Origin of the sequence: Candidatus Manganitrophus noduliformans, assembly GCF_012184425.1 — a bacterium.
Lineage (GTDB): Bacteria > Nitrospirota > Nitrospiria > SBBL01 > Manganitrophaceae > Manganitrophus > Manganitrophus noduliformans.
This window is the reverse complement of sequence record NZ_VTOW01000002.1, coordinates 1,036,768-1,093,712: the sequence shown is the minus strand read 5'-3', so window position 1 is coordinate 1,093,712 and position 56,945 is coordinate 1,036,768. Positions and strand designations below refer to the sequence as shown.

The window sequence follows — 56,945 nt, the reverse complement described above, 5'->3', positions numbered from 1 at the left end:
AGCCGGATGGCCGATGTAGGGGGTCGTTTGCACCACGCCGCCGCAGAGGCCGCTCGCCACCGTCGAGAGCCCGCTCGTCAACAAGATCGACCGGGTATCGTATTCATCCCCCGCCGCCGCGGCGCTCTCGGTCACGTCGATCCCGCCGATGATGACAATGATGGCGAAGGGAAGCGCGATCGGCAGATACGCCAGCACATGTGGAAGCCCTTCCAGGAAGGCCAGCGTCGGCAGAGGGAGCGCTCCGGCGGCCGTTTCGTGAAGCGCCGCTTCGTGTCCCAGTCCGAAAAGACCAAGCAGGTGGGAGAGGAGAATTCCCAAGACGACCGCCGCGAAGGCGGCGGGGATCCGAAAGGGAAAAGGAATTTTCCCGACGATGCAGGTGAGAATCACGATGAGTGAAAAGAAGCCGACCAGCGGCATTTGAATGATCTTCAGCAGCGGGAGAAAGGCGATCAACAGCAGCGCCACCGCGGCGATCGGCCCGAGCAGGCCGGCGCGGGGGACGGCCCGCTGGATCATCGGGCCGAGGAACGCTCCCGCCGTTTTGACCAGCCCGACCAGGATGATCACCGCCGTCGAGATCTTCCAGGCGAGCGCCGCGTCGTTCGTCGCCACATAGGCGGGGCCGATAACGCCGAAGGTGAAAGCGAAAAGCGAAGGGGTGTCGATGCCGAGCGGCATCGCGGTGATGTCCGAGCGGCCGGTCCGGCGGGCGAGGCGGATCGCCATGATCGTGTAAGCTAAATCACCGACGAAGACGCCGATCGCCGATCCGGGGATCATCCGGCCGTAGACGATCTCGCGCGGAAACTGAAAGATGCCGACCAGAATCGCCGCCATGATCACCAGCTGGGTCATGTTGTCGACGACGAGGCCGAAGAAGGCGTTGAGGTCGCCGGGGCGGATCAGAAGAGATTGGAGCCTGTTTTTTACGTTCATGTTGATCCCGGTCATGGCGATATCGTGACGGCGGGAGTATACACAGTTAGCGTCGGGAGCACAACCCATTTGGAGCGGACATCAGCCCACACCCTCTGTTGAAACTTTCCGCCGTTTCCCATAAAATGGCGGGGCATTGAAGGGAAATAAAATGGGAACTGAGAAAAAGAAGGTCGTCATCATCGGCGGCGGCATCACCGGGCTTTCGACCGCTTATTTCCTCCAAGAAAAAATGAAGGAGAACGGACTCGCGATCGATTGCACGCTGATCGAGTCGGATTCCCGTTTCGGCGGGAAGGTGGTGACGGAGCGGGTCGACGGGTTTGTGATCGAAGGGGGGCCCGATTCGTTCATCACCCAGAAGCCGTGGGCGCTGGACCTCTGCAAGCGGCTGGGGCTGACCGACCGGCTGATTCAGACCAACCCGGTGGAGAAGTCGATTTATATCCTCTCGAAGGGGCAACTCTGCTCAATCCCGGAGGGGTTCAACTTGATGGTGCCGGGGCGGGTGATGCCGTTTCTTTTCTCCCCGCTGGTCTCGCTCTCCGGAAAGGCGCGGATGGGGCTCGATCTGCTGATCCCTCGGAAAGAGACCGCCACCGATGAGAGCATCGCGTCGTTCGTCCGCCGAAGACTGGGACAGGCGGCGGTCGAGCAATTCGCCGAGCCGATCCTCGCCGGGATCTACGCGGGGGACGCCGAGAAGTTGAGCATGATGGCGACCTTTCCGCAATTCGCGCAAATGGAGCGGGAACATGGGAGTCTCGTCTGGGGGATGTGGATGCGCCGGTGGGATGCCGCTAAAAAGCCGCCCCGGAAGAGTGAATGGAGTCTCTTCGTTTCGCTCCGGGATGGGCTGGCCGGTTTAATCGAAGCGATCCGATCGAGGTTGGATCAGGTGACGTTGCTCTCCGGCCGGAAGGTGATCGGGGTTCGGCCGATGGAGGGCCGCTTCGAAGTCTCCCTCGACGGCGAGCGGCTCCTCGCCGACGCGGTCGTCATGACCACCAAGACCCATACGGCGGCCGATTGGATTGAAGGGTGGGACGCGCCGCTGGCGAAGCGGCTCCGGGAGAATGAATATGTCTCGACGGCGACCGTCTCGTTGGGGTTCCGGAAAGCCGACGTTCCCCATCCGCTCAACGGCTTCGGTTTTGTGATCCCCCGTCGGGAGAAGCGAAAGATCATGGCGGCGACCTGGACCTCCACCAAATTCCCCGGCCGGGCGCCCGAAGGGCATGTCTTGATCCGGTCTTTTCTGGGGGGGGCGCATCAGGAAGAGGTCGTCGGTCTGGACGATGCGTCGCTCGTTTCGATCGTCCGGGAAGAGCTCCGGTCGATCCTGAAGATTAAGGCCGAGCCGGTGGTGGCCCGCCATTTTTGCTGGATCAAGGCGAACCCGCAGTACCACGTCGGGCATCTCGATTGGGTAGAGGGGGTCGAAAAAGAGGCGGCGAAGCACCGCGGCCTCTACCTTATCGGGGCCGCTTATCGGGGGGTCGGCCTTCCGGATTGCATTCATCAGGGGATGGAAACGGCGGAGAAGATCGTTCGTTCGGTTTCTTCTATAAAATGAATAAAGAAAAGCCCCCAGCCTGTTTCCTCCCCCTTGGTGGAAGAGGTCGGGTGGGGGCAAATTTTCATCTGGGCGGTCGTCTACTTTAAGCGCTCGGCTACCCTTGCGGGATCATTTCAGGCGACTCCGCCTGTGCGATCAAATTAGAGGCTTGATCGAAATGTTTCTCCGCCCGGTCTGTTTGGCCCTCTGCCGCCAGCGCCATCGCCAGGTTGACGTGGGTTTCCGGTATGGTGGGGTCCTCTTGCTCGGCCGCTTGGAAGTGGATTACCGCTTCATCGAACTTGTCTTCCCTAAAAGCCTCGACCCCTTTCTTAAAGTGTTTTTTCGCTTCCTCATCTGCAATTCCTTTCGGCTGCACCGGCTCGATATGATCGGCGAAAACCGGTCCGGTCACCACTCCGGTCACCACTGCCAGCAGGAGTGCCGCTAAAAATCCAATCCATTTTTTCATCGCTTCCTCCCTCTTATTCTAACCCTAAAGATTGTATTCTAGGCGCTTCGAATAGAAGGGATCAATTCACCCTGTTGGGCTACTCCGAATCAGTACTCTCGAGGTGAAGGGTAGGCGGCGGAGCGCTCAACCCGAGCTCTGGTTTTTCAGTAACCTTTTAAAGGTTTCCTCGATGCTCGGCTCCGTCAATATCCCCCCCACGACCCGTTCTCGAATAATTCCGTCTTGATCGATAAAGAAGGTCACCGGCAGGCTGACGACGCCGAAGCGCTCGGCGATGTTCGCCCTCCGGTCGAGGAGGATGGGGAAGGTCAGCTTTCCATGGTGCGCGAAGGAGCTTGCCGTGTCGAGTTTCTCCCCGAAATTCACCGCGAGAACCACCAGGCCGTCCTCCTTGTATTTCTCATAAGCGGCCTGGATCTCCGGCATTTCTTTCTTGCACGGCTCGCACCAGGTGGCCCAGAAGGTCAGCAGCACCACCTTGCCGCGATAGTCGTTCAGCGAGACGGTTTTCCCCTTGAGCGTTTCGGCTTGAATGGAAGGGGCCGGGCCGCCGACCTGCGGCGGCTTCGACCCCATGCCGGTGAAGATTCCCCAAGAGAGGACCAGGATCGCGAATAGGCCGATTCCTCGGAGAGAGAAACGGGGAGGGGCGGGAGCCCCTCCCTTTTTTGTTTTTTGATTTATGTCTTTCATTTGAAACCTCTATTCATGAGAAAGATCCCCTTCCAGTGAAAAGACCAGAAGACTGGTCGGTGTTCCGCCGACTTGAACGGTATCGACCACCGTATCGGTAGTTGCATCGATCACCGACACCGTTCCCTCGGTGCGGTTGGTCGCGAAGACATGTGTTGCTTCTCCACCTTCCTCTAAAATCGCGATCGACCTTCCTGCCGTGGTTGTTCCGACAGTAATCTCGACCGGAGCAGGCAGGGTCGGCAGAGCGGAAATGTCATAGGCCAGGACGACATCCCTTCTTTGGGTCGGCCTCTGCGTACTTCCCGACCCGGCGACATACATCTTTGTCCCATCCGACGTAAATTCAATCGCACCTGGATTAATATTCACAAGATCGTGCGTTGCGGCGCCGTTGGGGTTGGTTACATCGATGACTGTCAGTTTGCCCGTCACCGTGGACGAATCGAAGCCTCGGACGATAACGAAGCGGCCATCAGGGGTGACGTGAGTCGCGCCTGCAAATCCAATGTCCAGCGTCGTCTCAATTGCGGGGGTGGCCGGGTTGATGATGTTGACGGTTCCATAATCTTCATTGTTGTTGTAGATTTTTCCGCTGACATTGGAAAACACCATCCCGTGTGGACCGGCCTCATTCGGCGTGGTGAGATCGGCGTCACAGGTTCCCCCTGTTTCCTGCGCCGGATCGCAAAGATCGATCGTATCGATCACGGTGAGATAGTTGGAGTTTGGTGAGGCTTCCGTTCCAGGATCATTGTCGATGACGGAGATCGTTCCGTCGATAATGTTGCTGATGAAGGCCCGGAGGGGAATGGAACCGTCGGTCGCCGTCGGTGTGCTGAAGGCGGCTTTGTGATGCCCCTTTCCAACGCAGATTGTGGCAAGCACCTCGCCGGCGTTCACCTCTTCCTCTTCGTCATCGTGCCCGGCGGTGCCATGGTTTTGGATCACGGAGACCGATCCGGTCTGGGCCGTGTTACAGGCGGCGGTGACGGTGTCGATCCCGGTCGCCGGGTCTGAATCATTCTGGACCCAGATCCGGCTTCCTTCCGGGTCGCGATTGATGTGGACCGGCCGCTGGCCGACCGGGATGAATTTCCTAAACGTGGCTGCCTCGCCCACCGGATCGAGCGCCGCGACCTGGTTCGTGCCCCCCAGGTTGATGAAGATGTGGTTCTTTCTCGACGAGGTCATATCCCCTACGCTGGAAAAGAGATCGATCGGCTCGACCAGCGTGTTTCCTGCAACGCCGTGCTCGATGACGGAGACTGTCCCGTTCGTGTTTCCGACGAAGATCCGGGCTTCCACCCCGGCAGGTGCCCCTGCACTTTGCGAGAGACTGGAAGGAGGACTCGACTGGCTGCCGCATCCGGCAACCGCAAAAAGGGTGAGAACGGCGATCAATGATTTAAACCAAGTGACTTGATTGATGGACTTCATGGCACTTCCTCCAATCCGATAAGATTTAGAAAACATGGGAGACCCCGAAGATGAAGCCGTAGCGAGGGGCGATGTTCACCTCGTTGACCTCTTGATAGATCGGCAGTTGGACATGGGTATAGAGCGCCGTGTTAGGGGTCGCCTGAAGCGTCACCCCCGGCGTCAAATAGACCCATCTCCCGCCGGTGCTCGGGACTTTCTCTCCCTTGAATTCATCATGCGGAGACTGGCGAAGATTCACCTGAAGGCTAACCAGCGCCTTTTCCATGAGGCGATAGGAGCCCCCCGCATTCACAAGGAGGGTGTGGCCGAAGCGATAATCGAGCGGATTCTCTGTGTTGACCTGATAGGATGTGGAGAAGAAGGTGTCGAATTCGTGCGGGATGATCTGGTAGGCATAATAAAAAGAAGCGATGCCGTCCCAAGAGCCGGTGCCGGGCTGGATCGTCGGCTCGTTGATCGCGCCGTCGTGATCGAGGAGTTTATATTCCCCCGTCGGGGTCTTTACTCCCAAGCCAACCACCATCAGATTCTTGGTCCTGACCAGGAGGGCATATTTCCCGATCAGGCGGATATCGCCGAAACCGGAGCTCCCGTCCGACCGGCTGAAGTCGCCGGGGACATGGGCATGCTCATGGGTCCGTAGATTAAAGAAGGGGACCGATGCAGTGAGGGTAAACCGCTCGCTGACCCCGAATCCGAGATCGAGCTGCATCAGCTCATTGTTGGTCCGGATCTCGCTGTGACCGTTCGGGACGATCACCCCGTTTTCGAAATCGATCCGGGGAACCAGCGCCTCGGAAGCTTTGTCGTTCCCCCGGAGGATCTGATCCATCGGGATCCAACGATAGGAGAGATCGACGACAATCTGGCCGGGGGTGGCGATCCCCTCTTGGGTGCCGGTGACAAGGAAGCAGTTTGCCGATCCGCAGCTCGCGAGGGCGACCTTCTCGCTCAGCATCACGATCAGAGCGACGAGTAAGATGAGTAAACTGATGTTCCATAGAACGATCCGACGCATGAAGACTCCTTTTCAGTGATTTCGGATCGCGCCGAGTGAGACCACGCCGAACACCGATGTGCAGGCGGTCACTTCTGCGGCGCGTCCGAATGAATGATTTGACGAAGAACGAAATAGTTTAGGAAAGGGAAAAAGGAGGAGGTCGAATGGTCCCGGTGGAGAGGGGTTGCGGCCGGGGAGGTTCTTCCGGTTGGACGGTCGGGATTTCAAAAGAAGGGGTCGATTGCCCATCGAGGGTCTGCCCCGATGTGTGGACGAAGGTCGAGGCGGCGCACATCCAGGTGCAGATGAAAGAGGCATGCTGCTTGGCATGATCCTCCGTATGCTCCTCATGGCTGAGGGCATGCCCCTCGGCGCGAACCATGATCAGGCCGGTCGAGAAAAGATAGACCAGCGTAAAGAGAAGGGCGGTCTTTTTAATCCACATTCTAGACATGGTGTTCACAAGTAAAGGAGCGTGCGAGACATCGCCTTTCCAGGCGGATCGCGGGTGAACCAAGAGAATGGCCCCATTCGGGAGCGGGCTCATTCAGGGAATGTTAAATAAGGTTCAGAGGGGCGGGGCCCGGCTGTGAAGCCGCCGTAGAAGGGATTGATGGGGGAGCGTTTTCCGAAAGGTCAGAACCGTTCCGATGAGTAACAGAGAGAGTGTCAGGGGAACTATTTGCGTCCGGTCGGTGACGGTGGCTGCGCAGGCGAGGAGACAAGAGGCGCTGTGCGAGACCGTCCGGCCATGGTGATGGCTCTGCTCGGTGGGGGAGTCGAACGCGCAAAGGGTTCCTAGAATGAGCGCTGCAAAATAGATGACAGGGAAGGAGAGGAGAATAATCTTTTTGTAGCTTAAGCGGAACATGCCTCTATTCATAGCGCTATTCAAACTTGTTGTCAAGCTTTTCCCCCTTTAGGGGGTTGCCGCGGGGCCGTGTTGCTCGGATTCCGGGCCGGATCATCCGAAAAAGGGATCTTCCGAGGATCGGAAGAAGGAGGAGCAGCCCGAAGGCGCAGACGATCGAGGCCCCTGTCGGGAGGTCGAACGTCACCGAGGCGGCCAGCCCCAGGAGGCTGGCCGCCGTTCCAAATCCCCAACCGATCCATAATCTAGGCACAATTCCGTCCGTCAGAAGCAGCGAGGCCAATGCCGGGACGATGAGGAATGCGAAGACGAGGAGAACCCCGGCCAGCGAGACCGAACTTGTCACCACCACGCCGAAAGCCGCGTAGAAGAGAAAATCCCAGGCGCGGAAACGGTATCCCCTGCGGAGGGCCTCCTCGGGGTTGAACGAGATGAGTAGAAAGACTTTTCGGAAGAACCAGTGGAAGAGGCCGACCGCCGTGTAAAGAATCGCCGTCTTCGTGATCTGCGCGGGGGTGACCGTGAGGATATTTCCGACCAGCAGTCCGCGGATGTGCTCCGCTCCGCCCGGGGCGCGGTCAAGGACGATGACGGCGGCGGCGGCCGAGACGACATAGACGATCCCGATGATCGCCTCTTGGGGGATCTTTTCATCGCGCGATCGGGAGAGGGAGAAGAAGGCGGCGCCGATCAGCGTCATCCCGAGGGAGGCCCAGTAGGCGGCCGGATCATGCAGGTCGCGGCCGAAGAGAAGGGCTGCGGTCGCGCCGAGCGCCGCCATCTGCGCCAGCGCCAGATCGACGAAGATCACCCCCCGCCGGATCACATGGAGGCCGAGATAGGTGTGAATCCCGGTCAGAATCAGACAGGCGATGAAGGGCCAAAAAAGAAAAGACAGCATCAGATCCTCGTATCGATATTTTGATCGTCTCTGTTCTCGTAGGGGCGTATCGCAACACGCCCCTACCGCAATGCCTCCGCCAAGCGGTTCGTCAAATGATCGAAGAGCTCGAAATAGTCGTTGACGCCGGCCGAAGCCGATACCGAGGGTGGAAGCGGTACAACCTTCGCTCCCGTCTTCTCCGCCAGGAACTTCGGCGCCTGATCGCTGAAATACGGCTCCATGAGGATCCCCTTCACCTGCTCCCGCGGGATCAGCGCGATCAACTCCCTCATGTGGGAGGTGGAGGAGGGTATCCCCGGTTTCGGCTCGATATATCCGGCGGCCACCAGCCCGAACCGTTTCAGGAAATAGGGCCAGCTGTTGTGATAGGTGATCACCTTCGCCCCCTCGAACGGTTTCATTTTCTCCTGCCACCGGGAAAGGGCCGCGTCGATCCGGGTTGAGAAGCCGGCGAGGTTCCTGTCGTACTCCGCCGCTCCCTTCGGGTCGACCCGTTTCAACCCTTCGGCGATGTTCCTCGCAATCTGTTTTCCATTCATCGGATCAAGCCAGATGTGCGGATTCCCCTGGAGGTGGACGTCTCCGGCGGACCGGTCGATCGGCTCCGTCGGAACCTCCAGCGCCGTGATTCCTCTTGAAGCATCGACAAAACCGGGCGCCCCGCTCCGGATCTTTCCATTCCGTGCGCCGAGCAGCAAGGGACCGACCCACGCCTGCTCCAATTCCAGGCCGACTTGGACGAAGAGGTCGGCCCGGGCGAGTTTCAACATGAAGCTCGGTTTCGCCTCGATGAAGTGGGGGTCTTGGACCCCCTTTGCAAGGGATTCCACTTCCACCCGCTCGCCGCCGACCTCTTTTGCAATTGCGGCGAGGTCTTCGGTGGTGGTGACCACATTGACCGGAGCGGCCTCGACCGGTCGGGCGATCTGGAGAATCAAAAGAAAAGATGCGATAAGATAGATCGGTCTCATATCCGCCTCCTTCAAAACGTATGGGCGCCGTGAGCGCCGATGAGGAATTCGTACTGAATGAAAACGGCGTGAATCGGGTCGTCCCGATCGTCCGATTTGTCATAGTTGTACTGAAGGCGGATCTTGGAGAACTCGGAAGGGTAGAAGGTCAGGTTCGACGAGGCGCGCCATCGCTCTCCGGAAGCGGGATCGACCGGATCGGTGGCGTCGGCCTGTTCGTATCGGATCCCGGCGACCCAGCGGCGCTTAAAACCATAGAGCGACTGGATGTAGAAGCCGTCGGTCTTGAATTTCTCCCCGGACAACACGGTCCCGTCGTCCAGGGTGGCCTCTCCCGCTTCGTAGCTGCGGCGCATCGCCTCTCCCTGAAAGGTGACAAACGGCCAGCCGTGATCGGCGGTGAGCGGCTTCCATTTCACAAAGAGATCGACCCCGTGAATCCGTGTCGAAGTATTCTCCCCCGTTCCGTTGGGGCCGAAGAGATGGGAGGTCCCCGCGACAAGGGTCACGCTCTCCGAGAGATCGAGCGAGGTTTTGATCCGGCTCAGATAAAGAAGGTCCCCTTCATCGTGCACATCGCGCTCGAGAATCGGCCGGCCGGCGAAGGTCTCCCCGGGAGCGAAGAGAAAGCTGGTTGCCGTTTCTCCTTCGGCATTCTGGGCGCTTCCGATCAACTCCAGATAAAAAGGGAGCGGCAGCAGAGCGGAGAGCTGTATGCCCGGGCTCCTTAAACCATCGCCGCCGAACATCAGCGTGTTGATGATGTTCTGATCGGCAAAGTCCCAGGCATGCGGATGGAGCGGGTTTTGCCGGCCGAACCGGGTGAAGAATTGTCCCCCCATGATCTGAAGGCCGTAGGGAAGAGAAAGAGTGGTTAGGAAGGCTTCTTCCACTTCGATAAATGATTCGCCATCTTCGAGACCGAAAATCAGGTGGGCTTCGCCCCGAAAGTAAGGGTCGACATTGCCGGCGAGGGTCAATTCGAGATTCTGGAGGGTGAACCCTCGTTTGTTCGGATCGTGGGCGCCGAATTGCAGATGGTCCGGATCGGAAAAGGTGGCGGCGGAGAAAAGGCCGTCGAGTGAAATCTCCGGATTGAACGTCTGGGCGCTTCGCGCCGGCAGGGCGATCCCAAGGATCGCCCCGAATAGTATCAGGGCGAACAGAATAGAACGCATCATGCTTCCTCCATGTCGATGGGTGGAAATCGTCGCGCAAGATCCCGCCCGATATGGGACCTCCGGCGCGATCCTGTTCAAATGAATGGAGTTAGAGGAGAGAAGCGTGGTGCGGCGGGGCGCGGGTCGGTTTTTGGAGAGAAATCCGCTCGACCGGGAGGAAGAGCCTCGGAAGCGGGTTCCCGGTGAGGTGGATGAGAAAGAGGGCCAGCGCGGCGAGGAACGGAACCGACGCCTGGCTGTTCTGGACCCAGAGGCCGATCGCGCAACCGTGCGGGTCGACCAACTCGTCTTCGGAATAGGCGTGAAAGAGGGCGAAGCCGGAGAAGAGGAAAAGATAAAGAACCAGACCGAGGGTCAGCAGGCGGAGGGTCTGATCCTTTTTGAGGATGCTTGAATACATGACGCAAAGCTAATCAAAAAGCGAGCCGAATGTCAACGCTTTATTTCGCCGGCGAGGAGCGGGGTGCGAGAAAGGCGGCCCATGTGCGGATCAATTCCCCAATCAGCGCGATCACTCCCGTCAAAGAGACGGTGAGCGCTCCCGGAGGGGGAGGGGGCGGTTCGGTCGGGAGGAGGTGTTCTCTGACTTTCGTGAGAATCTCCTTCGGGTTCAGCGGCTTGGTGAGGTACTCGTTGGCGCCGAGGGCGAGCCCCTGCTCCCGGGAAAAAGGGTCGGTTTTCGCCGTGAGCATCAGAATCGGAATGTGGCTGGTTTTTGGATTTCCGCGGATCGCCCGGCAGACTTCAAAGCCGTTCATCTTCGGCATCATCAGATCGAGCAGAACCAGTGCGGGGAGATCACGCTCGACCTTTTCTACCGCCTCTAAACCATCCTTTGCGGTGATCACCTCGTACCCCTCTCTTTCAAGCACCGCGGAGAGAATGAGGATTGTATCGATATTGTCATCCACCGCAAGGACTTTGTGCGGCATTTCTCCTCCTTCATAAGGCGCAAGGCATAAGGGTGAGGCTGTCCGGGAGATCAGGGAGGCAGCGTCATAAGCAACATTTTTTCGAGTTTGTGCAGCGGATTCTACACCAGGCCCATTGAGACTACAAGGGGGAAAAGTAACTACGAGGGTTGGAGGGGATGCCCGCCTGAAACGCGGCTATTTCGTGATCCACTTCTCGATCCGGGTGATCATCCGCTCGAAATCTTCCGGTTTGGAAAACTCATGGTTGGCGCCGGGGATCGCCTCCATCTCTCTCTGGTCGTTCGGAAGGCGAAGGGTGTCGAAGAGGCGGAGGCTCTGGTCGAACGGGACATATTCGTCGGCCTCGCCATGAACGATCAGCGTGGGAGGTTTGATCTGCGCGGCCGCCCGGTAGGTGTCGTATTTCAATTGATCCTCATAGAAGGCATAGTCGAGCCGGGCCTTTCCATGCGGGGTGGCGATCGCGAGGAGGCCGCTCTCCTTCCAATGGCTCATCCCGGTTTCTCCCAGCTGCGCCCGCCAGATCGGCGGGTAGTCGGAGACGGGGCATTTGAGGGCGACGGCGAAGAGCGCCGGGTGTTTCGCGGCGGCATGGATGGCGACCAATCCGCCGAAGCTCGATCCGACCAGGCCGACCTCCGTATATCCGTTTTCGTTTAACCAGCGGATCATCCCCTCCGTCTGCTCCAGGCATTGGGTCAGCGTCAGGCGCGAGAAAGGGCCGTCGCTCTCGCCGTGGCCGAAGAAATCGAACCGGCAGGCCGCGATCCGCTTGGAGAGAAGGCGGGGGGTGAGGGTTCGGTTGGTCTCGCTCTCCTTGCTCGACATAAAACCGTGGCAGAGGAGGACGGCCCGGGAGGTCGATCCCTCGGGAGTCGCCAGAACGACCGAGGTTTTCTGCTGATCGGTCAGATTCAGTTCGAGTTTTTTCTCCATGCGCCCTCCGTTCATATCATTGAGAAACAGGATACCTTTTTGCCGGATCGCTTGCAAGCAACTTCTCCCCCGCCCTCCTCCCGTGTTTTAACGGGTTTCTCCCTTGACACCCTTTTCATCTCTCTCCATAATACGGGCATTATGCTGGGACGGATGCAATATTTGGTTCATAAAGTCGGAGCGGGGGAGAAGGCGGCCCAAGACCTGACTTATGAAGAGGCGCGCGAGGCGGCGCAGCTGCTTCTCTCCGGAGAGGCGACGCCGGCCCAGGCGGGGGGCCTTCTGATCGCGATGCGGGTGAAGAATGAGACGAATGAGGAGATGCGCGCCTTTACCGAGGTCTGCCGGGATTACAATAAGCCGTTGATGCTCAAGCGGGGAGTGGTCCCGCTCGATATCCCGGTTTATGCGGGGAAGAAATTTTTTTTCCATGCGATCATCCCGGCGGCATTTTTGATCGCGGCGTCCGGACGGCCGGTCCTGCTGCATGGCTTTTCCGGCGCCCCGGGACGGCTGGGGGCGGCCGATGTGTTGCGCTCGCTCGGGATCTGCGTCGATTTCACCCCGCAGGAGGGATCGACCATCTTAGAGCGGCAGGGCTTTCTCTATCTCGATGTGGCCAAGTTCAATCCCCCCCTCCACCGTTTCCAATTGCTGCGGACCGAGCTCGGCGTTCGGACCCTCTTCAACGCCGTCTGCAGGATGGTCGATCCGGCCGATTCCGGCCGGCACCTCATCGGGATCTCCCATCCCCCTTATTTCGAGAAGACCCTGGAGGTATTGAAGCGGCTTGGAAGCCGCCGCACCTTGATCGTCCGAGGGGTCGAGGGAGGGCCGGAGCCGTCGATCACCTCGGAGACAAAGGGGTTTCTCGCAGTAAACGGGGAGGCGGCGCCGCTCTCGATCGCCGCCGCGGAGTTCGGCCTCTCCTGGGCCAAACGGAGCGATATTCCGGGAGGGGAGCCGGAGGAGCAAGCCGGTCTGGTTGAAAAGATTCTCGCCGGCGAAAAGATCGGACCGGTGCGGGAGTGGGTGCTGCTGACCGCCGCGGCCGGCCTTCTCGCGGTGGGGGAGGCGCCGACCCTTGTGGACGGGTGGAAGCGGGCGGAGCAGGTTCTCAACGAGGGCGCGGGGCTTCGCAAGCTAAAGGAGAGTGCGGCGGCATGATGGGGGGAGCCAAACCGGATGCCCGGACCGACACGATTCTTCTGCTGGGACATGGAAGCCGCGATCCGGCGGCGGTCGAGGAGTTCGAGCGCTTTGTCGCTTTCTTCAAGGAATGGAGCGGTTTTCCGCGGGTTTCCCCCGGCTACTTAGAGCTGACCGCCCCGTCGATCCCGGAGGCGATCGATCGCGCCGCGGCCGAGGGGGCGGCACGGATCTGGGTCTACCCGCTTTTCCTTTTTCCCGGCCGCCATGTTTCCAGTGATTTACCGCGCTTTTTATCCGAGGCGGGGACGCGGCATCGAGCGGTCCCGATCCACTTCGGGGAGGCGATGCACCGGCACCCGAAACTGCTGGAGTTGGCGAAGATCCGGATCGGTCCCCTTCCCGCGGAGGAGGACCGGACCGCCCTTCTTCTGGTGGCGAACGGGAGCAGCGATTCCAGGGGGATCGAAGCGGTCGAGCACTTCGCGGCGAAGTTAAGGCCGATGCTCCCTCAAGTCCATTTTCTTCCCTGCTTCGCTGAGATGGCCTGGCCGTCGATGCCGGACGCCTTTGCCCGTTGTCTTGGGATGGGGATCACGTCGATCGTTGTCTTCCCTTGCGTTCTTTTTACCGGGAGAGTGTTGCAGGGGATTCGTTTGAGAGTGGAGAAATTCCGGGAGATCGATCCCGCCCTCTCCATCCGGATGGCCGACCCCTTCGGCATCCACCCGCTGCTGGCGGAGATCGTCTGGGAAGGGGTTCAAGGGGCCTGGCCTGTCGCCAACGGTTTGAGGGTCCGGTCGAACGGGTAATACAGTAATACGGGAGGAAGGATGAATCAAAAGAAACGGATTTTAACGGGGGACCGGCCGACCGGCCGGCTCCATCTGGGACATTACGTCGGCTCTTTGGTCAATCGGGTGAAGCTTCAAGAGGAGTATGAGACCTTCATCCTGATCGCCGACGTCCAGGCGCTGACAGACCACTTCGAGCATCCGGAGATCTTGCAGCAGAACATCCGCGAAGTGACCAAGGATTATCTTGCAGTCGGGATCGATCCGGGCAAAAGCACGATTTTCATTCAGTCGTTGATTCCGGAGATCGCCGAGCTGGCGGTCTATTATCTCAACCTGGTGACGGTCGCGCGCCTTCAGCGCAACCCGACGGTGAAAGACGAGATGCAGCAGAAGGGGTTCGAGCAGAATCTCCCGGCGGGATTCCTCGTCTACCCGGTTCATCAGGCGGCCGACATTACGATCTTCAACGCCGATCTCGTGCCGGTGGGAAAAGACCAGCTTCCGATGATCGAGCAGACGGTGGAGATCGTCCGGCGGTTCAACACCTTTTACGCGCCGGTTTTGGTCGAGCCGCAGGCGAAGGTGGGGGAATTCGCGCGGCTTCCCGGCATCGACGGCCAGGCGAAGATGAGCAAGAGCCTCGGCAACGCGATTTATCTGGCCGACGACGCGAAGGCGGTCGAGGCGAAGGTGATGCGGATGTATACCGATCCGACCCGTCTTCGCGCGACCGACCCGGGGCATATCGAAGGAAACCCGGTTTTCGTCTACCACGACGCCTTCAACCCGGACAAGGAAGAGGTGGCCGATCTCAAGGAGCGTTATGTTCAAGGGAAGGTCGGCGACGTCGAGGTGAAAAAGAAACTTACCCGCGCACTGAACGCTTTTTTGGATCCGATTCGCGAGCAGCGCGCCAAGTACGACCAAGACGAGAAGGCGATCGATGAGATTTTAAAGGAAGGAACCCGGCGCGCCCGCGCGGTGGCACAGGAGACGATGGGCCAGGTCCGCCGGGCGATGAAGATCGACTACCCGTTTCAGGGGTGAAGATCGATTGCGGAATGCGGACCTGTAGAGACGTCCCGGCGGGACGTCTCTACATTTAAGATGCTTCTCGATTGACGCACAAAGCGAAAAATGATATAACCAAACCCGTTGTCTTTCCTGGATCAAATCATGGCGGCGTAGCTCAGTTGGTAGAGCAGCGGAATCATAATCCGCGTGTCGGGGGTTCGAGGCCCTCCGCCGCTACCATCCTTCTTTCCTCTTCTCAGAGCCGGTCTATCCTAACAGCACATCATCCGTAGCGGCGGTGAGGACGAAGACTTTCTCGTTGTTGTTTTCCGGATCCGAGAAAAAGAGAAAGAATCCCTTTCTTCCGGGAGAGACGCCCGTGGTGTAGCCGAAGAGATTCTCCCCGTCTTTGAAGCAGACCATCACTCTTCGACCCAGCCCCGGCCGCTCCACATCGATCCGCTCTTTATAGGTCGGATTTCCGTCGAAGCACTTCACGAAGAAAATTCCCTTCAATCGCGAGGGGTCAATTTTGATTGTTTCTCCCGAGCTTTTTTTGGTAAGGTGGAACCAAGGTTTTTCCGGGGAGAAGTCGCCGGTGCTTCCCTTGACGACCTCTCCGTTTTGAAAATGGAGAACGATCCTGTTTTGCATTGCCATCCCTCTCTGAGATTTTACGTCTACTGTGAAAATGACCGCTGCGATCATCCCGCCGATCAGGGGAAGAGAATTATACAATAACTGGATATTCATTGTCATCCCCTTAATTTCACTTTCCCGGTGGAATCGAGAGGGTCTTGAATACCCTCGAAGAGTCAGGTATCTTCTTATTCTGGACAAAATGCGTCGTCGAAAAAGGAGCGGCTGCTCCGTTTTTTGCGATGCGTGGAAAACCGGCCGGCGTGTGACGCAGAAGGCGCCCCGAAACGACTGAGATTAAAGAGCATTTTTCGGAGTCGAATGCTTCGGTTTCAAGATCGGTCCATTAAATCCAAGCTGATGTTCCTGACGCTGATGACCAGCAGCATCGTCTTGATGCTGGCCGGCATCGCTTCGATCAGCTACCAGATCCTCAAAGTACGGCAGAGCTTGACGTATAATCTCTCCACGTTGGCGGCCGTCATCGGCACCAACAGCACGGCGGCGCTGACCTTCAACGACCCCAAGGCCGGGGAAGAGACGTTGGCGGCCTTGGCGGCCTACCCGCGCGTCATTGCCGCCGCCATTTACACCAAAGAAGGCCGGGTTTTTTCCACCTACGTCAGGGATCCCGCGCCGGAAGGATTTCAGCCTCCCCCCGTTGAACCGGCCCTTTCCCGTTTTGAGAGAAACGCGCTGGTCGTTTTTCGTCCCATCTTCTTAGGAGAGGATCGGGTCGGCACGGTTTACATCCAATCCGATCTGGAAGATCTCTATTCGGCGCTCAGACAATACACCGCGGTGACCGCGGGCTTGATCGTGGCCGCCTCCTTCGTCGCCCTGTTGCTCGCCTCCCGGTTTCAGCGGGTCGTTTCCGAGCCGATTTCACATTTGGCCAAAACGGCGAAAGCGATCTCCATCCGGAAAGACTATACGATCCGGGCGCAGAAGCACGGCCGGGACGAGTTGGGCCTCCTGGTGCAGGGATTCAATGAGATGCTCGATGAGATCCAGACCCGGGATGCGGCCCTGGGGGCGAGCGAGCTGCGGTTTCGGACCCTGACCAGCCATGCGCCGGTCGGTATTTTTCAGACCGACCCCAAGGGGAACTGTCTTTTTGTCAACGAGCGCTGGTGCGACATGGCGGGGATGACGCCGGAAGAGGCAAAAGGGGAAGGCTGGATGCGCGCGTTGCACCCCGAGGACAAGGAGCGGGTTTTTAACGAATGGTACGACGCCGCGAAGGCCGGGCGCGAGTTTGCCTCCGAGTACCGCTTCCAAACGCCGCAAGGAAAGGTGACCTGGCTTTACGGCAGCGCTATTGCGCTGCGCAACGAATCGGGCGCGGTGATGGGCTACATCGGAACGATCACGGACATCACCGAGCGGAAAGAGGCCGAGGTCCAATTAAAAGAGTCTGAAAACCGATTCCGCCAACTCGCGGAGAACATTCATCAAGTCTTCTGGATGTCCGATACGTTCAAACAGGAGATGCTTTATATCAGTCCCGCCTATGAAAAAATCTGGGGGAGAAGTTGCGAGAGCCTCTATCGGCAGCCGAAATCTTTTGTAGACGCCATTCACCCGGAAGATCAGCCCCGAATGAAGGCTTCACTGGAGCGGCAAGCCCGGGGAGAGGGGACCGATATCGTCTACCGTGTCGTCCGTCCCGATGGGTCGAGCCGTTGGATTCGAGACCGCAGCTTCCCGATTCACGATCGATCCGGCCGGGTTTACCGGATGGCCGGAATCGCGGAAGATATCACGCAGCAGCGGGAAGCGGAAGAAGAGCTGAAGCAGAAGACGATCCAAGCGCTGGAGGCGAGCCGGATCAAATCGGACTTTGTTTCGAACGTCTCCCATGAGCTGAGAACGCCGATCAATGCCATTATCGGCTATAGCTCGCTGCTGCTGGACGAGACCTACGGCGCCGTCGGCCAGGATCAAAAAGCCCCCTTGGAAGGGGTGGTCCGAAACGCAAATGACCTTTTAAATCTGGTGAATGACGTGCTCGATCTCTCCCGGATCGAATCGGGAAAAATGGCGATTCGTCTCGGACCGGTCGACATCCCCGCCCTCATTGAGGGCATTCTGTCCGGAATGCAGCCGCTCTTTGAGAAAAAATCGCTTTTTGCCCGGTTTCATCCCCCGGAGACCTTTCCGGTCATTCAATCCGACGCGGAGAAAATCAAACAGATCACCATCAATTTCCTGTCGAATGCCGTGAAATTCACGAAAAAGGGAGGGGTGACGATCTCGGTGAAAGACCGGCCGGAGAGAGGGGGAATTGCGTTTTCAATCCAAGACACCGGAATCGGCATCAAACCAGAAGAGCTTCCGAAAATATTCGATGCGTTTCATCAGGTCGATGCGAGCGCGACCAGGGAGTTCGGGGGGGTGGGGTTGGGGTTGGCGATCGTTAAAAAACTGATCGATCTGTTACAAGGGGAGATTCGTGTCGAGAGCGAATATGAAAAAGGATCGACCTTTACCGTTTACCTCCCCTATCGGCTCGAACGGGTGAAAGAGAGCGCCTCCTAGTCCGGCATCGCCGGAACCAAAGACGTTATTCATAAATCGCTATTCGTTAATCGAAACCCGGCAACGAGTGGATGATCCGAAGTGCCGACATCAAATGGGACTTCCCGGTAGGCTCCTCCCTCCGGCACGATTCGGGCCAATTTCAATAGCTGAGAGCTCGGTTTCAATCCGGCCCGCTCCACCGCGGCGACGTTGATCGCGAAGCGAACCCGGTTCTGCTCCGTCTCCAATTGGACCATCCCCCCCCGTTCGGCGAAATGGTCGATATCGCTGACGGTCAAGACCGGCGCCCGGCTCAACTGCTTCACGATCCGGGAGGCATTTCCCGCCTCCGAATCGCTGATAAAAAGAATATGGGCCCCGGCCGCCTCCTCGATCTTCGAAAACCGTTTTACAAGAATCGGCTTGTCTTGAACGGTTTTTCCCGCAACCGCTTCATCGATCAGTCTCCCAAATGGATCGTCTCCCAGAATTCCGATCACGAAGGCCGGATCATTCGAGATCGCTTCCGCCGGCCAATCGACGAATTTGGCAAAGTTGAAAAGAAACGCCGCCTTGACCTGATATTCCGTCGCTGTTTGCGGTTTGGCCTCCAAAGGCAGAAAGGCGACACCGATCGCGATCAGCAGGAAAAAGATAGAAAGTCTCTGAAGGAGCGATTGGCGCTTCATTCCCATTGAACGATCACCTTTGCATAGACGCCGCGTTCCACCTCGACCACCCCCCGGGCAAATTCCGCATGCTGCCGACCGAGCAGGTTCTGGCCGACGACCGAGAGTTCCACTTTCTCCGTGGGATGCCAGCCGAGCCGAAGATCGAGGTTATAATATCGCTTCACTACCTGGGCGGGAAGGCGGTCGACATACCGGAGAAACCAATCGAGCTCCAGGTTCCCCGGCAGATCGATCATCGAGCGGAGTCCCGCCTGATGATGGGGGCTCGACTCTTCCGTTCCCGTTTCGCTGCTTTCCCGGGTCGGAAAACCGGCTTGCGCGTTCAGGTGGATTTGAAGGAACGAGTAGATGAAGTTGACCCGCCACCACTCCTTCGCCTGCCAGTCGGTCATCAGCTCCACGCCGTAGGTATGTCCGTCCATCTGATTGGTGAGGAAAAACGGAACGATCACCCTGTCGGGGCCGGGAGGGGCCGCCTCGGTGAATGACGGGGCCCCCATCTCCAGGGTCGAAAGGTTCGCGTACTTGTTATAGAACGTGGTCGATGTGAAAGAGAGCCGGGGCTGTGGTTGAACCCGGTATCCGAGTTCATAGGCGATCATCGTCTCCGATTCAAACGACTCGTTCGGGAGGATGCGGCCGAACGTATTCGTGGCCGGATCCAGCACGCCGGAGAGCGCCAAATCATGCTCCAGCCGGGTGGGGGTCCGGACGGCCCGGGTCACGGCGCCCCAGACCACCTGTGTTTCGGTCGGCTTCCAAAGCGCTCTTCCACTCGGCTGGAGCTCGAACCCGCTGTAGTCGTTGTGCTCGAACTTGGAGCCGAGGGTCAGGACCACCCGGTCATCGATAAAACCGATCTGGTACTGGACGAAGGCGCTATAGATCGCATCGGTCCGGTCCGCGGGGATAAATTCCACCGTCTCGACGCCGCTTGTATCGTCCGAGTTAAGCCGGTAGCCGGCCCCCCAAATCAGCTCCCGGCTTTGGGTAAAGCGGAGGCGGTGCTGAAAATCAAAATCGAGGGTGTGCCGCTCTTCCTCGAAATTCGCCTCTTCCCGGTTCGTATAATCATAATAGGCCTTCAACGTCCAGTCGGACCGCTCGCTTCGGACGCGGCCCCAGCGGAACAAAAGATTCCCGCCGGAAAGATCGGCGTCTCTTAAGACCGTTTGCGAGAAAGGGGGGGTGTAGGTTCCGAACGTGGTCCGCTGCCCCGCCTCCCCGGTGTAAAAATCTCCTTGGAGGGTGAAGGCGTCGCGGTCCGTTAGATCGAGATCGGTGCGAAACCCCGCCCGGCCCATCCGCCAATCGTCGAAATCGACCCCGTCCGGATGAAAGCCGGCATCCCGATCGAAGTATTTTGCGTAGACCCGGTAATGGAGGTCCTCGCCGGACCTTCCACCGTAGCGAACCCCGCCGAAGCCGCGCTCTTCCGTCCCGGCTCCGAGCGTGACCAATCCCCCCTGGGTCTCTTTTGAATGTTTGGTGATAATGTTGATCACCCCGTTGACCGCGTTTGCCCCCCAGATGACCCCGCCCGGCCCGCGGATCACTTCGATCCGTTCGATGTCTTCCAGCAGCAGATCTTGCACTTCCCAGTAAACGCCGGCAAAGAGGGGATTGTAGACGCTCCGCCCGTCGATCAATACAAGGATCGATCTGGAGAGACGGCTGGTGAATCCCCGGATCCCGATCGCCCACTGATTTGCATTGATCCGGGCGACCTGAACGCCGGGGGCCATCCGCAGCGCCTCCGGAACGCTGGTGACGCCGGACCGGCGGATGTCCTCCTGCGTGATCACAAAGATCGCCGCCGGGGTATTGAACCATTTGATCGGACTTTTGGAGTAGGTGACGATCTCCACGTTCATCAGCTCTTCCAGGCTGAGCTCCGTGAGAGCGTCTTGGGGTTTTGTGGCGTGGGAGACTTCTTGACCCCAGGCGAGGGGCCGGTTTTCGATCAGGAGCAGAACCACCGTGAGAAAAAGCGCCTCCGCCAGGATGCGCCGGGCGTGGTGAAGAACGATCCCCCTTCGGATGGTCATTCTCTGGAAGCTCCTTGCAGGTGGAGGGTGAAAGTTGCAGCTGCAATGCTAATGACGCAGATTATAAGTTTGAAATTATAAGATACAAAAAGGAAATTGTCATCCATTAAAAACAAAATTTTTCACAGCGATCGCAGATTATTTGGAAGTGTTATTGAAGACAGGTATTTTCATGGAGGGTATTTCCGGATGGGTCGCCGTCCTCTCATGCAGCGGGCCGGAGGCGTTCCGCCACGCATCGGCTCCTAACCAAACCGGCTCAGCGGGCAGGCTTCATGCGGGTGAGGCCGCGCGGGGCAATAGTCCCGTCCATAATCGACGACGCGAAAATTGAAATGGAGCCAATCTTCCCTGGGCAGAATCGCCATCAGGTCCCGCTCGATCTTGTCGGGATCGGTCTCGTTCGTCAGCCCCCAGCGCCGGGCGAGACGCTTGACGTGGGTGTCGACCGCGATCCCCTCTGCGATGCCGAAGGCCTCCGCCTGGATCACATTGGCCGTCTTGCGGCCGACGCCGGGAAGGGTTCGGAGCGCTTCCATCGTCCGCGGGACCTCCCCGGCGAACTGCTCTTTCACTTTTTTTGCCGCTCCCAGGATGCTCTTCGTTTTGTTCCGGTGGAATCCGATCTGCCGGATCTCCCGGTTGAACTCCTCCGGATCGGCATTGACGTAATCATCAAGGGTCCGGTATTTTTTGAAAAGCCGCTCGGTCACCTCGTTGACCTTTTTGTCGGTCGTCTGCGCGGAGAGGACCACCGCGACGTAAAGCTCCCAAGGGCTGCCGTAGCGGAGCACCGTCTTCGCCTCGGGATAGAGCCGCTTCAGCGCGGCGATGATTGCTTTCGCCTTTCGTCGCCGCTCCGTCGGAGCCGTTTTGTCGGATCGGTTTTTCATGAGGGTTATTCTAGTTCATCTTAAACGGAATTCGCCAGGAGAAAAAAGACGAGGAATGAGAGATGGTCGCCCCGATTGTAGCGCCCGCTCTTTCTATGGCAGAATGAAAAGAGGTTTTCATTTTGCGGAGGAGAAGAAGATGGCTCAAGCACAGCCGAAAAAAGAGGAGCGGGCGTTCTCGTTTATTCGGATGAACGAACGCGCAGGAAAGCCGCGCACGCGCGGCATTACCGAGATCCGCGGCCCTTATTATACGCCGATGGGGAAGCGCTACCTTGAAGATGTCTTGGAGACGATGGGGAGCTATGTCGATGCGCTCAAGTTCGCGGGGGGCTCCTTCAGCCTGATGCCCCGGCGGGCCGTCAAAGAACTTCTCGATCTGTGCCATTCGCACAACGTCGTCGTCTCCACCGGCGGCTTCATCGAATATGTTCTCACACAGGGGCCGCAGGCGGTCGACCGGTATATCGAAGAGTGCAAGGCGCTCGGGTTCGATATCGTCGAGATCTCCAGCGGCTTTATCGTGGTTCCGACGGACGATCTTCTCCGTCTTGTCGAGAAGGTCCAGAAGGCGGGGCTCAAAGCGAAGCCGGAGGTCGGGATTCAGTTCGGCGCCGGCGGGGCGACCGCTTCGGCGGAGCTTCAGGCGGAGGGGACCCGCGATCCCGAGTGGGCCATTATGCAGGCGCAGCGGTTCATCGACGCCGGGGCGTATCAAATCATGATCGAGTCGGAAGGGATCACCGAGAATGTCCCGACCTGGCGGACCGACGTCGTCGCGAAGATCGTCCGGGCGTTGGGGCTGGAGAAGCCGATGTTCGAAGCGGCCGACCCGGAAGTCTTCGCCTGGTACATCAAAAATTACGGCCCGGACGTCAACCTCTTCGTCGATCACAGCCAGATCGTCCAGCTCGAATCGCTCCGGTCCGGGATCTGGGGGACGAAGAGCCTCTGGGGCCGTGTCGTGACCTATCAGCCGAAAGCAGCATGAGCGTATAAAACAGGGCAGGCGGTAGGCGGGCCTCTCCCTCCCGCCTGCCATTTTGATCTTAGGGGTGGATGTGCATTCGATCGTGATCGTGCCGTTCGGCGATATTCCGAAAACGCTGCTCGATTTCCTGCGTGAGGAGCTTGCCTTTCGTTTCGGGACGGAGGTGAGCGTCGCCGATCCCGAGTCGATCCCGGAGGGGGCGTTCGACCGTCATCGGAGCCGATACCGCTCGTCGCTCTTCCTTCGTCATCTTGAGGAGGAGCGGCAGGATGTAGACCTGAAAGAAACAGAGCGGCGGATCGGAATCGTCCACGCCGATCTCTACAACCCGGAATCGGATGTGGTCCTCGGCGAGGCCGACCCGGTCGATCGGGTCGCCGTGGTCTCCCTCGCCTCCCTTCATCCGGAATCGGAGGCGCTTCCCGAAGAGGACCTCCGTTTCCGGACGCGGGTCCTGAAAGAGGCGGTCCATGAGCTGGGGCACACCTATCAGCTCGACCACTGCGGCAACCCGAAGTGCGTCATGTACTTATCTCACGCTCCGAACGACCTCGACCAAAAGAACGCCGATTTCTGCATGGCGCATCAATCGAAGCTGAAACGGCGATAGCCGACAGGTAGATCGTTCGCTCTCCTCTTTACCGAAGAATTCCCTCATCCTGGTCATTTTTCTCTCGACCTCATACGCTTCTGATCATTGAAGAATGGATCGGCCTTTGTTCCTTTCCGACCGGTCCCATCTGAATCGTTCCGATGAATTCCAGGTTCTCTGTATTCAACCCACATTGGTATTTTATCTTTCTTGACAGCGTTCTTTCCGGTGCTATCTTGTGCGTAGCCCGTTTCAGGGCTCGGGCGCATGCAATCAAAAAAAGCAAGGAGGCATTATGTTTGAGCGATTGATCGAGAATGCTCCGCCGGAGTGGCAGAATTTTATCGAGATGCTGCTTGGTCCTCTGGCGTGGATTCCGGAGATGCAGCGGTGGCTGGCCGATTTCTTTTTCGATTCTCCCTCGAAGGGGATCCTCGCGGCAAAGGTCGTCTTTCTTCTCTTCCCGCTGCTCCTTTGGACCGGTGCGATCTGGTGCACGCAGCTGTCGCTGTATACCCTTCCGTTCCGCTCCGGACGGCTTCAGTTTATCTCCATGATGCTGCTGGCCTGGTGGGACGGCGCGCGGGCGGTCTGGCTTTATTGGATCGGGCTCTTCCGCGTCACAGGGGTGATCCTGGGGTGGATTTTTGCGGTGACCCGGCTGGCGGTCAAATTGTTGGTCGAAAGCGGCAAGCAGATCCTCCTCCTTCCTTTCACCATGACCGGAAAGATGACACAGAGTTACTTCCAGCCGGGGGTCCCCTGGATCGCTTTTATGATGCTGATTTTCTGGTGTCTGCTGGAGGCGGTCATCTTCACCTATACGCTCACCCCGACCGTCTCGGAGGTTTTGGCCGATCTGGTCGGCGCGGAGGCTCCTCCGGCGATGGGAGCGGTCCTCTATTTTTTCCTTCTCCTGCTGATTCTCGGGAGCTTCGCCTGCATCCAAGCCTTCGTCGATGCCGTGAAGAAGCGGGAGTATAAATTTATCGTCCAGATGGTTCTGGTGGAGATCTTCGTGATGTTCTTCGAGGTGATGTTCCTCTACCGCGAGCTGGTCGACGCGGTCACCCCCTGGATCGCTCAGCAGACCGGAGAGCAATTCCGGTTGGGGATTGTCTTTACCCTTTCACTCGCGGTCTTCGGGTGGGCCGGCATCCGCGGGATGACTTGGTTTCTCTTCGGCCAGTTCGGCACCCCGCCGCTGCTGGCGTTCATCTCCCGCCGGCCGATGGTCACCCCGGAGCAGGCCGGCGCGGTGACGCCGCCGGCGGCGGAAGCCGCGCTTTGGTGGCGCGCCCCGGTTCAGGATTTCAAGGGGGAGATCGGCTGGCTGCATGAGAAGAGCGATCAGCTGCTGGAGTATCTGACCCTCCCGGTCCTTCAGGTCATGGCGGCGGCGCTCAATTTCGCGCTGATCTTGGTCGCCTCGCGGCCGATCTTCAACCTTCCGTTGAAGGGGCTCAAAGAGGTGATGGCCACCAAGGAGATCTTTACCCTTCATCTCCAACCGAAGAGGGTCGAACGATGAAAATCACTCGCCATTCCATCTTAATGGGCTGGGTGGGGGCGGTGGCCCTCACGGCGGCGCTGGCCGCTTGCAGCACCCAGGTCGCGGAGCGAAAGCCGAGGCAGGCGTTGTTCATCGGCGTTGATGTCAGCGGCTCGTTTCAGCAGTCGGGCTATTTCGACGATGCGATGACCTTCCTTTCGTATTATATTTACGGCCACCTCAACGAACTCGGAGGGCTTGCCCCGCCGCGCGAGCTCTTCGTCGGTTCCATCGGCGGAGAGGACAGCGCGGAGCCGAAGGCCTTTCATCCGATTCACGATTTTACCGGAAAGAGCATCCCGGAGATCGAGGAGCAGCTTCGGAGCTGGTTTGTCCCGATGGATTCGTTTACCGACTTCAATCCTTTCTTTCAGCAGGTGGCGCGGATCGCGAAGGAGCGCCACCTGACCCTCTCCCCCATCACCGTGATGCTCGTCAGCGACGGCGTTCCCGACGCCCCGATGCGGGCGGGCGAAACGGGGTCGCTCTATGAGAAGATCGATCTCGCGCCGTTGGAATACCTTTCGAGGAATCTGACGATCCGCTTGGCGTATGCCAGCCCGAAGGTCGGGGAGAACTGGAGAAAAGAGATCCCGCGGCAGCGGGTTCGTCTCTGGGCGGTGGAGGGAGAGGTGATGAAAGGGTGGAGCCAGCAGGTGGCGCCGGAGGTGGTCGATCCGGCGGGACAGGAGCGGTTGTGGAAGTGGGTTCGGGACAATGTCGACTACCGGGTCCGGTCGATTTCGCGGTAACCGAATTCCTTGTGAAAATAAAAACGGCCAGGGCTTTCGCCCTGGCCGTTGCGCTTCTCCCAACTCCTAGGCCCACGTCCGGTTGCCGTATCCATTCGAGAGAGTGTCGTTCGTCATCGCTGCCGGAGATCGTTTGAGAATGAGTCGAAATTGAAAGAGAGAGGGCGTTAGGGGAGGAGCTGCCACTCGTCTTTATCGATCGTCACCTTTTGACCCGCCTGAATCTGCTTTAAATCATTGCGGTCGAACATCCCGAGGTAGCGCTCGATCCGCTCTTCATCGATGATCCGATCTTCTTTCATCTGGCCGCTCGGTAATTTGTACTTCCGAATCAATGTTGCCATGCTTCCGGTCTCCTTGCTTTGATATTTCGGAGGCGGCGTGGAGCCGGCCCCTTCAAAAAGTCCGCATTCTATCCCGATCTTTCGGGGAAATCAAGTTAAATCTTACGCCCCCCGGGATCGTTTGTCCGTGCGGCCGCTTACCACCGCTTCGTCCGTTTCTTGAAGCCGTTTTCCTTCCAGCCGTTTTCTTTTTTCCGGTGAGATTGAACCGGTTTCTTCGCCGGCTTCGACTTGTCGGCCGGGCTTTCCTTCACTTCGAATCCGGCCACCAGGACCTGAGGGATTTTGGACCCGATCAGCCGTTCGATGTCGCGCAGGCTTCCCCGCTCGGCGGGGGCCATCAGCGAGATCGCATCCCCCGTTCCCTGGGCGCGGGCGGTCCGACCGATCCGGTGGACATAATCCTCCGGCGCCTCCGGCAGCTCATAATTCACCACGTGGGTGATCCCCTTTACATCCAGTCCGCGCGCGGCGATGTTGGTCGCCACCAGGACCTGAATCGCCCCGCGCCGGAATTGCTCCAGCGCCTGGGTTCGGGCCCCCTGGCTTTTGTCGCTGTGAAGCGCGGCGACCTTCTTCCCCTTCTTCGTGAGATGGGAGGCGATATCGTTGGCGCGGTGTTTCGTCCGGGTGAAGACGAGCACCTGGCTCATTTTCTCCAGCTCCATCAGATGAATCAACAGGTCGCGCTTTCTTCCGGTATCGACCGGGTAGACGACCTGGCGAATCCCCTCCGCCGGGGTTCCCTGCGGTGCCACTTCGATCCGTTGGGGATTGTTTAAGATCTCATCGGCGAGCTTCTTCACCTCTCCCGAGAGGGTGGCCGAGAAGAAGAGGGTCTGCCGCTGTTTCGGAAGGGCCTTGATGATCGTCCGGACGTCGGGGAGAAAGCCCATGTCGAGCATCCGGTCGGCTTCATCCAGCACCAGCACTTCCAGATTTCTAAAATTGACCGTCCCCTGGCGCATGTGATCGAGCAATCTTCCCGGGGTGGCGACGAGGATATCGATCCCCCGCCGGAGTGCATCTTTCTGCGGACGGATGCCGACCCCGCCGAAGATCACCTCATTTTTCAGCCGAAGGAATCGCCCGTAGGTCCGGATGCTCTCATCGACCTGCGCCGCCAGCTCCCGCGTCGGCACCAGCACCAGCGCCCGAAGCGAGGGCGATTTTCCTTCCCGCAGCCGGTGCAGGATCGGAAGGGTAAACCCGGCCGTTTTCCCGGTGCCGGTCTGCGCGCAGCCGGTGAGGTCTTTTCCCATCATAATGATCGGGATGGCCTGCAACTGAATCGGTGTGGGGTTCTCATAACCTCTCGATTTCACGGCGCGAACGATTTCGGGGGCGAGCCCCATATTCTCAAATGACATTCTGTTTTTCTCCTGATTAATCATAAGGGACCACGGTCCCCACATGGAAGCAAAATCCCGGCGGGGCGTTCCTCCTCGATGAAATAGAGAGGCGGCGCGCCGCGGCGGCTCTTTTCTGCTTGGTTTTAAGAACCGTTTGAAGTGTAAGAGTCCATCGGTGGGGTGGATGAACCCGCTTCTTGAGGAGGGATCATAATGTAAGCGGATTCCGCCTCGTGGTTCATGAAACTGCCCACAGAGTATCATATGGGAGGAGAGATGCGCAAGGAAAATGTTTAGAAAGGGCGGGGGATCGATTGACTCTGGATCACATTGCCTTTGTCGTCGACCAAGGCGATCTCTTCAATCCCGGGCTCTTTTTTGATTTTGATCAGGACGTACGGCCGGGTCATCACGGTCGCCTGGAATCGGTCCGCGGGGGGGGCCTCTACCCTGATTTTCAGACGCAAGGTCTCATCGTCTCGGGTCACTTCATCGACAACGATCCGGTATCCCGCCGACGGCTTCTCTTCCGTGGAGACAAAAACGACGAGCGACTTTTCGAAATCAATCTTGGGGGGAGACGGCGGAGGAAGGCGGCCGGAATGGATTTCCGCGAAGAGGGTCTCAAACAGCGCTTCCCGGTCGACGACCTCGAATTGAAAAGAGGGGGATTGTTTTCCGGAATGGACCCCTTGGTCGATAATGCTGTATTTCACCTTGGAAGCGGCACAGGCGCCCGCGGCGAAGACGACCGCCCAGAGGAGCCAAAAAAATCCCCGGCCGAGGGTGGTGCTGTTCCTGCTCACTGAAGCCGCCTGAATTTTTTGCCTGGAGTCCCGCCGGGCGCAGCCTTCGCGCTTTGGGGCGAAGCAAGGTCTCCCACGAGAATCTCGATGCCGGGCCGATCCTCCCCCGCCGTCACGGTGACCGGCTCCGGGAAGGATCCACAGGCGTCTTCGAGGTCGCAGATAATGCCGTCGTCGTCCCGGTCGGTCCCGGCCACGATCGTGTAGGTTCCCGCCGGCGTTTCCGGAAGGGTGAAGGCATAGTTTTGCGCGCGGCTTGTTGCGGTCTCCGACACGGTATCAAAATTGTCGTCGACCACCAGAACGAAGACGGTTCCGACGTTCCCCAATGTTTCGCCGCCGACCGTCATCTGAACGTTAATGGTCGCGGTTGGATTTTGCGGGGCATCCGAGGTGACTGTGATCGTCGCGGTGTAGGTTCCGTCCGCAAGGCCCGTCCGATCGACGGCGGCATTCACGGTCAACGGCGCCGTTCCGGAGGTCGGGGTGACCGTCAGCCAGGAGCCGCCGTCGGAGGTCGCCGTCGTGATCTCCGTGATGTTCAGTGTTCCAATCCCCGCATTGGTGATATTGATCTGGAGGGTATTGATGTAATTGCTGAAATCGAGCGAAGTGATCGAGACGCTGAGAATGGGCGCGGTCGGAGGGGGGAGACTCCCGCCTCCAGGGAACTCACCGGCGGCCTGCACCGCCAGCGCGGCGTCGATCAATCCGTGGCCATACAAATCATCCCGGCCGGTGGCGCCGAGATCTCTCGTAATCCGCTGGGTGGTACCCAGGTGGGTCCCGGCGAGGAGCTGGTCGATATCAGTCGGTGTCAAAGTAGGATTCACGTCGAGCATCAATGCAATTACCCCCGCGACATGCGGGGCCGCCATCGAAGTTCCTTGGAGGAAGCGGAAGTTGAATTGACCGGAGTCGGTCCCGAGCGTGCTCAAGACCCCGTCCGCGAAGCCGTCTCCGTTCAGGTCGGCGGCGGCGTTTCCGCCGGGCGCCGCGACATCCACCCTCGGTCCGAAGTTGGAATATGGGGCCTTCGTTGCATTGAAATCGACCGCCGAAACCGAAATCACCCCGTCCAGGCCGGCGGGCGAAGTAAGCGCGCTGGTGTTCTCGTTGCCGGCCGCCGCCACCACGATGACCCCTTTGTTTCTCGCCGTGGTGATGGCATTTTGCATCGTTTGGCTAAAGCCTTGGCCGCCGAGGCTCATGTTGATAATGTGAGCGCGCTTCGGAGTATTTGGATCTTCGCCGCCGGCGGCATGAAGGATCGCCTCCGCAATATCGGCATCGGTTCCCCCTCCTTCGCCGAGAACCCGGAGCGGCATGATTTGCGTCTGCCGGGTCACCCCCGCTACGCCCGAATTATTGTGGGTCTCAGCACCGATGGTCCCGGCCACATGGGTTCCATGAAAACTGCTGCTTTCTCCCCGGGGATCGTCGCCGTCATCGTTCGCGTTTGGATCATTGTCGACAAAATCAAAGCCGGGGATCAGTCGCGCACTCAAGTCGGGATGATTGAACAATACGCCGGTATCAAGCACCGCGACGATGACATTATTGCTCCCCTGAGTGACGTCCCATGCCTGGGGAAGGTTAATCAACTCATAATGCCATTGCTTGCCGAAGTGCGTATCGTTGGGGGTAAAGAAGGGCTTCCGGATAAAATTCGGTTCGGCGTAGACGACATCGGGGTCACTGCGCAATCTCCGGATGGTATCGATCATCAAGGCCCTTAGCTCATTCGCCTCGCTCTTTTCGGTTTTCAATTTTGACTTTGAGCCCGCCGTCCCCTTTTGTAACCGCGGGGCGGGAGGGGTCACCTGCATTAACTCGACTTTCTGGGGAAGTGATTGCTTCGGTGTCAGGCCATGACGGAACGCGAAACCATCGCTCTTCCGCCGGGCTCCCGATGGATCATCCTTTAGCTTCACGAGGATCTCGCCGGGAGCGAATTCGGCTCCAGGCGGAATCGGCTCCGATGCGGCGGCCGACAATCCCTCCACGGAGGAAAAGTCGAGGACATAGGCGCTCTGGCCTGCAAAGGTAAGGACCCCGATCAGGAAATCTCCCCCGGTGTCCTGGATCAAAGTCGGCGTGATTTCGATCAACTCCGTTGAGACCAATCCGGCGGAGACGTCGACGACCTCACCGATGGAGTTCATCAGGACCAAATCCAAATCGTTGGCATCGAGATCATTGGCGCCGATGCTGAGAGTAATTCGGACCGGCTCCGTGGCGGTAAGGCTGAATAGATCGGGGATGAGCAACGGATCTTCATTCGGAATCGGAAGGAGCGATCCAGGGTCGTTTATCGATGCGTTTCCCGAGACCGTGATAGTATTGGAAACCGCCTGCGCCTGAGCGGGCTCGTCGTTCGGCTCCACCTCCACCGTATTGTCCGGCGGAACCGTTAGCTTGCCGGAGGCGGTCCCGGTTGTCGGTACGGGCGGATTGTTGTTGCTCCCTCCGCCTCCGCCGTTACAACCGGAGAGGACCAGCAATCCGATCAAAAAGCTGACGATGAAATAAGAAAAAGGAAACAGACGCCGGCCGGCCGGCGTATGAAGATTGCAAAGGTCTCTCTGCATGGGGGTGGATTCTCCTGTTTGAATCGGAAATCTCCCGATCATTCCGGCCGTCAGTGTACGTCAACTCTTTTAAAAGAGTCAATATTTCGAGGATATCACCGCTCCTGTTTTTTCCGGGACGGATCTCGCGCGGGGTCTTTCTCCGGGAGGACGTCGCTGACCCACTCTCTTGTCTTCCAGCCGGGGACGGGGGTCTCGCAGCCGGCCTTGGGGACGAAGTCGGAGCGCTTCACCCGGTGCATCTGGTGGATGTAGCGGGGACAGTTCGGGAAGACCTCGCGCGCCTTCACCCGGACGATGAACTGCGCTTCGGGATAGTCGGCCATCAGCGGATCGTTCGCGTCGATCGTCGCCTCGCCCTGCACCCGCATCCGGGTTTGGTTTTCGAAATCGATAAAAAGCATCCCCACCTGCCGGGTCGCGGCGATGTTCCCCATCGAAAGATACATCCCGTTGCCGTCGTAGTTGGGGAAGGCCAACGTGCGGGGATCGACCACCCGGACGAACCCCGGCTCTCCCGCTTTGTAAGAGCAGGTCGGATGCCCGCGGTCATCGACCGTCGCCAGGAAGAACATATCGAGCCCCCGGATGAACTCGGTATCCTCTTCATCGAAACGGTCCCTCACGACCGCTTCGTCCAGCCGGTCGGCCATCCGGCGGGTGTCGAACTGCGCTTGCAACTTCCGGTGCCCCTCACGATAGATGTCGGACATGGCGGCTCCTTAAAATAAATTAGGAATGAGGAATCGTTCAATGAGGAATCAAGACCATAAAGCAATGAGAAACAGGGTTCCTATTTCTTACTCCTCATCGGTAGATCGTATATATCAGAGCGGCGGATGTAAATCAATGATGAGTTAAAAGGGGGAAAGGGAAATGGGGAATGAGAATCTAACGCTTGAGAGGAGTGATTCCAGGATTGCTATTTCTTAATTGATTCCTGTTCCTGCGTCGGTATTCCCTGGAAGTGCTCGGTGGCCCAGGCGAGGGCGGCGGTGTAGCATTCGGGGATCGCCAGCGCGTCGATGCCCACTTTTTGCGCCAGGGCTTCGAACGCTCCCCAGTTCGCTTCCAGGTAAGAGAGGCTGAGCCGGTAAAGATCGTTCAGCCGGCCTTCCCCCTCCCCGAGCAAGGCATTCTTAATGTCCTGCGCAATCGGCATTTCCTGCAACACCTCGGCCATCGGCCGGTTCACCAGCCCGTCGATCAGAGAGAGCATTCCCATCAAGAAGAGATCTTCGGACCGATGGGCCATCCGGAACGTCGGGGCGAGCAGCTCCAGAAACCGGCCCCGCAAGGTCGATTGAAAGACCAGCTCGGGCGGCTTGTCCTTGGCGAGTCCGGCCATCGCAATGAAAGAGGCCCATCGCCGAAACCCGGTCTCTCCGAGCATGACGAGGGCATGTTTGATCGATTGGATCTCCATCTGCCAGCCGAAGAAGGCCGAATTCATATAGCGAAGGAGCTTGTAGGCGAGCGACATTTCAAGTTTGAGGATTTTTTCGAGCTTGTCGAAATCGAGCTCGGGCCGCTGGATCTCTTCCAGAATCCGAAGGTAATTGAGCTTAAAGCCGGGGATCTCTTTCCCCGTCACCAGCACCGGCTTGCTGAAAAACCCCCCTTGGAAAAGATGCGCCCCCGCCGTCATCGCTTCTTCAAACGCGGCGCGGCTTTCCAGCTTGGCGGACAGGATCTGCGTCGCGCCGGTCAACCGGCCCCGAACCCCCTTCTCCGGCGCGCCGTCGACTTTGATAATGTCGGCCAGCGACAGCAGGCTCGCGTGTTGCGGCTGCAGGGCATAGGCGCCGAGGACCAGAGGGATCCCCGCTTGCTTCAGGTTCCGGCAGGCGGTCAGCACCTCGGCGTCGGCCTCCATCTCTTCCAACAATTCCACCGCCGCTTGGTCGGCCGGCAGCACCGTCGCCGCCTCCTGCAGCAGGAGGTTGCGGGTCAGGGGAACGAAGGCCTTTTTCCCCCCGCTGACTTCGTTGATTCCGAGCAGATAGAGGGCGTCGGCCACTTTTGAGGCCGCCTGGTCGGGGCTGATGCTTCCGACCGTCCCGCCGAGGCCGTCCCGAAAGTGCACCTCGTAGCCGACCACCTCCTCCATCCGATTGAAAATCGGATGCCGCACCAGATAAATGTTCATCACAATTCTCCCGGTATTCCCTGCATGGATATCATGCGAATGAAAAATCGTCAAATTACAATGAGAATGAAGACGGAGCGTCGCTTCAATGAGGAATTGGAAATGACGAATGAGGAATGGGGGAAATCGTTCAAATTCCGAAAATCAATTCCATGATTGACAAACGGAAAAAAATCGTGTTGTCTGAGAGAAACATCGAACCGGAGGTTTCTATGGCTTTTAGAGGGCCGATTGTTTGGGCCGCGCTGCTCGCGTTCCCCCTCCTCGCGGCGGGGCAGGATCAGGCGTTGATCCGCCGGCAGCTTGAAGAGGCGAACGTCTCCTTTTCCAGCGCGGGATTCATCGAACAGATCCGGCGGGGAGAGGCCGAAGCGGTCGACCTTTTTCTTCAGGCGGGAATGAATCCGAACGTCCAAGACAAAAGCGGCCGGACGGCGTTGATCTGGGCGGCCGGAAACGGACATGTCGCCGTGGTCGAGCGGCTGCTCGACAGCGGCGCCGATCTCTGCGGCACCGGCAGCCGGACGCAATCGGCGTTGGCCTGGGCCGCTTCCAACGGCCGGACCGACGCCGCGCGGGTTCTGCTCAAGGCCGGGGCGAGGGCGTGCGAAAAGGAGAAAAGGGGGATGACCTCGGTGACCGCCGCCGCGATGAACGGCTATGCCGACACCCTCCGGATGCTCCTCGAAAGAATCGACGAGGTTCTCTATGAAGAAAAGGCGGTCGCGTTTGCATCGGCGGCCGAATGGGGCCATCTGGAGGTCCTTCGTCTTCTGCTCGACGCCGGCGTCGATGCGGAGGCGCGGACCCCGAGCGGATCGACCCCCCTCGGCGCCGCGGCCCTTCGGGGCCGGGGGGCGGCGGTGAGGTTTCTTCTCGATCACGGCGCCAATCCCAATGCGTCGGTCGATCTTCATGGAACAGTGTTGGCGGCCGCCGCAAAGGGGGGCCATCTCGATGTCGTCCGCCTTTTGCTGGAGCGGGGCGCGCGCGCCGACGGCGCGGCGCTTCGGGCGGCGGCGCAGGCGGGGGATGCCGATATCGTCTCCCTTTTGCTCGACGCGGGGGCGCCTGTCGACGCCCGCGTCTTCGGCGGCGAAACCCCGCTGATCGAAGCGACGATGGCGCGCAAAATAAACGTCGTCGATCTGCTGATCGAACGGGGCGCCGACGTCAACGCCAGGACCTTGACGGAGGAGTCGGCGCTTTTCATCGCCGCGAGCGGCGGCGATCCGGAAGCGGTGGCGCTGCTCCTGGAGGGGGGGGCCGACGTTCATGCGCGGGGGAAAGAGGGGCAGACCCCCTTGATCGCGGCGGCGACGCACGGCCATATGGAAATCGTCAGCATGTTGATCGCGCGCGGCGCCCAAATCGACGCCGCCGACGACATGGGAAAAACGGCGCTCGTTCACGCCCGGGAGCGGGGCCATCGGGATATCGTTCATCTGCTGATGAGCGCCGAGAGGTCGCCGGCGCCGGAGGGGTTGAATCTGGAGAGAATTAAAAATCCTTCTATTCAAGAATTTGAAATAAGAAACGATTAAATAATCGATCATTGGAATGGGGCTTCGCCCCAAGATCCATCTGCGAGAAATCAAAGTCGTGGGGCTGCTCGCCCCACCCCCCGCCACGGGGGTTGCGTGCCCAACCCCCTTTGGATTCCCAAGGGCAGCGGAGGGGGCAAGCCCCCCCTGCTCCCCCCACGGTCAGAACTCGCTCAACCACGTAAGAGCGCCGTGGATTGAGCTTCAAACATGCTGACCTGAAGCGGTCGATAATACGTCTCACAGAAGAAACGCAGGAGAATGGGGGGCACAGTACGCCCATGACGCGCACGCTCTTTGCTCTCGGATTCCTAATTCCTAATTTTCAGATTCCTAATTAGCTAATCCCCCGCGGCGGGGTGTGGGGCGAAGAGCCCCACGACATTATTCCTCATTATTCCTTCATTGATCGATCATTGATTCCCCCCTTTTCTAAGACTATAATAAACCCATGACCTATCCACTTTTCATCCGTTCGATTTTATCGCTGCTGTTGATCGCGGCGCTTTCGAGCCCGGCGCCGGCGGAGCTTTACTCCTGGCGGGATGCGGAGGGGGTGCTTCATGCGACCGACCGGCGCGACAAGGTGCCGGAGGGGGTGACCCCCGAGGTCTGGCCCGACCTTCCTCCCTCTCCCCCCGCGGAAGCGCCTCAAGTCCTGCCGCCGCAACCCAAAGCGGAACCCCCTCCCTCTCAGGAGTTTCTTCCCGCGGCCGAGGTCGAAGCGGCGGAGGTGACACAGGGGGCATTCGCCGTGCAGCTGGTGCGGGAGCTGGGGTTGGAAGAAGATGCCGACCCGGAGGAGGCGGCCGATCTGCTCACGCGGATTCGGGTGACCCCGCGTCTGGGACGATGGGAGCTTTCGGCGCCGATGACGCCGGCGCTGGTGAGCCGTCTGAGGACGTTGACCGTCTCCGCCGCGCAGCGGGGCGCCGTCCAGATCGCGCCGGAGGAGGCCCTTCTGGCGTTCGATACGACGGCGGCGTTGCTGAACGTGTCGATCCCCGCCGCTTCCGAGGCCGATCTTTCCGACCGTCCGGCCTCCTCGACCTATCTCGACGCGCCGCCGCTCGTCCTCATCAGCCCCCCGCCGCCGCGGATCGTTTCGTATTATGTTTGGGTTCCGGTGGAGGAGGGTTTTTCTGGTCGGGTTCCCGGCGCGGTGGGTTTTATGTCCTGCATGAAGTCCACCGCGATCTTCATTTCAACGGCCATCGGTTTGCTTTCCGCCGGCATCACATCGAGAGGCGCTTCACCGATCGGTTTTTCAACGACCCTTTCTTCGATCGGCGGGTGTTCGATGTTTATCCGCCGTTCTATGACCGCCGTCCGCCGGTGATCGTCCTCCCGCCGCCGATCATCCATCCGCCCCATCTGCCTCCCCCCCCGCGCCGCCACGACCGAAGTCTTCGCGGGGGGTCTCGTTCCACCGGCCGTCCGACGATCCGGTCGATGCCTCCCTCCGCCATGACGCCGCTCGCCCCGCCGTCCGGAGAGACCGCGTTGACGCCGCTGGCGCCGCGCTTGCGCGGCCGATCGAGCGCGCCCCCCCCTGCGTTGACCCCGCTTGCGCCGCGGCTGCCGCAGGCGCCGCAAGAGCCCCCTTCCGCGAGTGTGCCTCGGCCGTCGTTGCGGGGAAGGTAGGTTCTGTTGGAATGGGGCGTTGCCCCGAGTCCCCCAAGGGATGTTAGATCTGAGAATGAGGAACCAAGAATATTGGAATGGGGCTCTTCGCCCCACACCCCACCGCGGGGGTTGCGTGCCCAACCCCCTTCGGCTTCCAAAGGGCACCGGGGTTGCACCCCTGGACCCCCTTTAAAACAACGGTCAGAACTCGCACAACCGCGCAAGAACAGCGCGGATTGTGCTTCAGACAGCTGACCTTGTAGGGTAGGTGGAACGTCTTGATTTGTAGTGGGCCTCTTCGTCTGACCCGGGGTCCCCAAAGAGCCTGCTCTTTGGGGTGGGCACCACCCATCCCCCAGTGGGTCCCTTGCGCTGCGGGCGCAGAGGCCCACAGATGCAAAAGAAAATCAAAACCCAAGAGCGAAGAGCCTGCGCGTCATGGGCGTCCTGTGCCCCTGATGATCCTGCGTTTCTTCTGTCAGACGTTTCACCTACCGCTTCAAGTCAGCATGTTTGAAGCACAATCCACGGTGCTCTTCCGTGCGTTGTGCGAGTTCTGACCGTAAAACGGGGGGAGCTGGGGGGGTACTTTCCCCCCGCTGCCCTGGGAATCCAAAGGGGGTTGGGCACGCAACCCCCGTGGCGGGGGGTGGGGCGAGGAGCCCAACGACTTTGGATTCAAGCAGGCGGGGCTCGGGGCGAAGCCCCATTTAGATTCCATTGACGGATTCCTCTTCTTTGTTATATTTAAATCATTCGTTTCATCCCCCAGTGAAATACCAGGAATGAAAAAGGAGGCGGCATGGCGGAGGAGACCAAATATTGTCTCTGCTGCGGCGAGGATGTTCCGTGGAACCGGATCACGCGCGACGGCAATGAGGAGCTGACCTGCCTCTACTGCGGGTTCATCCTGGGGGCGACGCCGCTTCCGGCCAAGACCGCCAAATGCATCATCACGGTCGACGATGTCGCCTTCGTCAACGATCTCTTAAAGGGGATGTTGGTCGACAAGGGGCTGGCCGACACGGTGATGACGGCGGGGAACGGGCAGGAGTTTATCGCCCTCTTCAATGCGCGATTGGCCGCGAAACAGCCGGTCGACATGGTGATTCTCGATCTGGAGATGCCGGTGATGGACGGCATCTCGGCGGCCCGGATGATGCGGGCGCTTGAAGGGAAGTATCAGGTCGCCAAATCGCCGATCCTCTTCTTCTCCGCGCGAAAGTCCGATGAGGCGCTCAAGAAACAGCTCGGTGTTTTCTCCCCCGCCAGCTACGTCAACAAAGGAACGTCGTCCGGCATGGACGGCCTGGTGGAGCGGGTCGATCAGCTGGTGACGCATTTGCTCAATAAGAAGCGCGCAACCGCTTGAAGCTTTCCTGATCATCGACCGATCTGTCACTTCCATTCTTCATTCTTAAGTGACCCCACCTCATTGATTTCTTCCTGAGAGAAACGTATACTGCCGTCGATTTTTCCGTTCACTTGCGACTTAGATTCAGACCGATTCCTGTCGAGAACCGACCCATGATGAAACGGCGGTTTCTTTTCCTCTTCCTCTTCGTTGCCCTCGCTTTGAGCGCCTCCCCGGTTTTCCCCGCCGCAATCGAAGAAGCGATCGCGCCGCGCCCGTTCGGGACCTTCTCCATCGTCGCCTACGACGAGAAGACCGGCGACCTTGGGGTTGCGGTGGCCTCCAAGTTCCTCGCCGTCGGCGGCGTGGTTCCCTGGGCGCAGGCCGGGGTCGGCGCGGTCGCGACCCAGGCGTGGGCCCATCCCGGTTACGGTCCGCGGGGGCTGGCGCTTCTGAAGGAGGGGGTTGCGCCGGAAGCGGCGATCGCGCAATTGACCGCCGACGATCCGGAGCGGGAGCAGCGCCAGGTCGGGATGGTCGATGCCCGCGGGCGGGCGGCGGCCTTTACGGGGAAGAAGACGTTCGGTTTTGCCGGGCATCGGATCGGGCGGGGCTATGTTTGCCAGGGGAATATCCTCGCGGGGGAGAAGGTTCTTGCCGCCATGGCCGAAGCATTTGAAACGTCCACGGGGGAGCTGGCCGACCGGCTGCTCGCGGCGCTGCACGCCGGGGAGCGGGCGGGGGGAGATAAACGGGGGCGGCAGTCGGCCGCGTTGCTGGTGGTGCGCGCCGGCGGCGGCTTCGCCGGGCTGAACGATCGGTTCATCGATTTGCGCGTCGATGATCACGTCCAGCCGGTTCAGGAGTTATTCCGGCTTTTGGGGCTGCATCAGAAGTTCTATCCGAGGGAGTGAGGGGGGGTACCATTGGCGTGGTATCCGGGTTGGCAAAGCATCAGATGGATCTTATAAGATCGGCAGGGTGGCGATTGCGGGGGAGAGGGCATTGTCGATGAGAAATTTCATGAAGCTCGGGTAATCGGAATCTCACGCTCTCGAACGGCCTCTGCAGCGAATTTCAGCGCTTCTTGAATGTCTTCTTTCTGGAGATCGGGGTAGTCCCGCAAAATCTCTCCTTCGTTCATGCCGCTGGCCACCAATCCCACCACCGTGGCGACCGGGATTCGCAATCCGCGAATGCAGGGGACCCCGCCCATCTTGTCGGGTTCTATTGTGATTCTGGAAAATCTCATTGTAAACCTCCGCAACGGAGAGTTTAGCACAGATCAGCCCTTTTTTCAGCGTCTGCTTCGGTCCGATCCCTGTTAAGATGATTTCGGTCCAATTTCTCTCCTTCAATAGGCAACAGGCTGCTGCCAAATGATCCGCCCCTTTCCGGGCGCTGATGGCGGTGGCGTCGAAGGTGGGGCCGTTTGCGCCGGAGTATGCCGGCAAAATGGATTTTTACTTGAACCTGCTCAACGAAAAAGAGCGCGCCTCCGACGACCGCCCCTCCATGGGAGTAAGGGGGACAGCAGACTCTGACTCTGCTTATCTAGGATTACCCTGAAGCCGATCTATTTTCTTGAACTTTTCCTTCCGATTATCTATATTAAGCCATTCGTTCCATCCCCCAGAGAAATACCAGGAGCTGTTCGCCATTGGCCACGAGAACAGGAACTGAGACTAACGCATTCTTCGAACATCCCATCTTAAATTCTCCTTATGAAGCCCCGACACGCCATTGGGAACTAGATGACCAAGGGCAGCCAACGCAAAGAATCATTGAAAACCGCCGCAAGGCCGAGTTCATCACGCCGATTCCAAAGCCGAAAAAACGCAAAGGATCGGCGGTGCAGTCGCAAATGGTTTTTGACGAAGGCAAAGGGCTTTCCACTGAGGAGCAGCAGTATGATCCTACGTGGACCATCAATCAGCTTCGTCAAGAAGTAGACCAATGGCGGAAATTGCCCAATCCGAATCAGTGGCATGTCACTCCCGAAACGGCGCGTCTGCTGCAGCACTGGCGACATCACAAATTCAACAGCATCCGTCCCTTCTTCTGCCAAGTGGAGGCGGTTGAAACAGCCATCTGGCTCACCGAGGTTGCGCCGCAAGCTGGGAAGACCGGCAAGTTTCTTATCGATCATTTATCAAATGCCAATCACGAGGCCAACCCGGAGCTGATGCGCTTGGCGTTGAAGTTGGCGACCGGCGCAGGGAAGACGACGGTTATGGCGATGCTGATCGCGTGGCAGACCGTCAATGCGGTGCGACGATCGCAGAGCCGAAAGTTCACCCGTGGGTTTCTGGTTGTTACGCCTGGCTTGACCATCAAAGACCGCCTGCGAGTTCTTCAGCCCAATGATCCGGACAGTTATTATGCCAGCCGAGAATTGGTGCCGGCCGATATGTTGGACGATGTGAACCGCGCCAAAATCGTCATCACCAACTACCACTCCTTTAAGCTTCGCGAGCGGATCGAGCTTTCAAAAGGGGGGCGTTCGCTCCTTCAAGGTCGCGGCGAAGAGCTGAACACCCTTGAAACAGAGGGGCAGATGCTTCAGCGGGTAATGCCCGATCTGATGGGCCTCAAGAACATCCTGGTCCTTAATGACGAGGCCCACCACTGTTACCGAGAAAAGCCGGGAGCAGAGGAGGACGAAGAGGATTTAAAAGGGGAAGATAAGAAAGAAGCTGAGAAAAACAACGAAGCCGCCCGGCTTTGGATTTCCGGTTTGGAGGCGGTTAACCGCAAGCTCGGAATCGCCCGCGTCATTGACCTTTCGGCCACACCCTTTTTCCTGCGCGGCTCCGGCTATGCCGAGGGGACGCTCTTTCCCTGGACCATGAGCGACTTCTCGCTGATGGATGCCATCGAGTGCGGGATCGTCAAACTCCCGCGCGTCCCTGTCGCCGATAACATCCCCGGCGAAGAGATCCCGATGTTCCGCAACCTCTGGGAACACATCCGCACGAAGATGCCGAAGAAGGGCCGAGGCAAAGCGAACATCCTCGACCCGCTGAGCCTGCCGACGCAACTCCAGACCGCGCTGGAAGCGCTGTATGGTCATTACAAAAAGACCTATCGCCTTTGGGCCGAGGCCGGAATCCGCGTGCCCCCCTGCTTCATAGTGGTTTGTAACAACACCTCCACATCCAAGCTGGTTTATGATTACATCTCCGGCTTTCACCGACAGAACGAGGACGGTTCAACGACCCTCGAAAACGGTCGCCTTGCTTTGTTCCGAAATTTCGACGAGCACGGCAACCCGCTTGCCCGGCCCAACACGTTGCTCATCGACAGCGAGCAACTCGAATCGGGCGAAGGGTTGGACGACAACTTCCGGGGAATGGCCGCCGATGAGATAGACCGCTTCCGTCGCGAGATCATCGAGCGCACCGGTGATCCTCGCCTGGCAGAGAACTTTACCGATCAGGAATTGCTTCGGGAGGCGATGAACACGGTGGGCCGGTATGGGCGGCTGGGCGGATCGATCCGTTGTGTCGTCTCTGTCTCGATGCTCACCGAGGGATGGGATGCGAATACCGTGACCCATGTGCTGGGGGTCCGGGCCTTCGGTACCCAGCTTCTCTGCGAGCAGGTCATTGGCCGCGCCCTGCGCCGCCAGTCCTATGAGCTGAATGAAGAGGGTCTATTCAATGTGGAATATGCCGATGTTTTGGGTATTCCCTTCGACTTCACTGCCAAGCCGGTCGTCGCGCCGCCTCAACCGCCGCGCGAGACCATCCATGTTAGAGCCGTCCGGCCGGAGCGCGATCACCTTGAAATCCGCTTCCCGCGTGTGGTCGGCTATCGGGTTGAATTGCCTGAGGAGCGGCTGGAAGCCGAGTTCAACGAGGACTCCGTGCTGGAGTTGACGCCGGACCTCGTCGGCGCAACCGAGACCAAAAACTCAGGCATCATCGGCGATACGGCAGACCTAAGCCTCGTTCACACTGCCGACGTTCGGCCCTCACAGGTTTTGTATGAGCTGGCGTCTCACCTTATCCTAACCCGATGGCGCGATCCGGAAGGAGATCCCAAGCTATATCTCTTCGGTCAGCTCAAGCGGATTACCCGCCAATGGCTCGACGGTTATCTTGTCTGCAGGGGCAGCACCTATCCGGCGCAGTTGAAGTATAAAATGCTGGCCGATATGGCTTGCGAACGGATCAACGCTGGGATCACTCGTCGATTTATCGGCGAGCGTCCGATCACCATCGTGCCCGATCCCTACAATCCGACCGGCTCCACAGCCCATGTTAATTTCAACACTTCCAAAACCGATCGTTGGGAAACCGATGCCCGGCGCTGCCACATCAACTGGGTAATTCTAGATAGCGATTGGGAAGCCGAGTTCTGCCGTGTGGTGGAATCCCACCCGCGCGTCCGCGCCTATGTCAAAAATCACAATCTGGGCCTTGAAGTGCCCTACCGCTATGGCTCGGAGATGCGCACGTATCGGCCTGATTTCATCGTGCTGGTCGATGACGGTCATGGCGAAGACGATCTGCTGCACCTGATTGTCGAAATCAAAGGCTACCGACGCGAAGACGCGAAAGAGAAAAAGACCACCATGGAAACCTATTGGGTGCCGGGCGTCAATCACATCGGGCAATATGGACGCTGGGCCTTTACCGAATTCAGAGAGATCTACCAGATCGAGGCCGACTTCAAGGCGAAGGTGGAAAACGAATTCAACAAGGTAATCGAATCTGTTGCGGTCAGTCCAGTCGATCAAGGGAAATAAAAATGGCTAAAAAGAAAAACCCCACCACGAAATCGGTCGAAGCGCTCAAGCACGATGAGGCGAAGCGAAAGAACATTCCGACCGCCGAATACCAATCGGTTCTGCAAAAAGAGGAACAGAATCCAGTGCGCGTGGCTTACGAGCGGCGCAACCGCGACCTCGATCCGCAACTCGTCTGGCGCGGCAAGGATGAGCAGGACTGGAGCGACCTCGTGGTCCATGCTCCGCCGCTTTACATCCAGGAAAAGGTCCACCCCAAGGCTTTGATCGACGATCTGCTGCGCGACACGCGGGAGCGCCAGTACGAGGCGGGGGAGTTGACCCCGGACCTGTTTGCGGACTTTAACGGCATCCCAAAGGGGGTAGACAAGACCGAATTCTATCAGCATGACCAGAACTGGTCGAACCGGATGATCCTGGGCGACTCCTTGCAGGTGATGGCTAGCCTAGCCGAGCGCGAGGGGCTGCGCGGCAAGGTGCAATGCATCTACATCGACCCGCCATACGGCATTAAATTCAACAGCAATTTCCAGTGGAGTACCACCAGCCGCGATGTGAAGGACGGAAACTCAGATCACATCACTCGCGAACCGGAACAGGTAAAGGCGTTTCGCGACACGTGGCGAGACGGCATCCACAGCTATCTCACCTATCTGCGTGATCGCCTCACCGTTGCCAGGGATCTCCTCACCGATTCGGGTTCCATTTTCGTGCAGATCGGCGATGAAAATGTCCACCGCGTCCGGGCGGTGTTGGATGAGGTGTTTGGGGAAATGAATTTCTGTTCACTAATCACCTTTGCGAAAACATCTAGTCAGACGAGTAAACTGCCAGCCGCTGTCAGTGACTATGTACTTTGGTATTGCAAGGACTTCTCCGCTGTCAAGGTAAGGACCTTAAACACGGAAAAGGACATTCTGCAATTAGCGGGAAGCACCTATCGGAACTTCGAGGACACTTCTGGAATGCTTCAGGAAATCAAGCAGAAGGATTTGCCTGAATTGCTGACCAATTCGGACAACTACGCTTTCGTCAATCTTGCGGATCTAACGTCTCAGACTGGCGGCGCTTCTTCGCAGTTCGAGATCGAGTTTTTTGGAATTGTATCCACTCCCAAAAAAGGGCGTGGATGGAGAACAGGTAAAGATGGCATTAAACACCTTCATCGGGCCGGGCGATTACATCCTAAAGGTCCAAACATTTTCTACAAGCAGTTCCTTTCGGATTTCCCAATAGCGCCATTATCGACGCGCTGGGCCGACACGCAGATGGGGGGCTTCTTGAAAGGGGAAGAACGAATCTACGTTGTTCAGACCACAACAAAGGTCATCGAACGCTGCATCCTCATGGCCACCGATCCTGGTGATCTCGTTCTTGACCCGACCTGCGGTTCCGGCACAACTGCCACCGTCGCCGAGCAATGGGGCCGCCGCTGGATTACAATTGACACTTCACGTGTGGCGCTGGCGTTGGCCCGAGCCCGTATCATGGGAGCGCGCTATCCGTTTTACCTGTTGTCCGATTCGCGCGAAGGTCAGATCAAAGAAGCCGAAGTCACCCGCACTGCGCCGAGTTCTCAGCCCACGCACGGCAACATCCGACACGGCTTTGTCTATGAGAGGGTGCCGCACATCACCCTCAAGTCGATCGCCAACAACGCGGAGATCGATGTTATCTGGGACCAGTGGCAGGCGAAACTAGAGCCTTTGCGCGCGCAACTAAACGCCGCGCTCAAGAAGAGCTGGCAGGAGTGGGAAGTTCCGCGCGAGGCCGATGCCAAGTGGCCGGAGACGGCGAAGAAGCTACACGCCGACTGGTGGGAAGCCCGCATCGCGCGGCAGAAAGAGATTGATAAGTCCATTGCCGCCAAAGCCGAGTTCGAATATCTCTACGACAAGCCCTATGAAGACAAGAAGAAGGTCCGCGTGGCGGGGCCGTTTACGGTTGAAAGTCTCTCGCCGCACCGTGTTCTTGGGGTGGATGAGAATGACGAATTAATCGATGGCTGTAAAGAAACCAAGCCTGGATATGGTAAGCAGACTTTTCCCGAAATGATTTTGGAAAACCTCAAGGTCGCGGGTGTCCAGCAGGCGCACAAGGAAGACCGCATCACCTTTACGGCGCTTACCGCATGGCCCGGCTACCTGATTTGCGCGGAAGGCCGTTACTTTGAAGGGGGCGAGGAGACCGGCAAGGAAAAACGCGCCGCCATCTTCATCGGCCCGGAATTCGGCACCGTCACCCGCCCCGACCTGGTAGCCGCCGCTCGGGAAGCCGGCGATGCCGATTTCGACGTATTGATCGCCTGCGCGTTTAACTACGAGGCCCACGCCACGGAGTTCAGCAAACTCGGCCGCATCCCGGTGCTCAAGGCGCGGATGAACGCCGACCTGCACATGGCCGACGACCTCAAGAACACGGGCAAAGGTAATCTGTTCGTGATCTTCGGCGAGCCCGACATCGATATTATTCCAGCCGAAGAAGGCAAGGTTCGAGTGAAGGTGAACGGTGTAGATGTTTTCCATCCCAACACTGGCGAGGTTCGTAGTGACGGGCCAGAGGGCATCGCCTGTTGGTTCATCGACACCGATTACAACGAAGAAAGCTTCTTTGTCCGCCACGCCTATTTCCTCGGCGCGAACGATCCCTACAGCGCATTGAAAACAACTCTCAAGGCTGAGATCAATGAAGAAGCCTGGGCCACCCTCCACAGCGACACTTCGCGCGCCTTCCCCAAGCCAAAGTCCGGGCGGATTGCGGTGAAGGTGATTAACCATCTGGGGGATGAGGTGATGAAGGTGTTTAAGGTGTCATGATGGAAACCAGTGTTGCCTATATCGGCTCCTGAATGTATTGGTATTATTTAGGATATCGAAAACTAAGGGCGATCACTATACAGTCAAAGTCTATGAAAGCGAAAAAAGAAGTTGCGACAAGGACACCTGCGAGCATAAGCGATTTTCTAAAAAACCAGATATTACCGTTCCGGGGGTATGAGCCAATTGAGCTTCAGGCTGGGACAGATAGAATCTCAAGGTTATTGTAGAGCCGGTTGCGGTTCTAAGCTAAATACTCTACCTAGAATCTCACTTGGCTGTAAGGAACGATTTCAGTAATAAAGGAGCGGCTTGACATCCAAGCTGAATAATGAGTTTTGAAAAAACTCTATGCTACAGAAGAATGGAAAAGACGTTCTTCAAAGAGATCTTTAAGAACATTAAAACGCAAGAGAAAATCGTGTAAATACAGTGGAGGGAAAGAAGAGGAAAGTAAAGAGAAAAGTGAAGAGAAAAGAAATTCCAAATCAGCTAGGGCAAGCTATGAGAATGTAAAAAAGAGAAAAGGCCGAATAGAAATCAAGGCTCCAGCGAACTTCAGCTTGATAAATAATATAGATGAAACACTTTTATTTTTTGACACTGTCCATTACTACTCTACAAAAAATCAACAAAAAATTTATTTCGATCTTTCCGAAGTAAAAGAGCTAACCACAGATGCCATTCTCTATACACTGTCGCGTCTTGAGTACTACCATGAACGCCGAGTTAATATTATAGGGAATAACCCAAACGATGAAACGTGCGATAACATGTTGCTTGCATCTGGGTTTTATAAATATGTATATTCTCAAAGAGTAGGTAAAACTCCTAGTGATTCTAACATATATTCGATTGAATCAGGCTCAACGGTCTTACCCCAAAAAGCCCAAGAGGTCAAAAACTTCGCAGCGCGGTGCCTCAATAAATCTGATCTGAGTGATACAAGGAGTATTTACACTACATTAATTGAATGTATGGCGAATACTAAACACCATGCGTATGCAGCTCGTAGCTTGCATTCAAAGTGGTGGCTAATGGCATCTTACGATCAGAACAGTAAAAAAATCCACTTTACCTTTTTAGATAATGGATTTGGTATTCCAAGAACGATAAGAAAGAAAAATACGGAAAAGATAAATGAAAAGTTAAGAGAAATGGTCAGTAAAGTTGTTGCGGTTGAGAGCCTGGATGCCATATTAATAAATTCAGCTCTAAAAGGAGAGTTCCGAACACAGACAAGTAAGGCATACCGTGGCAAAGGGCTTCCTCGTATATATGAAACGGCTCAACAGAATAAAATTGATACTTTGGTCATAATTTCTAGAAAGGGTTTCGTTAATAGTTCCTCGCGAGAGGTTAGACCGTTAAAAAGGATTTTCTATGGAACACTTTTGTCTTGGCAGTTTTTATGAGAAAGAATGAGGTGTAATATGACTACAATAAATATTCTAAAAGACTTTACCCGGACCCCAGGGGCTAGGTTTATAACTGATGGTCAGTATTCCGGAGAAGAATTTCGAGAAAAATTCTTAGAAGGCCATTTCAAAGATCCAAATGATAATTCCAAAATTATAATTATTTTAGATGGAACAGAAGGATATGCTACCTCCTTTTTGGAAGAAGCATTCGGTGGTTTAGCACGAAAATATGGCACCAAGAGATGCTTAGATAGGCTGGAATTCATTTCAAATGAAGACAAGCTAATAATTGATGAAATTAAGAGCTATATCGAGCATCCAGATAATGAATAAATATTTAGTCTCCGCGATAGCTTTTGTATTTTTGATGATGGGTATTGCTATTGGTAGTGCTATCTCATACTGGAATCTAATAAATTCTTCGTTTTTTCAGGTTAGGATGCTAGAGATAGTTCAGTTGACAGTAACAGTATCGATTGCTGTTTTTGTTACTTACTTTATAAATAGTAAGATCAATCATGAAATCAAAAAAAAGGAAATGTTAAATGATCTTATTTCTCGTTTTCAGAATCACCTTACTGATGTAGTTGATCTTGGATATGATTATATGGAAAATCCGAACAAAGAAAAGGAGCGGAGTATTATTAGAAAGTTCAAAAATCTAGGCGTTCTGTTGAGTATAATAAAAGATATAAAAACTTCGGAGGATGAATCTCTAAAATACGATGAAACTCTTTACCTTGATTATATTAAACTTAAAGGTTCCATAACCGATACTCCATTTGGCCAGAAAGGTCCAAAGTATTCGGAAGAAGCTAAAAGAAAAGTCGAGGATCATTATTGCTCATTATTAAACCGTCTATATGAATGCAAATTAAAGTTATATTCTAATTAAGCTATCTTTATTCCTAAGCTCTCAGAAAAGGGGACAGATTTATTTCTCGGTCTCAGAGCCAGCTGAAATTTCAGAAAAAGGTCATAGAGAAAAAGAAAAGAGAGCAGGCTACTTTCAATGAAACCCTCCTGGATCGCCGGCATCGATGGTTTCCGCAGTGACTGGTTCGTCGTCTTGGTGAACCACGCCCAAGGCCGCGTCATCGAAACCCGCCATCACCTCTGCGCCTCGTTTAAAGAAGTGTTAAACCTCACCCCCGCGCCGAAAGTGATCGCCATCGACATCCCCATCGGCCTTTTAGACTCGCCACAGATCGGAGGCCGGGAATGCGACCGGGAGGCAAGGCGCCTTCTGAAGCACCCGCGCGCCAGCAGCGTCTTCTCGCCCCCGATCCGGAAATATCTTCCCGCCCAGACCCTTTCCGAAGCTCCTGGAATATCGATACAGACTCTTTGTATTCTTTCCAAGATCCGCGAGGTGGACGAGCAGATGACCCCGGAATTGCAGAACCGCGTCGTCGAGGTCCATCCCGAAGTCAGCTTCTATCACCTGGCCGGACAGGCGATGCGACACAATAAGAAGAAGCCGGACGGCCGAGAGGAGAGGCTCAATGCTTTATCAGGAACCTTCCTCGATATTTGGAAGGAAGTCTTTAGCAGTAAGCTAAAAGTCCCCTACGACGACATGATCGACGCCTACGCCGCCGCCTGGACCGCCATGCGAATCGAAAACGGCATCGCGAAACGTTTTCCAGAAAATCCACCCGTCGATGCGAAAAAGCTACGGATGGAGATTTGGTCTTGATCGCAGGAGAAAGCCGCCAGGGTCTGGTCTTGCAATGCAACATGCTCCGGCAAGCTGGGGAGAAAATTTGGCAGGGTGCTTTTTCGACCGGCCTCAAAGAATAAAGGGCGAATGATTTGGAGTCACAGCTTCCGTCTCATCTACAGCGGCTTTTTAGATCATTCGACATGCAAATGGAGCCGAAAGCCTCGGATCTCAGCCCGCAGGATGTTGAACGTTTGGCCGAGTTCCTAGGCGAAGAGACCAGCGATCCTTGGGAGCACGAAGCGGCGCTGGCGTTCCTGGCGATCAGCCGGTCGGAGCCCGCCGCGCAGGCGATTCAATCCACGTTGGAGTCCGGCGATGTTCGCCTTACGGCTGCCGCGCTTACGGTGGTGGCGGAGCGCTGGCCTGATGTGCGTTTTCGTCAGAGCGTCGAGCGGTATGCGCGTGACGTCACCGCGTCTTCGAAACTCCGGATTCCGGCGGCGCTCGCGCTGTATCGAATGGGTGAGGGCGACGGTTTTCAGATATTGGCAGAATATGCCGTGGGCGATGCAACCGAAACCCACGAATCGGGGGAGCGACTAAACGCGTGTGGCGACCTCGCACAGTTTACGCGGGCCGAGGATCTGGAGGCCCTTGTTCCACTCATCGGAGCGGGGGCATACATGTGGGTTGCGTTCCATTTGATCAAAGAGAAAGGGGAGAAATTGATTCCCCAGCTGAGGGAAGAGTTCTCACGCGCCAAACAGAAAGACTATGTCGCCTTTACCCTCTGTCAATTGGGGGACCGGGAAGGGTTTGAGCACACCAAACGCGTCCTCTTAAACTTCGACAAAACGGTGAAGCGCGATTATCCGATTATTTGGGCGATCGACGCGCTCATCGGTCTGTATCTCGGACAGCCGAGGCGTTGGAGTTCAGAAGAGCTATGCCCATTCTTTCGGGAACTGCTGACGCAACAGATGCGGCGGCCGCTCGGAGGCGACTGCACTGTCATCGGCAGGACGCTCACAGAGTTACAGAGATGCGAATGCCGCGGCGATTCCACTCACGAAATTCTGACTCAACTGCAAGCCCACATTGAGCGGGATGCTCCGTGGGAGGACGAGGAAAAGGCGGGGCTTGCCAAGCAACTCGCTCATTTCCGAACTTGGCTGTCAGGGCCGAATCGTTGATGTTTCGGAACTTCAAGAGAGAAATGAGGGCCGAGAAGAGAAGGAAAGAAAGGGAATGGGAGAATAAACTCCTTCTGGGTCGCCGGCGTCGATGGTTTTCGCGCCCAAGGCCGCGTCATCGAAACCCGCCATCACGTCTGCCGCTCCTTAATATTAAGAGTTGGAATGAAAAAACAGTTTAAGAGAGAGTAGCAGATTTCTAGCATAAGAATGAGTATAATAATTGAGATAGAATGAACATTCGTAAAGTTGATGATTAGAAAAATGTGAGAAATGAGAAAACTGTTTAGCAGTAAGCGAAATTCGTGCCTAACTGATCTCCCCTTTGGGACCATAGGCGAGCATGAGTAAGACGACTGAAGAAATCTTGAAAAAGCTGAAAACCTCCCTCCATCAGCTGTATGGACAACGGTTAAGAGGATTATACCTTTACGGCTCTTTTGCCCGAGGTGAAGAGAGGAGTGGCTCTGACCTCGATGTGGCAATGATTCTGGAGAGCTTTGATCGGCCTTGGACGGAAATCCAGCGGACCAGCGAATTGGTCTCAGCCCTTTCCCTGGAGTATGGGCTCACGGTATCACTGATCCCTCTTCGCCTCTCAGATTGGTCTCTCAATCAACGGCCTCTCATCCGTAGTATCCATCGCGAGGGTGTCGCCGTCCAATGAGGGAAGCAACGAAGGCCTTCCTAGATAAAGCCCAAGACAACATTGAAGCCTGCGAAGCGCTTATTGGGTTAGGGCATTTTGATATTGCAGCGTCAAGAGCTTATTATGCGATGTTCTATGCAGCCTCGGCCCTGCTGATCGAAGAGGGGGAGGAGCATGCCTCTCATGGAGCGGTACAAGGTGCGTTCGGTCGGTTATATGCCAAAAGTGGACGCCTCGATCCGAAATTCCATCGATATCTCATTGACGCTTACCGGAGAGACAAGCGGCCGATTATGACGCCCCTGCTGAAGTCGGCGCCGAAGAAGCAAAAATTCTCTTGAACCAAGCGAAGGAATTTCTCTCAGCCATAGAAGGGTTACTGGGTCATCGATAGGATCAAGTCGACACTTGGCTTATGGGAGGCGAAAGGCCCCACGGAGCCAAAACCGAGACAGTACCTTCCAATGAACCCCTCCTGGATCGCCGGCATCGATGGTTTCCGCCGCGGATGGTTCGCCGTCCTGGTGAACCACGCGCAGGGCCGCGTCATCGAAACCCGCCATCACCTCTGCGCCTCGTTTAAAGACGTCTTAAATCTCACCCCCCGCACCGGCTTCATAAAAACCCACCCTGCCGGGGATAGCGTTATACGCAGTTTTGTTTTATACTGCGTATAATAAAAAGGGGCCATGATGGAAAATCTTTCCGAGAGCGCCAAGTTGCTCTATGCGCAGCTTCTGAGCCAGTGCCTGCACGCCTCGGCGCCGAGCGGGCGGGGGCTTTCATTCGTCGGCAAAAAAATCCGGGGAGGCGCGCACTGGTATTTGCAACTCACGGTCGGCAGCCGAAAGACCCAGCATTACCTCGGACCGGACACCGAAGAAGTCCGTAACCTGATACAGAAGGAGAAGGCCCTGTGGCAGAGGGCCAAACCGGATATCGCTTCGCGCGAGCGGCTGGTGGCAATGCTGGCATCGGGCGGCGCGCAGACCCTCGGAGGCGCGGAGGCCCGGGTTTTCGAGCTGCTGGAGCGCACGGGGGTCTTTTTGGTTGGGGGTGTTCTCGTGGGATCGCACGCTTTTTCGGCCTATGGCAATATGCTGGGGGTGCGATGGGACACCGAGACGACTCGGACGCAGGATGTCGATCTTGCGGCGGATCGACATGTGCAGATCGCGGTGCAGAACAAACCGATCCGGCTCAGGGAGGCGCTGCTCAAATCGGACATGGGATTTATCGAGGTTCCGGCGCTCGATCGCAAGACCCCGTCGACAAAATTTAGGATCATGGGCCGCGAGCTGAGCGTCGATATCCTCACGCCGATGGTCGGACGGACCTCGACCAAACCGGTCCATCTCGCGGCGTTCGAAACCTATGCCGAGCCGGTCCGGTTTCTCGATTATCTGATGGAGGATGCGCAAGAAGCCGTGCTGATTGCAAAGGGGGGAATTCTGGTGAACGTTCCCGCGCCGGCGCGCTACGCCTTCCATAAGCTGGTCACCTCGCAGCGCCGTCCCGCGGCGTTTCAGGTGAAAGGGGCGAAGGACACCCGTCAGGCCGAACAACTCTTGATCGTATTGGCGCAAGACCGTCCGGGCGACCTGCGGCTCGCCTGGCGAGCCGCTTCTCGGCAACCGGATAAATTTCGGCGGCAACTCCGAGTCGGCGCCGGGATGCTTTCCTCAGAAGTCCGTGCACGGCTCAAAGGGATTTTGCCCAAGGGCGCCCTCGATGGAAAGGATTAGGCATCGCGATTCGCAGGTCGTGAGAAGATGAATCTTGAAAAATAAAAAGAAAATTTAAAAACGGATTGTGTTGTGCACCCGGAAGCAGAGCGTCTTGAAGAAGTAAAAAGTTTTGTGGTGGATCTGGTTCGGCGCGGGGGCGGCGAGGCCGTTTCCCTCGACGCCATTCGGACCGCCCTGCAGGATCATCCCTTGATCCCCCTCTGCTACCGCAGCGAGGAGCCGGGACTGTTGGCCTTCGAGCGCGCGGCCAAGCAGAAAAATTTTAACAACCTGGTCGGGGAATATTTGATCGAGCTGGTAAGGGATGGGGAGTTGGTGTATGTGACGTCGGAGAAGGGATATCGATGTGCATAGGCGGGGGGGCATGTTTGATAAAGATAGTGCATAGAGTTATTTGAATGGGGCTCTTCGCCCCAAGCCCCCCACCTGCGAGGATCAAAGTCGTGGGGCTGCTCGCCCCACCCCCCGCCACGGGGGTTGCGTGCCCACCCCCCTTTGGATTCCCAGGGCAGCCGGGGGGAAAGTACCCCCCCAGCTCCCCCCGTCTACGGTCAGAACTTGCACAACCACGGAAGAGCGCCGTGGATTGTGCTTCAAACATGCTGACCTGATTTGGTCGATAATACGTCTGACAGAAGGAACGCAGGACCATCAGGGGCACAGGACGCCCATGACGCGCAGGCTCTTTGCTATTCGGTTTTGATTTGAATTCTTAGAATTACTGGGTAATCTCTTGTGGGCCTCTGCGCCCGCAGCGTAAGGGACCCACTGGGGGATGGGTGGTGCCCACCCCAAAGAGCAGGCTCTTTGGGGACCCCGGGTCGGACGCAGAGGCCCACTACAAATCAAGACGTTCCACATACCCTATAAGGTCAGCTGTCTGAAGCACACTCCGCGCTGCTCTTGCGCGGGTGTGGGAGTTCTGACCGTTGTTTTGGGGTTGGGGGGCCAGGGGGTGAAAACCCCCGGTGTCCCTTAGGAAGCCGAAGGGGGTTGGGCAAGCAACCCCCGCGGTGGGGTATGGGGCGAAGAGCCCCATTCAAATTACGACCCCTCTTCCTGAAACCCCCCGGCCCGATAGGTCAACACCAGCGTGTCCCGATAGCCCCCCTCGGCGGTCGGCAGGATCGGCGTCGATTCGTGAATCACCCGCGTGTCGTCGAGCAGCAGCAGAGTCCAGGGTTCTGTTAAAGTAAACCGCTTGCCGTTCGATCCGGCCGCCTCGAAGATCCGGCTCTCCCCCCCTTTGATGTTCACCCGCCTCACCAGAAAGATCGCCACAAAATCGACCCCGTCGCGATGGGCCCCTTCCGGCGTCGGCCGGCCGATGCCGTGGGCGGTGTCGATCCGGAACGGGTGCGCCTCTACATACCAGGGCTGCGGGCCTTTGACCGCGGAGCAGAGCTGCCCGATCGCCTGAAGCAGCCGCGTCCAGGCCGGCGCCGCGACAGTGGCCGGGGCGATCGGCTCGAAGAGACGCTTCATCCCCCCATGCAGGGCGTTGTAGTCGAGCGGCTGCCAGTGGGCCCGGTGCGGCGCCTGCGTGACTTCTTTCCCCTCCACCACAAAACAGGAGTGACGCCGCCGCCGGTAAGGGACGGTATCTTTCAGGTAGGGATCGAGCGGCAGGTCGTTCCAAGCCGGCGCAAGCGCTTCCAATTCCGAGGAGGTGCAACGGGCGAACGTACAAACGTCGGAGGGGCGCAGCACCGCGTAACCGTCGGTCTTCAGCGCATCCGGCAGCTGATCGGGCTTCGAAAAGGGGGGGGGAAGGATGGCGGTCGGCATCGTGAGTTCGGGTTTAAACCTCCAAAAAAAGGGTCTGCTCCTGCACAGCGAATGGAAGAGAATACCCCCAAACAAAATTGAAATCAATCACCCTTTGAGATTGGAATGGGGCTCTTCACCCTAAGCCCCCACTGCGAGAAATCAAAGTCGTGGGGCTGCTCGCCCCACCCCCCGCCACGGGGGTTGCGTGCCCAACCCCCTTTGGATTCCCAAGGGCAGCGGAGGGGGCAAGCCCCCCCCTGCTCCCCCCACGGTCAGAACTCGCTCAACCACAGAAGAGCGCCGATGGATTGAGCTTCGAACATGCTGACCTGAAGCGGTCGATAATACGTCCGACAGAAGAAACGCAGGAGAATGGGGGGCACAGAACGCCCATGACGCGCAGGCTCTTTGCTATTTTGTTTTGTTGAATTTAATCAGCCTTGAGTTCTGTGGGCCTCTGCGCCCGCAGCGTAAGGGACCCACTGGGGGATGGGTGGAGCGAGGACGCAGTGGCCCACTACAAATCAAGACGTTCCACCTACCCTACAAGGTCAGCTGTCTGAAGCACAATCCGCGCTGTTCTTGCGCGGTTGTGCGAGTTCTGACCGTTGTTTAAAGGGGGTCCAGGGGTGCAACCCCGGTGCCCTTAGGAAGCCGAAGGGGGTTGGGCACGCAACCCCCGCGGTGGGGTGTGGGGCGAAGAGCCCCATTCCAATCGAAATTAAATAAAAGCTTTGCTCCGATCCCAAATATGATTTCACAGGGGTGTAGGGCAACGCCCCCAATAGCATCGCCTCTTGCTCTATCAAGCGGCCCATGTTAATAAAGTGCCGTGAACGTTCATCTCATTCTCTGGATCCTCGTATGAACCTGATCCTCCTGGAACCCCATGAAGTCGGCGCTTCCGGCGAAGCCGTCCTTTCAGATGCGCGCGCCGCGCACCTGCGCAACGTCCTGAAGTCGGCGCCGGGATCTCACGTCCGCATCGGTCTTCTCGACGGCCCGCGCGGCGTCGGGACGGTGTTGTCGATCGGCGACGGGACGGCGGCCTTGCGCTGCGCGTTCGAAACAAGCGTTCCCTCCCGGCCGGGGGTCGATCTGCTCCTGGCGCTGCCGCGGCCGAAGGTGATCCGGCGGATCTGGGCCCAGGTCGCCGCGATCGGCGTCGGGCAGATCATTCTGACCCATGCCGAGCGGGTGGAGCGAAACTACTTCGACACCCATTGGCTCGCGCCGGAGAGCTACCGGCCGCGGTTGATCGAAGGGCTGCAGCAGGCGCGCGACACGCGGCTGCCGGCCGTGTCGATCCACCGGCGATTTAAAGTGCTGATCGAAGATCAGCTCGACGGTCTCTTCAAAGACGGGCGGCGTCTGGCGGCCGATCCGGCGGCGGAGAAGCCGGCGGGGGCGGCGGCGCGGGAGGGGGGCGAGGGACGGGTCCTGCTTGCCGTCGGGCCGGAGGGGGGATGGAACGATTTCGAGAGGGGGCTTCTTGCGGCGCACGGCTTTCAGCCGGTCGGGATGGGCCCCCGGACATTGCGCACCGACACCGCCTGCATCGCGCTTTTGGCATTGGTTCATGAGGGGATGAAAGGATAATGAGGAATGAACGGCGTTGGCTTGGGGCAACGCCCCATTGTAATTTCTGAGGGCTTTAGCCCGGCCAATCAATATCTCCTCTATCGATTCGCCCCCATTTCCGTTTATAATGTCCTGACAATGCCATGAGAGGGAGAGACGCGTGATTCGAACGGTGCCCGATGAGAATGCCCCGGAAGAAATCAAAGAAGAAACAAAATCAGCCCCCGTCCCCACCGGCGAGATCGCCCTCGGCATCTCCCTCCCTTTTCTCGTGATCGCCGCCTCCGTCTTTGTCGATGCCGTCTACGTCCGAAACCATCCCTGGCGCCAGGGATACATCGGCTTTGTTTCGTTGATCCTCTTCAATCTGATCCTCCTTTTTTATGCCCTGGCCGTTTGTAAACGACGGGGGATCTGGCCGCTCTTTCGCCCGATCTCCCCCGCGACGGTCCTCTCGATGATTCCCTTCGCGATATTGATCGCCTTCGGCATCAACCTCCTGGTCGGGACGACCCACATGGCGATGGAGAAGATCTTGAACCAAAAGTTCGAGATGCCCGACTATTCGGCGCTGGCGACCTTCGGGCCGAACAGCCTCCTCTCCGTGATCATGATCGTGATCGGCTTCACCGCCATTCCGATCTTGGAAGAGATCTACTTTCGGGGGTTTCTCTACAACGCCCTCAAGACCCGCCTTCCGATCCTCTTTGCCGCCAACCTGCAGGCGATCCTCTTCGCGGCGGCCCATGGGGCCGGCTTCATGATCGGGATTCTCTACTTCATCGCGGGGATGGCGCTGGCGGTGGTTTATGAAATGCGGAAGGAGCTGGTCTCGCCGATTTTGGTCCACGGCGCCATCAATGCGATGGCGCTGATGCCGCTGCTCGTCCTGGCGCTTCAGAATTTTCATATGCCGGCCGCCACCTGGGAGGAGGCCGAGCGTCCCCCGGCGTGGCTGGAATCGACCCCGCCGGCGTGGATCGATAAGAAAGAGAATGCGGCGGCGCAGCGGCAATACGCCATCGACACCTGGGGGAGCCAAGGGTCCAAAGCGTGGAAGAAAGAGGCCGGCGCGCTGCAGGCGGTCTGCGTCTGGTTTCCCGAAGATCGCGAGGCGTGCGCCAAGGCGAAGAGCGGCGTGGTTGCGATCTACTCCACCTTTCTGAAAGACCACCGGCGGGCGGTCCTCGAGGCCGACCGGCTGATCGCCGAATTTCCGAAGGAGGAAGAGGCGGTCGCCGTCGCCTTGACGCGGCGGGGTTTCGCTTACCTGATGCTCCAGGATCTGGAGAAAAGCCGCGAATCGTTCGAAAAGGTGATCAACGAGTACAGCCAATACGGCCCGCCGTTCGAAGAAGCCGCAAAGGGAATTCAGATATTGGAGAGGGTGGAGAGAGAATGATTCGATTGGGAATCTGAGGATGAGAAATCAAACGCCTGGGAAGGGGGCAACGCCCCGAATAGGAAAATAACAGAATGAATTCCGGTATTGTCTACTCCACCGAACATGGTAAAATGTGCCCCGATTGCGGGGAGCCGGCGGCGAAATGCCGATGCCGGCAAAAACAGCCGGTCCCCAAACGAGACGGCATCGTCCGGGTGTCGCGCGAGACCAAAGGGCGCAAGGGGAAAGAGGTCACCCTGATCACGGGGGTGCCGCTTCATCCGGAAGGCCTCCGGAACCTCGCCAAAGAGCTGAAGCAAACCTGCGGGAGCGGCGGCACGGTGAAAGAGGGGGTCATCGAAATCCAAGGGGACCACCGCGACACCCTGGTCGAAGTGCTCGGCAAAAAAGGATATGTCGTTAAACGCGCGGGAGGATAACATCACAAATGACTCGTCTTCTTTTTACACTTCTTGTGATCACCTTATTGACCTTTCTGTTGGGCCGGTTCCTCGGGAGGTTTCTCTACCGCCGCCCGGCGGGAAGCGCCGCGCGGGTCGATGCGGGAGACGCGCTGGTGCAAGACCCGAACTGCCTGACCTACCTTTCCAAGAAGGGGGCGCTGGAGGCGAAGCAGGGGGGGGTGA

General features: G+C 57.6%; 55 protein-coding genes and 1 tRNA gene (2 of these 56 only partly in view). 30 read left to right on the top strand and 26 right to left on the bottom strand.

From position 1 onward, the window contains the following. Positions 1-957, bottom strand: partial view of a hypothetical protein gene (locus tag MNODULE_RS14350; RefSeq protein ID WP_238339498.1) — the 5' portion only. 600 nt of this gene lie to the left of the window's left edge; the window shows 957 of its 1,557 coding nt (coding positions 1-957); its start codon is at positions 955-957; its stop codon lies off the left edge, out of view. Between the two features lie 136 nt (positions 958-1,093). Between MNODULE_RS14350 and hemG the strand changes: the two genes are divergently transcribed. Then, complete coding sequence (gene hemG, locus MNODULE_RS14345) at positions 1,094-2,518, top strand: protoporphyrinogen oxidase (RefSeq protein WP_168060950.1); 1,425 nt, start codon at positions 1,094-1,096, stop codon at positions 2,516-2,518. 97 nt (positions 2,519-2,615) lie between these two features. Here the strand turns inward: hemG and MNODULE_RS14340 are convergent, their stop codons facing one another. The 12 genes from MNODULE_RS14340 to MNODULE_RS14285 form a co-directional block, all read right to left on the bottom strand. Further along, positions 2,616-2,972 (bottom strand): tetratricopeptide repeat protein, encoded by a 357-nt coding sequence (locus tag MNODULE_RS14340; protein ID WP_168060948.1) that lies wholly within the window; start codon positions 2,970-2,972, stop codon positions 2,616-2,618. 126 nt (positions 2,973-3,098) lie between these two features. Beyond that, complete coding sequence (locus MNODULE_RS14335; protein ID WP_168060946.1) at positions 3,099-3,668, bottom strand: TlpA family protein disulfide reductase; 570 nt, start codon at positions 3,666-3,668, stop codon at positions 3,099-3,101. A gap of 9 nt (positions 3,669-3,677) precedes the next feature. Further along, positions 3,678-5,108, bottom strand: a complete 1,431-nt coding sequence (locus tag MNODULE_RS14330) for a YncE family protein (protein ID WP_168060944.1) — start codon at positions 5,106-5,108, stop codon at positions 3,678-3,680. 25 nt (positions 5,109-5,133) lie between these two features. After that, complete coding sequence (locus MNODULE_RS14325) at positions 5,134-6,129, bottom strand: transporter (RefSeq protein ID WP_168060942.1); 996 nt, start codon at positions 6,127-6,129, stop codon at positions 5,134-5,136. A 118-nt stretch (positions 6,130-6,247) separates the two neighbouring features. Further along, entirely contained in the window at positions 6,248-6,565 is a 318-nt protein-coding gene (locus MNODULE_RS14320; RefSeq protein ID WP_168060940.1) for a hypothetical protein, read from the bottom strand. Positions 6,566-6,679: 114 nt separating this feature from the next. After that, complete coding sequence (locus MNODULE_RS14315; RefSeq protein ID WP_238339496.1) at positions 6,680-6,994, bottom strand: hypothetical protein; 315 nt, start codon at positions 6,992-6,994, stop codon at positions 6,680-6,682. Between the two features lie 4 nt (positions 6,995-6,998). Further along, positions 6,999-7,883, bottom strand: coding sequence for a metal ABC transporter permease (locus tag MNODULE_RS14310; RefSeq protein ID WP_168060936.1), 885 nt, complete (start codon positions 7,881-7,883; stop codon positions 6,999-7,001). A 62-nt stretch (positions 7,884-7,945) separates the two neighbouring features. Further along, the gene (locus MNODULE_RS14305) at positions 7,946-8,857 is read right to left on the bottom strand and encodes a metal ABC transporter substrate-binding protein (RefSeq protein ID WP_168060934.1); all 912 of its coding nucleotides are present in this window, start codon (positions 8,855-8,857) and stop codon (positions 7,946-7,948) included. Positions 8,858-8,868: 11 nt separating this feature from the next. Then, positions 8,869-10,038, bottom strand: coding sequence for a zinc-regulated TonB-dependent outer membrane receptor (locus MNODULE_RS14300; protein ID WP_168060932.1), 1,170 nt, complete (start codon positions 10,036-10,038; stop codon positions 8,869-8,871). A gap of 88 nt (positions 10,039-10,126) precedes the next feature. Then, a complete protein-coding gene (locus MNODULE_RS14295) occupies positions 10,127-10,438 on the bottom strand; it encodes a hypothetical protein (protein WP_168060930.1) in 312 nt (103 codons plus the stop codon). A gap of 40 nt (positions 10,439-10,478) precedes the next feature. Next, entirely contained in the window at positions 10,479-10,970 is a 492-nt protein-coding gene (locus MNODULE_RS14290) for a response regulator (protein WP_168060928.1), read from the bottom strand. 177 nt (positions 10,971-11,147) lie between these two features. Then, positions 11,148-11,909 (bottom strand): alpha/beta hydrolase family protein, encoded by a 762-nt coding sequence (locus MNODULE_RS14285; protein ID WP_168060926.1) that lies wholly within the window; start codon positions 11,907-11,909, stop codon positions 11,148-11,150. 162 nt (positions 11,910-12,071) lie between these two features. On the opposite strand from MNODULE_RS14285, the gene MNODULE_RS14280 reads away from it, so the two are divergent. From MNODULE_RS14280 to MNODULE_RS14265, 4 genes are all read left to right on the top strand, one after another. After that, complete coding sequence (locus MNODULE_RS14280) at positions 12,072-13,076, top strand: anthranilate phosphoribosyltransferase (protein WP_168060924.1); 1,005 nt, start codon at positions 12,072-12,074, stop codon at positions 13,074-13,076. Then, positions 13,073-13,870 carry a sirohydrochlorin chelatase gene (locus MNODULE_RS14275; protein ID WP_168060922.1) on the top strand — a complete coding sequence of 266 codons (798 nt, stop codon included), beginning with the start codon at positions 13,073-13,075 and terminating at the stop codon, positions 13,868-13,870. The genes MNODULE_RS14280 and MNODULE_RS14275 overlap by 4 nt, the downstream gene beginning before the upstream one ends. 21 nt (positions 13,871-13,891) lie before the next feature. Continuing rightward, positions 13,892-14,902 (top strand): tryptophan--tRNA ligase, encoded by a 1,011-nt coding sequence (trpS, locus tag MNODULE_RS14270; protein WP_168060921.1) that lies wholly within the window; start codon positions 13,892-13,894, stop codon positions 14,900-14,902. A 131-nt stretch (positions 14,903-15,033) separates the two neighbouring features. Continuing rightward, positions 15,034-15,109: transfer RNA gene (locus MNODULE_RS14265), tRNA-Met, on the top strand. Between the two features lie 27 nt (positions 15,110-15,136). Here MNODULE_RS14265 and MNODULE_RS14260 read toward each other — a convergent pair. Further along, entirely contained in the window at positions 15,137-15,523 is a 387-nt protein-coding gene (locus MNODULE_RS14260) for a DUF6982 domain-containing protein (RefSeq protein ID WP_168060919.1), read from the bottom strand. A gap of 306 nt (positions 15,524-15,829) precedes the next feature. On the opposite strand from MNODULE_RS14260, the gene MNODULE_RS14255 reads away from it, so the two are divergent. Beyond that, on the top strand, positions 15,830-18,049 hold the full coding sequence (locus tag MNODULE_RS14255) for a sensor histidine kinase, YfiR-like protein-associated (RefSeq protein WP_168060917.1): 2,220 nt from the start codon (positions 15,830-15,832) through the stop codon (positions 18,047-18,049). 29 nt (positions 18,050-18,078) lie between these two features. Here MNODULE_RS14255 and MNODULE_RS14250 read toward each other — a convergent pair whose 3' ends face one another. From MNODULE_RS14250 to nth, 3 genes are all read right to left on the bottom strand, one after another. Further along, a complete protein-coding gene (locus tag MNODULE_RS14250) occupies positions 18,079-18,726 on the bottom strand; it encodes a TOL_0243 family YfiR-like periplasmic protein (protein WP_168060915.1) in 648 nt (215 codons plus the stop codon). Beyond that, a complete protein-coding gene (locus MNODULE_RS14245) occupies positions 18,717-20,771 on the bottom strand; it encodes a TOL_0244 family TonB-dependent receptor (protein WP_168060913.1) in 2,055 nt (684 codons plus the stop codon). Before MNODULE_RS14245 ends, MNODULE_RS14250 begins: the two co-directional genes overlap by 10 nt. Positions 20,772-21,016: 245 nt before the next feature. After that, positions 21,017-21,664 (bottom strand): endonuclease III, encoded by a 648-nt coding sequence (nth, locus tag MNODULE_RS14240; RefSeq protein WP_168060911.1) that lies wholly within the window; start codon positions 21,662-21,664, stop codon positions 21,017-21,019. Between the two features lie 139 nt (positions 21,665-21,803). On the opposite strand from nth, the gene MNODULE_RS14235 reads away from it, so the two are divergent. The 4 genes from MNODULE_RS14235 (at position 21,804) to MNODULE_RS14220 (ending at position 25,551) form a co-directional block, all read left to right on the top strand. After that, positions 21,804-22,655 carry a phosphosulfolactate synthase gene (locus tag MNODULE_RS14235; RefSeq protein ID WP_168060909.1) on the top strand — a complete coding sequence of 284 codons (852 nt, stop codon included), beginning with the start codon at positions 21,804-21,806 and terminating at the stop codon, positions 22,653-22,655. A 70-nt stretch (positions 22,656-22,725) separates the two neighbouring features. After that, complete coding sequence (locus MNODULE_RS14230; RefSeq protein WP_168060907.1) at positions 22,726-23,265, top strand: hypothetical protein; 540 nt, start codon at positions 22,726-22,728, stop codon at positions 23,263-23,265. 277 nt (positions 23,266-23,542) lie between these two features. Next, positions 23,543-24,778, top strand: a complete 1,236-nt coding sequence (locus MNODULE_RS14225) for a hypothetical protein (protein WP_168060905.1) — start codon at positions 23,543-23,545, stop codon at positions 24,776-24,778. Then, positions 24,775-25,551, top strand: a complete 777-nt coding sequence (locus tag MNODULE_RS14220) for a hypothetical protein (protein WP_168060903.1) — start codon at positions 24,775-24,777, stop codon at positions 25,549-25,551. The genes MNODULE_RS14225 and MNODULE_RS14220 overlap by 4 nt, the downstream gene beginning before the upstream one ends. Positions 25,552-25,718: 167 nt before the next feature. On the opposite strand, the gene MNODULE_RS14215 is transcribed toward MNODULE_RS14220, so the two are convergent. The 6 genes from MNODULE_RS14215 to MNODULE_RS14190 all read right to left on the bottom strand — a co-directional run bounded on the left by MNODULE_RS14215 (position 25,719) and on the right by MNODULE_RS14190 (position 32,793). Continuing rightward, on the bottom strand, positions 25,719-25,895 hold the full coding sequence (locus tag MNODULE_RS14215; RefSeq protein WP_168060901.1) for a hypothetical protein: 177 nt from the start codon (positions 25,893-25,895) through the stop codon (positions 25,719-25,721). Between the two features lie 137 nt (positions 25,896-26,032). Further along, on the bottom strand, positions 26,033-27,265 hold the full coding sequence (locus MNODULE_RS14210; protein WP_168060899.1) for a DEAD/DEAH box helicase: 1,233 nt from the start codon (positions 27,263-27,265) through the stop codon (positions 26,033-26,035). 275 nt (positions 27,266-27,540) lie between these two features. Further along, positions 27,541-28,053: a protease complex subunit PrcB family protein gene (locus tag MNODULE_RS14205; RefSeq protein WP_168060897.1), complete on the bottom strand. Its 513-nt coding sequence runs from the start codon at positions 28,051-28,053 to the stop codon at positions 27,541-27,543. Continuing rightward, a complete protein-coding gene (locus MNODULE_RS14200; protein WP_168060895.1) occupies positions 28,050-30,644 on the bottom strand; it encodes a S8 family serine peptidase in 2,595 nt (864 codons plus the stop codon). Before MNODULE_RS14200 ends, MNODULE_RS14205 begins: the two co-directional genes overlap by 4 nt. Positions 30,645-30,739: 95 nt before the next feature. Further along, entirely contained in the window at positions 30,740-31,357 is a 618-nt protein-coding gene (locus MNODULE_RS14195; protein WP_168060893.1) for a pyridoxamine 5'-phosphate oxidase family protein, read from the bottom strand. A gap of 209 nt (positions 31,358-31,566) precedes the next feature. Continuing rightward, positions 31,567-32,793: an EAL and HDOD domain-containing protein gene (locus MNODULE_RS14190; RefSeq protein WP_168060891.1), complete on the bottom strand. Its 1,227-nt coding sequence runs from the start codon at positions 32,791-32,793 to the stop codon at positions 31,567-31,569. A 212-nt stretch (positions 32,794-33,005) separates the two neighbouring features. Here MNODULE_RS14190 and MNODULE_RS14185 point away from each other — a divergent pair, with 212 nt between their 5' ends. Further along, complete coding sequence (locus MNODULE_RS14185; RefSeq protein WP_168060889.1) at positions 33,006-34,337, top strand: ankyrin repeat domain-containing protein; 1,332 nt, start codon at positions 33,006-33,008, stop codon at positions 34,335-34,337. Between the two features lie 451 nt (positions 34,338-34,788). Further along, positions 34,789-35,676 carry a hypothetical protein gene (locus MNODULE_RS14180; protein WP_168060887.1) on the top strand — a complete coding sequence of 296 codons (888 nt, stop codon included), beginning with the start codon at positions 34,789-34,791 and terminating at the stop codon, positions 35,674-35,676. Here MNODULE_RS14180 and MNODULE_RS14175 read toward each other — a convergent pair. Beyond that, a complete protein-coding gene (locus tag MNODULE_RS14175) occupies positions 35,654-36,139 on the bottom strand; it encodes a hypothetical protein (RefSeq protein ID WP_168060885.1) in 486 nt (161 codons plus the stop codon). The two genes, MNODULE_RS14180 and MNODULE_RS14175, sit on opposite strands and share 23 nt — an antisense overlap. A 626-nt stretch (positions 36,140-36,765) precedes the next feature. On the opposite strand from MNODULE_RS14175, the gene MNODULE_RS14170 reads away from it, so the two are divergent. Both MNODULE_RS14170 and MNODULE_RS14165 read left to right on the top strand, forming a co-directional pair. Further along, positions 36,766-37,335, top strand: coding sequence for a response regulator (locus tag MNODULE_RS14170; RefSeq protein ID WP_168060883.1), 570 nt, complete (start codon positions 36,766-36,768; stop codon positions 37,333-37,335). Between the two features lie 155 nt (positions 37,336-37,490). After that, positions 37,491-38,231: a DUF1028 domain-containing protein gene (locus MNODULE_RS14165; protein ID WP_202882216.1), complete on the top strand. Its 741-nt coding sequence runs from the start codon at positions 37,491-37,493 to the stop codon at positions 38,229-38,231. 107 nt (positions 38,232-38,338) lie between these two features. Here the strand turns inward: MNODULE_RS14165 and MNODULE_RS14160 are convergent, their stop codons facing one another. Further along, on the bottom strand, positions 38,339-38,569 hold the full coding sequence (locus tag MNODULE_RS14160; protein WP_168060881.1) for a DUF433 domain-containing protein: 231 nt from the start codon (positions 38,567-38,569) through the stop codon (positions 38,339-38,341). 152 nt (positions 38,570-38,721) lie between these two features. Here MNODULE_RS14160 and MNODULE_RS25630 point away from each other — a divergent pair, with 152 nt between their 5' ends. The 12 genes from MNODULE_RS25630 (at position 38,722) to MNODULE_RS14100 (ending at position 51,917) form a co-directional block, all read left to right on the top strand. Next, a complete protein-coding gene (locus MNODULE_RS25630; protein WP_168060879.1) occupies positions 38,722-38,886 on the top strand; it encodes a PDDEXK nuclease domain-containing protein in 165 nt (54 codons plus the stop codon). A gap of 91 nt (positions 38,887-38,977) precedes the next feature. After that, positions 38,978-42,070: a BPTD_3080 family restriction endonuclease gene (locus MNODULE_RS14150; RefSeq protein WP_168060877.1), complete on the top strand. Its 3,093-nt coding sequence runs from the start codon at positions 38,978-38,980 to the stop codon at positions 42,068-42,070. Between the two features lie 2 nt (positions 42,071-42,072). Next, positions 42,073-44,886 carry a site-specific DNA-methyltransferase gene (locus tag MNODULE_RS14145; RefSeq protein ID WP_168060875.1) on the top strand — a complete coding sequence of 938 codons (2,814 nt, stop codon included), beginning with the start codon at positions 42,073-42,075 and terminating at the stop codon, positions 44,884-44,886. Between the two features lie 338 nt (positions 44,887-45,224). Beyond that, positions 45,225-46,301: a hypothetical protein gene (locus MNODULE_RS14140; protein WP_168060873.1), complete on the top strand. Its 1,077-nt coding sequence runs from the start codon at positions 45,225-45,227 to the stop codon at positions 46,299-46,301. Positions 46,302-46,319: 18 nt separating this feature from the next. Then, a complete protein-coding gene (locus MNODULE_RS14135) occupies positions 46,320-46,640 on the top strand; it encodes an STAS-like domain-containing protein (RefSeq protein WP_168060871.1) in 321 nt (106 codons plus the stop codon). Then, positions 46,633-47,202, top strand: coding sequence for a hypothetical protein (locus MNODULE_RS14130; RefSeq protein ID WP_168060869.1), 570 nt, complete (start codon positions 46,633-46,635; stop codon positions 47,200-47,202). Before MNODULE_RS14135 ends, MNODULE_RS14130 begins: the two co-directional genes overlap by 8 nt. 117 nt (positions 47,203-47,319) lie before the next feature. After that, positions 47,320-48,006 (top strand): DUF429 domain-containing protein, encoded by a 687-nt coding sequence (locus MNODULE_RS14125; RefSeq protein WP_168060867.1) that lies wholly within the window; start codon positions 47,320-47,322, stop codon positions 48,004-48,006. A gap of 218 nt (positions 48,007-48,224) precedes the next feature. Continuing rightward, positions 48,225-49,166 (top strand): hypothetical protein, encoded by a 942-nt coding sequence (locus tag MNODULE_RS14120; protein ID WP_168060865.1) that lies wholly within the window; start codon positions 48,225-48,227, stop codon positions 49,164-49,166. A gap of 343 nt (positions 49,167-49,509) precedes the next feature. Then, positions 49,510-49,833 (top strand): nucleotidyltransferase domain-containing protein, encoded by a 324-nt coding sequence (locus MNODULE_RS25480; RefSeq protein WP_422666754.1) that lies wholly within the window; start codon positions 49,510-49,512, stop codon positions 49,831-49,833. Further along, a complete protein-coding gene (locus tag MNODULE_RS14110; RefSeq protein ID WP_168060862.1) occupies positions 49,830-50,156 on the top strand; it encodes a HEPN domain-containing protein in 327 nt (108 codons plus the stop codon). Before MNODULE_RS25480 ends, MNODULE_RS14110 begins: the two co-directional genes overlap by 4 nt. Before the next feature lie 348 nt (positions 50,157-50,504). After that, positions 50,505-51,560: a GSU2403 family nucleotidyltransferase fold protein gene (locus MNODULE_RS14105; RefSeq protein WP_168060860.1), complete on the top strand. Its 1,056-nt coding sequence runs from the start codon at positions 50,505-50,507 to the stop codon at positions 51,558-51,560. Positions 51,561-51,632: 72 nt separating this feature from the next. After that, entirely contained in the window at positions 51,633-51,917 is a 285-nt protein-coding gene (locus MNODULE_RS14100; RefSeq protein ID WP_168060858.1) for a hypothetical protein, read from the top strand. A gap of 690 nt (positions 51,918-52,607) precedes the next feature. Here MNODULE_RS14100 and MNODULE_RS14095 read toward each other — a convergent pair. Continuing rightward, entirely contained in the window at positions 52,608-53,351 is a 744-nt protein-coding gene (locus MNODULE_RS14095; protein WP_168060856.1) for a 2OG-Fe dioxygenase family protein, read from the bottom strand. Positions 53,352-54,197: 846 nt separating this feature from the next. On the opposite strand from MNODULE_RS14095, the gene MNODULE_RS14090 reads away from it, so the two are divergent. From MNODULE_RS14090 to MNODULE_RS14075, 4 genes are all read left to right on the top strand, one after another. Beyond that, on the top strand, positions 54,198-54,932 hold the full coding sequence (locus tag MNODULE_RS14090; RefSeq protein WP_168060854.1) for a 16S rRNA (uracil(1498)-N(3))-methyltransferase: 735 nt from the start codon (positions 54,198-54,200) through the stop codon (positions 54,930-54,932). A 142-nt stretch (positions 54,933-55,074) separates the two neighbouring features. Then, complete coding sequence (locus MNODULE_RS25280; RefSeq protein WP_168060852.1) at positions 55,075-56,316, top strand: CPBP family glutamic-type intramembrane protease; 1,242 nt, start codon at positions 55,075-55,077, stop codon at positions 56,314-56,316. A gap of 74 nt (positions 56,317-56,390) precedes the next feature. Next, positions 56,391-56,738, top strand: a complete 348-nt coding sequence (locus tag MNODULE_RS14080; RefSeq protein WP_168060850.1) for a translation initiation factor Sui1 — start codon at positions 56,391-56,393, stop codon at positions 56,736-56,738. Positions 56,739-56,746: 8 nt separating this feature from the next. Further along, positions 56,747-56,945, top strand: partial view of a hypothetical protein gene (locus MNODULE_RS14075; RefSeq protein ID WP_168060848.1) — the 5' portion only. The gene runs 80 nt beyond the window's last position; only the first 199 of its 279 coding nucleotides appear in the window; the start codon lies at positions 56,747-56,749; its stop codon lies beyond the right edge, outside the window.

Excerpts from the sequence above, each read along its gene's own strand:
- MNODULE_RS14315 (WP_238339496.1), bottom strand. The coding sequence starts at position 6,994 with ATGAATAGAGGCATGTTCCGCTTAAGCTACAAAAAGATTATTCTCCTC.
- MNODULE_RS14300 (WP_168060932.1), bottom strand. The coding sequence starts at position 10,038 with ATGATGCGTTCTATTCTGTTCGCCCTGATACTATTCGGGGCGATCCTT.
- MNODULE_RS14325 (WP_168060942.1), bottom strand. The coding sequence starts at position 6,129 with ATGCGTCGGATCGTTCTATGGAACATCAGTTTACTCATCTTACTCGTC.
- MNODULE_RS14145 (WP_168060875.1), top strand. The coding sequence starts at position 42,073 with ATGGCTAAAAAGAAAAACCCCACCACGAAATCGGTCGAAGCGCTCAAG.
- MNODULE_RS14250 (WP_168060915.1), bottom strand. The coding sequence starts at position 18,726 with ATGGGAATGAAGCGCCAATCGCTCCTTCAGAGACTTTCTATCTTTTTC.
- MNODULE_RS14330 (WP_168060944.1), bottom strand. The coding sequence starts at position 5,108 with ATGAAGTCCATCAATCAAGTCACTTGGTTTAAATCATTGATCGCCGTT.
- MNODULE_RS14245 (WP_168060913.1), bottom strand. The coding sequence starts at position 20,771 with ATGACCATCCGAAGGGGGATCGTTCTTCACCACGCCCGGCGCATCCTG.
- MNODULE_RS14095 (WP_168060856.1), bottom strand. The coding sequence starts at position 53,351 with ATGCCGACCGCCATCCTTCCCCCCCCCTTTTCGAAGCCCGATCAGCTG.
- MNODULE_RS14135 (WP_168060871.1), top strand. The coding sequence starts at position 46,320 with ATGACTACAATAAATATTCTAAAAGACTTTACCCGGACCCCAGGGGCT.
- MNODULE_RS14170 (WP_168060883.1), top strand. The coding sequence starts at position 36,766 with ATGGCGGAGGAGACCAAATATTGTCTCTGCTGCGGCGAGGATGTTCCG.
- MNODULE_RS14090 (WP_168060854.1), top strand. The coding sequence starts at position 54,198 with ATGAACCTGATCCTCCTGGAACCCCATGAAGTCGGCGCTTCCGGCGAA.
- MNODULE_RS14310 (WP_168060936.1), bottom strand. The coding sequence starts at position 7,883 with ATGCTGTCTTTTCTTTTTTGGCCCTTCATCGCCTGTCTGATTCTGACC.
- MNODULE_RS25480 (WP_422666754.1), top strand. The coding sequence starts at position 49,510 with ATGAGTAAGACGACTGAAGAAATCTTGAAAAAGCTGAAAACCTCCCTC.
- MNODULE_RS14195 (WP_168060893.1), bottom strand. The coding sequence starts at position 31,357 with ATGTCCGACATCTATCGTGAGGGGCACCGGAAGTTGCAAGCGCAGTTC.
- MNODULE_RS14285 (WP_168060926.1), bottom strand. The coding sequence starts at position 11,909 with ATGGAGAAAAAACTCGAACTGAATCTGACCGATCAGCAGAAAACCTCG.
- MNODULE_RS14340 (WP_168060948.1), bottom strand. The coding sequence starts at position 2,972 with ATGAAAAAATGGATTGGATTTTTAGCGGCACTCCTGCTGGCAGTGGTG.
- MNODULE_RS14320 (WP_168060940.1), bottom strand. The coding sequence starts at position 6,565 with ATGTCTAGAATGTGGATTAAAAAGACCGCCCTTCTCTTTACGCTGGTC.
- MNODULE_RS14185 (WP_168060889.1), top strand. The coding sequence starts at position 33,006 with ATGGCTTTTAGAGGGCCGATTGTTTGGGCCGCGCTGCTCGCGTTCCCC.
- trpS (WP_168060921.1), top strand. The coding sequence starts at position 13,892 with ATGAATCAAAAGAAACGGATTTTAACGGGGGACCGGCCGACCGGCCGG.
- MNODULE_RS14260 (WP_168060919.1), bottom strand. The coding sequence starts at position 15,523 with ATGCAAAACAGGATCGTTCTCCATTTTCAAAACGGAGAGGTCGTCAAG.
- MNODULE_RS14215 (WP_168060901.1), bottom strand. The coding sequence starts at position 25,895 with ATGGCAACATTGATTCGGAAGTACAAATTACCGAGCGGCCAGATGAAA.
- MNODULE_RS14295 (WP_168060930.1), bottom strand. The coding sequence starts at position 10,438 with ATGTATTCAAGCATCCTCAAAAAGGATCAGACCCTCCGCCTGCTGACC.
- MNODULE_RS14080 (WP_168060850.1), top strand. The coding sequence starts at position 56,391 with ATGAATTCCGGTATTGTCTACTCCACCGAACATGGTAAAATGTGCCCC.
- MNODULE_RS14180 (WP_168060887.1), top strand. The coding sequence starts at position 34,789 with ATGACCTATCCACTTTTCATCCGTTCGATTTTATCGCTGCTGTTGATC.
- MNODULE_RS14235 (WP_168060909.1), top strand. The coding sequence starts at position 21,804 with ATGGCTCAAGCACAGCCGAAAAAAGAGGAGCGGGCGTTCTCGTTTATT.
- MNODULE_RS14125 (WP_168060867.1), top strand. The coding sequence starts at position 47,320 with ATGAAACCCTCCTGGATCGCCGGCATCGATGGTTTCCGCAGTGACTGG.
- MNODULE_RS14255 (WP_168060917.1), top strand. The coding sequence starts at position 15,830 with ATGCTTCGGTTTCAAGATCGGTCCATTAAATCCAAGCTGATGTTCCTG.
- MNODULE_RS14210 (WP_168060899.1), bottom strand. The coding sequence starts at position 27,265 with ATGTCATTTGAGAATATGGGGCTCGCCCCCGAAATCGTTCGCGCCGTG.
- MNODULE_RS25630 (WP_168060879.1), top strand. The coding sequence starts at position 38,722 with ATGGCGGTGGCGTCGAAGGTGGGGCCGTTTGCGCCGGAGTATGCCGGC.
- MNODULE_RS14290 (WP_168060928.1), bottom strand. The coding sequence starts at position 10,970 with ATGCCGCACAAAGTCCTTGCGGTGGATGACAATATCGATACAATCCTC.
- MNODULE_RS14130 (WP_168060869.1), top strand. The coding sequence starts at position 46,633 with ATGAATAAATATTTAGTCTCCGCGATAGCTTTTGTATTTTTGATGATG.
- MNODULE_RS14335 (WP_168060946.1), bottom strand. The coding sequence starts at position 3,668 with ATGAAAGACATAAATCAAAAAACAAAAAAGGGAGGGGCTCCCGCCCCT.
- hemG (WP_168060950.1), top strand. The coding sequence starts at position 1,094 with ATGGGAACTGAGAAAAAGAAGGTCGTCATCATCGGCGGCGGCATCACC.
- MNODULE_RS14305 (WP_168060934.1), bottom strand. The coding sequence starts at position 8,857 with ATGAGACCGATCTATCTTATCGCATCTTTTCTTTTGATTCTCCAGATC.
- MNODULE_RS14200 (WP_168060895.1), bottom strand. The coding sequence starts at position 30,644 with ATGCAGAGAGACCTTTGCAATCTTCATACGCCGGCCGGCCGGCGTCTG.
- MNODULE_RS14225 (WP_168060905.1), top strand. The coding sequence starts at position 23,543 with ATGTTTGAGCGATTGATCGAGAATGCTCCGCCGGAGTGGCAGAATTTT.
- nth (WP_168060911.1), bottom strand. The coding sequence starts at position 21,664 with ATGAAAAACCGATCCGACAAAACGGCTCCGACGGAGCGGCGACGAAAG.
- MNODULE_RS14160 (WP_168060881.1), bottom strand. The coding sequence starts at position 38,569 with ATGAGATTTTCCAGAATCACAATAGAACCCGACAAGATGGGCGGGGTC.
- MNODULE_RS14190 (WP_168060891.1), bottom strand. The coding sequence starts at position 32,793 with ATGAACATTTATCTGGTGCGGCATCCGATTTTCAATCGGATGGAGGAG.
- MNODULE_RS14110 (WP_168060862.1), top strand. The coding sequence starts at position 49,830 with ATGAGGGAAGCAACGAAGGCCTTCCTAGATAAAGCCCAAGACAACATT.
- MNODULE_RS14105 (WP_168060860.1), top strand. The coding sequence starts at position 50,505 with ATGATGGAAAATCTTTCCGAGAGCGCCAAGTTGCTCTATGCGCAGCTT.
- MNODULE_RS14220 (WP_168060903.1), top strand. The coding sequence starts at position 24,775 with ATGAAAATCACTCGCCATTCCATCTTAATGGGCTGGGTGGGGGCGGTG.
- MNODULE_RS14275 (WP_168060922.1), top strand. The coding sequence starts at position 13,073 with ATGATGGGGGGAGCCAAACCGGATGCCCGGACCGACACGATTCTTCTG.
- MNODULE_RS14165 (WP_202882216.1), top strand. The coding sequence starts at position 37,491 with ATGATGAAACGGCGGTTTCTTTTCCTCTTCCTCTTCGTTGCCCTCGCT.